General features: G+C 34.2%; 57 protein-coding genes, 1 tRNA gene and 1 pseudogene (2 of these 59 running past the window's edge). 47 read left to right on the top strand and 12 right to left on the bottom strand.

The window, feature by feature from the left end; genetic code table 11:
* Positions 1-1,305: the 5' portion of an amino acid permease gene (locus tag F1592_RS06955; protein WP_053016139.1), read on the bottom strand. The gene continues 105 nt to the left of window position 1, outside the view; only the first 1,305 of its 1,410 coding nucleotides appear in the window; the start codon lies at positions 1,303-1,305; the stop codon falls past the left edge of the window.
* 363 nt (positions 1,306-1,668) lie between these two features.
* On the opposite strand from F1592_RS06955, the gene F1592_RS06950 reads away from it, so the two are divergent.
* The 4 genes from F1592_RS06950 (at position 1,669) to F1592_RS06935 (ending at position 4,299) form a co-directional block, all read left to right on the top strand.
* Positions 1,669-2,292, top strand: coding sequence for a nitroreductase family protein (locus tag F1592_RS06950; RefSeq protein WP_037550884.1), 624 nt, complete (start codon positions 1,669-1,671; stop codon positions 2,290-2,292).
* Positions 2,293-2,520: 228 nt separating this feature from the next.
* Complete coding sequence (locus F1592_RS06945; protein ID WP_149809368.1) at positions 2,521-3,186, top strand: MBL fold metallo-hydrolase; 666 nt, start codon at positions 2,521-2,523, stop codon at positions 3,184-3,186.
* A gap of 38 nt (positions 3,187-3,224) precedes the next feature.
* A complete protein-coding gene (locus tag F1592_RS06940) occupies positions 3,225-3,761 on the top strand; it encodes a VOC family protein (RefSeq protein ID WP_037537439.1) in 537 nt (178 codons plus the stop codon).
* 250 nt (positions 3,762-4,011) lie between these two features.
* Positions 4,012-4,299, top strand: coding sequence for a hypothetical protein (locus tag F1592_RS06935; RefSeq protein WP_037537441.1), 288 nt, complete (start codon positions 4,012-4,014; stop codon positions 4,297-4,299).
* 232 nt (positions 4,300-4,531) lie between these two features.
* Here the strand turns inward: F1592_RS06935 and lip are convergent, their stop codons facing one another.
* Positions 4,532-6,778 carry a YSIRK-targeted triacylglycerol lipase gene (gene lip, locus F1592_RS06930; RefSeq protein ID WP_107609741.1) on the bottom strand — a complete coding sequence of 749 codons (2,247 nt, stop codon included), beginning with the start codon at positions 6,776-6,778 and terminating at the stop codon, positions 4,532-4,534.
* 370 nt (positions 6,779-7,148) lie between these two features.
* Positions 7,149-7,238, bottom strand: a tRNA-Ile gene (locus tag F1592_RS06925).
* A gap of 234 nt (positions 7,239-7,472) precedes the next feature.
* Here F1592_RS06925 and F1592_RS06920 point away from each other — a divergent pair.
* Together F1592_RS06920 and F1592_RS14015 are read left to right on the top strand one after the other, a co-directional pair.
* Positions 7,473-8,336, top strand: coding sequence for a trypsin-like serine peptidase (locus F1592_RS06920; protein WP_053016142.1), 864 nt, complete (start codon positions 7,473-7,475; stop codon positions 8,334-8,336).
* 526 nt (positions 8,337-8,862) lie between these two features.
* Positions 8,863-9,753: a hypothetical protein gene (locus tag F1592_RS14015; protein WP_390895813.1), complete on the top strand. Its 891-nt coding sequence runs from the start codon at positions 8,863-8,865 to the stop codon at positions 9,751-9,753.
* Between the two features lie 135 nt (positions 9,754-9,888).
* Here the strand turns inward: F1592_RS14015 and F1592_RS06910 are convergent, their stop codons facing one another.
* Positions 9,889-10,752: a hypothetical protein gene (locus F1592_RS06910; protein ID WP_107609742.1), complete on the bottom strand. Its 864-nt coding sequence runs from the start codon at positions 10,750-10,752 to the stop codon at positions 9,889-9,891.
* 241 nt (positions 10,753-10,993) lie between these two features.
* Between F1592_RS06910 and F1592_RS06905 the strand changes: the two genes are divergently transcribed.
* Genes F1592_RS06905 through F1592_RS06880 form a run of 6 tightly spaced genes read left to right on the top strand, consistent with a single transcriptional unit; the run spans position 10,994 to position 16,590 of the window.
* Positions 10,994-11,962 (top strand): LacI family DNA-binding transcriptional regulator, encoded by a 969-nt coding sequence (locus F1592_RS06905; protein ID WP_053016145.1) that lies wholly within the window; start codon positions 10,994-10,996, stop codon positions 11,960-11,962.
* Positions 11,962-12,843 carry a ribokinase gene (gene rbsK / locus F1592_RS06900; protein WP_053016146.1) on the top strand — a complete coding sequence of 294 codons (882 nt, stop codon included), beginning with the start codon at positions 11,962-11,964 and terminating at the stop codon, positions 12,841-12,843. The genes F1592_RS06905 and rbsK overlap by 1 nt, the downstream gene beginning before the upstream one ends.
* Positions 12,836-13,225 carry a D-ribose pyranase gene (gene rbsD / locus F1592_RS06895; protein WP_011274505.1) on the top strand — a complete coding sequence of 130 codons (390 nt, stop codon included), beginning with the start codon at positions 12,836-12,838 and terminating at the stop codon, positions 13,223-13,225. Before rbsK ends, rbsD begins: the two co-directional genes overlap by 8 nt.
* A gap of 12 nt (positions 13,226-13,237) precedes the next feature.
* Entirely contained in the window at positions 13,238-14,734 is a 1,497-nt protein-coding gene (locus tag F1592_RS06890) for a sugar ABC transporter ATP-binding protein (protein WP_053016147.1), read from the top strand.
* Positions 14,715-15,653, top strand: coding sequence for an ABC transporter permease subunit (locus tag F1592_RS06885; RefSeq protein ID WP_011274507.1), 939 nt, complete (start codon positions 14,715-14,717; stop codon positions 15,651-15,653). The genes F1592_RS06890 and F1592_RS06885 overlap by 20 nt, the downstream gene beginning before the upstream one ends.
* 19 nt (positions 15,654-15,672) lie before the next feature.
* A complete protein-coding gene (locus F1592_RS06880) occupies positions 15,673-16,590 on the top strand; it encodes a D-ribose ABC transporter substrate-binding protein (protein WP_053016148.1) in 918 nt (305 codons plus the stop codon).
* 53 nt (positions 16,591-16,643) lie between these two features.
* On the opposite strand, the gene F1592_RS06875 is transcribed toward F1592_RS06880, so the two are convergent.
* Complete coding sequence (locus F1592_RS06875; RefSeq protein WP_053016149.1) at positions 16,644-17,492, bottom strand: oxidoreductase; 849 nt, start codon at positions 17,490-17,492, stop codon at positions 16,644-16,646.
* A 269-nt stretch (positions 17,493-17,761) separates the two neighbouring features.
* Between F1592_RS06875 and panB the strand changes: the two genes are divergently transcribed.
* From panB to F1592_RS13750, 5 genes are all read left to right on the top strand, one after another.
* Positions 17,762-18,580, top strand: coding sequence for a 3-methyl-2-oxobutanoate hydroxymethyltransferase (panB, locus tag F1592_RS06870; protein WP_053016150.1), 819 nt, complete (start codon positions 17,762-17,764; stop codon positions 18,578-18,580).
* Positions 18,573-19,424, top strand: coding sequence for a pantoate--beta-alanine ligase (gene panC, locus F1592_RS06865; protein WP_053016151.1), 852 nt, complete (start codon positions 18,573-18,575; stop codon positions 19,422-19,424). The genes panB and panC overlap by 8 nt, the downstream gene beginning before the upstream one ends.
* Before the next feature lie 6 nt (positions 19,425-19,430).
* Entirely contained in the window at positions 19,431-19,814 is a 384-nt protein-coding gene (panD, locus tag F1592_RS06860; RefSeq protein WP_011274512.1) for an aspartate 1-decarboxylase, read from the top strand.
* A 173-nt stretch (positions 19,815-19,987) separates the two neighbouring features.
* Positions 19,988-20,716 (top strand): hypothetical protein, encoded by a 729-nt coding sequence (locus F1592_RS06855; RefSeq protein ID WP_223197222.1) that lies wholly within the window; start codon positions 19,988-19,990, stop codon positions 20,714-20,716.
* A 26-nt stretch (positions 20,717-20,742) separates the two neighbouring features.
* Complete coding sequence (locus tag F1592_RS13750) at positions 20,743-20,889, top strand: hypothetical protein (RefSeq protein WP_223197221.1); 147 nt, start codon at positions 20,743-20,745, stop codon at positions 20,887-20,889.
* A gap of 28 nt (positions 20,890-20,917) precedes the next feature.
* On the opposite strand, the gene F1592_RS06850 is transcribed toward F1592_RS13750, so the two are convergent.
* Positions 20,918-21,595, bottom strand: coding sequence for a M15 family metallopeptidase (locus tag F1592_RS06850; RefSeq protein WP_053016152.1), 678 nt, complete (start codon positions 21,593-21,595; stop codon positions 20,918-20,920).
* A gap of 188 nt (positions 21,596-21,783) precedes the next feature.
* On the opposite strand from F1592_RS06850, the gene F1592_RS06845 reads away from it, so the two are divergent.
* The 9 genes from F1592_RS06845 (at position 21,784) to F1592_RS06805 (ending at position 28,702) form a co-directional block, all read left to right on the top strand.
* Positions 21,784-22,635: a MurR/RpiR family transcriptional regulator gene (locus F1592_RS06845; RefSeq protein WP_053016153.1), complete on the top strand. Its 852-nt coding sequence runs from the start codon at positions 21,784-21,786 to the stop codon at positions 22,633-22,635.
* A gap of 13 nt (positions 22,636-22,648) precedes the next feature.
* A complete protein-coding gene (locus F1592_RS06840; protein WP_053016154.1) occupies positions 22,649-22,951 on the top strand; it encodes a PTS sugar transporter subunit IIB in 303 nt (100 codons plus the stop codon).
* A 24-nt stretch (positions 22,952-22,975) separates the two neighbouring features.
* Entirely contained in the window at positions 22,976-24,271 is a 1,296-nt protein-coding gene (locus F1592_RS06835; RefSeq protein WP_053016155.1) for a PTS sugar transporter subunit IIC, read from the top strand.
* Positions 24,272-24,286: 15 nt separating this feature from the next.
* Positions 24,287-24,604 carry a PTS lactose/cellobiose transporter subunit IIA gene (locus F1592_RS06830; protein ID WP_053016156.1) on the top strand — a complete coding sequence of 106 codons (318 nt, stop codon included), beginning with the start codon at positions 24,287-24,289 and terminating at the stop codon, positions 24,602-24,604.
* 6 nt (positions 24,605-24,610) lie between these two features.
* Complete coding sequence (locus F1592_RS06825; protein WP_053016157.1) at positions 24,611-24,898, top strand: hypothetical protein; 288 nt, start codon at positions 24,611-24,613, stop codon at positions 24,896-24,898.
* Entirely contained in the window at positions 24,899-25,987 is a 1,089-nt protein-coding gene (locus F1592_RS06820) for a DUF871 domain-containing protein (RefSeq protein WP_053016158.1), read from the top strand.
* Between the two features lie 13 nt (positions 25,988-26,000).
* On the top strand, positions 26,001-27,005 hold the full coding sequence (locus F1592_RS06815; protein WP_053016159.1) for an N-acetylglucosamine kinase: 1,005 nt from the start codon (positions 26,001-26,003) through the stop codon (positions 27,003-27,005).
* 141 nt (positions 27,006-27,146) lie between these two features.
* Positions 27,147-28,013, top strand: a complete 867-nt coding sequence (locus F1592_RS06810; RefSeq protein WP_149809369.1) for a hypothetical protein — start codon at positions 27,147-27,149, stop codon at positions 28,011-28,013.
* A 137-nt stretch (positions 28,014-28,150) separates the two neighbouring features.
* The gene (locus tag F1592_RS06805) at positions 28,151-28,702 is read left to right on the top strand and encodes a DUF805 domain-containing protein (RefSeq protein WP_107611996.1); all 552 of its coding nucleotides are present in this window, start codon (positions 28,151-28,153) and stop codon (positions 28,700-28,702) included.
* Positions 28,703-28,791: 89 nt separating this feature from the next.
* On the opposite strand, the gene F1592_RS06800 is transcribed toward F1592_RS06805, so the two are convergent.
* Both F1592_RS06800 and F1592_RS06795 read right to left on the bottom strand, forming a co-directional pair.
* On the bottom strand, positions 28,792-29,973 hold the full coding sequence (locus tag F1592_RS06800) for a DUF418 domain-containing protein (RefSeq protein ID WP_149809370.1): 1,182 nt from the start codon (positions 29,971-29,973) through the stop codon (positions 28,792-28,794).
* A 165-nt stretch (positions 29,974-30,138) separates the two neighbouring features.
* Positions 30,139-31,746, bottom strand: a complete 1,608-nt coding sequence (locus tag F1592_RS06795; protein WP_053016163.1) for a MutS-related protein — start codon at positions 31,744-31,746, stop codon at positions 30,139-30,141.
* A 294-nt stretch (positions 31,747-32,040) separates the two neighbouring features.
* Here F1592_RS06795 and F1592_RS06790 point away from each other — a divergent pair, with 294 nt between their 5' ends.
* The 12 genes and pseudogenes from F1592_RS06790 (at position 32,041) to F1592_RS06735 (ending at position 46,058) form a co-directional block, all read left to right on the top strand.
* A complete protein-coding gene (locus tag F1592_RS06790) occupies positions 32,041-32,445 on the top strand; it encodes a YjdF family protein (protein ID WP_053016164.1) in 405 nt (134 codons plus the stop codon).
* 220 nt (positions 32,446-32,665) lie between these two features.
* On the top strand, positions 32,666-33,955 hold the full coding sequence (arsB, locus tag F1592_RS06785) for an arsenite efflux transporter membrane subunit ArsB (protein ID WP_107609750.1): 1,290 nt from the start codon (positions 32,666-32,668) through the stop codon (positions 33,953-33,955).
* A 495-nt stretch (positions 33,956-34,450) separates the two neighbouring features.
* The gene (locus F1592_RS06780) at positions 34,451-35,152 is read left to right on the top strand and encodes an NAD(P)H-dependent oxidoreductase (RefSeq protein WP_053016165.1); all 702 of its coding nucleotides are present in this window, start codon (positions 34,451-34,453) and stop codon (positions 35,150-35,152) included.
* A gap of 215 nt (positions 35,153-35,367) precedes the next feature.
* Positions 35,368-36,762, top strand: coding sequence for a YfcC family protein (locus tag F1592_RS06775; RefSeq protein ID WP_053016166.1), 1,395 nt, complete (start codon positions 35,368-35,370; stop codon positions 36,760-36,762).
* Between the two features lie 355 nt (positions 36,763-37,117).
* Complete coding sequence (locus F1592_RS06770; RefSeq protein WP_053016167.1) at positions 37,118-37,897, top strand: (S)-acetoin forming diacetyl reductase; 780 nt, start codon at positions 37,118-37,120, stop codon at positions 37,895-37,897.
* Positions 37,898-38,136: 239 nt separating this feature from the next.
* Positions 38,137-38,376: a hypothetical protein gene (locus F1592_RS06765; protein WP_011274531.1), complete on the top strand. Its 240-nt coding sequence runs from the start codon at positions 38,137-38,139 to the stop codon at positions 38,374-38,376.
* 151 nt (positions 38,377-38,527) lie between these two features.
* Positions 38,528-39,055 carry a YfiT family bacillithiol transferase gene (locus F1592_RS06760; protein WP_149809371.1) on the top strand — a complete coding sequence of 176 codons (528 nt, stop codon included), beginning with the start codon at positions 38,528-38,530 and terminating at the stop codon, positions 39,053-39,055.
* A gap of 134 nt (positions 39,056-39,189) precedes the next feature.
* Positions 39,190-40,224, top strand: coding sequence for an SDR family oxidoreductase (locus F1592_RS06755; protein ID WP_107609746.1), 1,035 nt, complete (start codon positions 39,190-39,192; stop codon positions 40,222-40,224).
* Positions 40,225-40,404: 180 nt separating this feature from the next.
* Positions 40,405-42,015: pseudogene (locus F1592_RS06750) on the top strand (xylulokinase).
* 32 nt (positions 42,016-42,047) lie between these two features.
* Complete coding sequence (locus F1592_RS06745) at positions 42,048-43,328, top strand: MFS transporter (protein ID WP_037537468.1); 1,281 nt, start codon at positions 42,048-42,050, stop codon at positions 43,326-43,328.
* A gap of 14 nt (positions 43,329-43,342) precedes the next feature.
* Entirely contained in the window at positions 43,343-44,125 is a 783-nt protein-coding gene (locus F1592_RS06740; RefSeq protein WP_016930546.1) for a glucose 1-dehydrogenase, read from the top strand.
* A gap of 229 nt (positions 44,126-44,354) precedes the next feature.
* Entirely contained in the window at positions 44,355-46,058 is a 1,704-nt protein-coding gene (locus F1592_RS06735; RefSeq protein WP_053016171.1) for an ABC-ATPase domain-containing protein, read from the top strand.
* 52 nt (positions 46,059-46,110) lie between these two features.
* Here F1592_RS06735 and F1592_RS06730 read toward each other — a convergent pair whose 3' ends face one another.
* Together F1592_RS06730 and F1592_RS06725 are read right to left on the bottom strand one after the other, a co-directional pair.
* On the bottom strand, positions 46,111-46,509 hold the full coding sequence (locus F1592_RS06730) for a hypothetical protein (protein ID WP_053016172.1): 399 nt from the start codon (positions 46,507-46,509) through the stop codon (positions 46,111-46,113).
* Positions 46,510-46,659: 150 nt separating this feature from the next.
* Positions 46,660-48,318: an FAD-binding dehydrogenase gene (locus F1592_RS06725; protein WP_053016173.1), complete on the bottom strand. Its 1,659-nt coding sequence runs from the start codon at positions 48,316-48,318 to the stop codon at positions 46,660-46,662.
* 160 nt (positions 48,319-48,478) lie between these two features.
* Between F1592_RS06725 and F1592_RS06720 the strand changes: the two genes are divergently transcribed.
* The 4 genes from F1592_RS06720 (at position 48,479) to F1592_RS06705 (ending at position 53,069) form a co-directional block, all read left to right on the top strand.
* Positions 48,479-49,861 carry an NAD-dependent succinate-semialdehyde dehydrogenase gene (locus F1592_RS06720; RefSeq protein WP_149809372.1) on the top strand — a complete coding sequence of 461 codons (1,383 nt, stop codon included), beginning with the start codon at positions 48,479-48,481 and terminating at the stop codon, positions 49,859-49,861.
* Between the two features lie 170 nt (positions 49,862-50,031).
* A complete protein-coding gene (locus F1592_RS06715; protein ID WP_033079829.1) occupies positions 50,032-51,105 on the top strand; it encodes an NAD(P)-dependent alcohol dehydrogenase in 1,074 nt (357 codons plus the stop codon).
* Between the two features lie 163 nt (positions 51,106-51,268).
* Complete coding sequence (locus F1592_RS06710; RefSeq protein WP_053016176.1) at positions 51,269-51,709, top strand: MarR family winged helix-turn-helix transcriptional regulator; 441 nt, start codon at positions 51,269-51,271, stop codon at positions 51,707-51,709.
* Between the two features lie 16 nt (positions 51,710-51,725).
* Positions 51,726-53,069, top strand: a complete 1,344-nt coding sequence (locus F1592_RS06705; RefSeq protein WP_053016177.1) for a dihydrolipoyl dehydrogenase family protein — start codon at positions 51,726-51,728, stop codon at positions 53,067-53,069.
* A 104-nt stretch (positions 53,070-53,173) separates the two neighbouring features.
* On the opposite strand, the gene F1592_RS06700 is transcribed toward F1592_RS06705, so the two are convergent.
* A complete protein-coding gene (locus F1592_RS06700; protein WP_033079826.1) occupies positions 53,174-53,860 on the bottom strand; it encodes a type 1 glutamine amidotransferase domain-containing protein in 687 nt (228 codons plus the stop codon).
* 186 nt (positions 53,861-54,046) lie between these two features.
* Between F1592_RS06700 and F1592_RS06695 the strand changes: the two genes are divergently transcribed.
* The 4 genes from F1592_RS06695 to F1592_RS06680 all read left to right on the top strand — a co-directional run bounded on the left by F1592_RS06695 (position 54,047) and on the right by F1592_RS06680 (position 56,885).
* A complete protein-coding gene (locus tag F1592_RS06695) occupies positions 54,047-54,559 on the top strand; it encodes a DUF308 domain-containing protein (protein WP_053041687.1) in 513 nt (170 codons plus the stop codon).
* 343 nt (positions 54,560-54,902) lie between these two features.
* Complete coding sequence (locus F1592_RS06690; RefSeq protein ID WP_053016179.1) at positions 54,903-56,099, top strand: 3M3SH-releasing C-S lyase; 1,197 nt, start codon at positions 54,903-54,905, stop codon at positions 56,097-56,099.
* A 184-nt stretch (positions 56,100-56,283) separates the two neighbouring features.
* On the top strand, positions 56,284-56,580 hold the full coding sequence (locus F1592_RS06685; RefSeq protein ID WP_053016180.1) for a DUF2089 family protein: 297 nt from the start codon (positions 56,284-56,286) through the stop codon (positions 56,578-56,580).
* 2 nt (positions 56,581-56,582) lie between these two features.
* The gene (locus F1592_RS06680; protein WP_313770320.1) at positions 56,583-56,885 is read left to right on the top strand and encodes a hypothetical protein; all 303 of its coding nucleotides are present in this window, start codon (positions 56,583-56,585) and stop codon (positions 56,883-56,885) included.
* A gap of 5 nt (positions 56,886-56,890) precedes the next feature.
* On the opposite strand, the gene F1592_RS06675 is transcribed toward F1592_RS06680, so the two are convergent.
* Positions 56,891-57,301 (bottom strand): Lrp/AsnC family transcriptional regulator, encoded by a 411-nt coding sequence (locus F1592_RS06675; protein WP_053016182.1) that lies wholly within the window; start codon positions 57,299-57,301, stop codon positions 56,891-56,893.
* Positions 57,302-57,407: 106 nt separating this feature from the next.
* Between F1592_RS06675 and F1592_RS06670 the strand changes: the two genes are divergently transcribed.
* Positions 57,408-57,671: the 5' portion of a carboxymuconolactone decarboxylase family protein gene (locus F1592_RS06670; protein WP_053016183.1), read on the top strand. The gene runs 144 nt beyond the window's last position; 264 of the gene's 408 nt are visible here — the first part of the coding sequence; its start codon is at positions 57,408-57,410; its stop codon lies off the right edge, out of view.

Raw genomic sequence — 57,671 nt, 5'->3', positions numbered from 1 at the left:
TGCCCAAACAGGCGCGAATAGTACAGCAAAACGTGTCGTACTATTAATAAGTAAAATGATAAAGATAAATGCAAAGAAGACAAGAATGGCATATGCCATGTATTTGCCACCAGGCATTTTAAATTTACTATCATTGTGTAATTCAGGGTTTCTCTTCACGAAACCTAGATACGCAATCATAATACATGTCCAAATCATAATATTGAGCACTGTTGAGAACGTTGTGATTTGAACGAATACCTTCGTAGCATCTTTAAATACTGCGTTTAAAATAATCGCAATACTTAATAAACCACAAGTTAATAAGATAGCGTAATATGGAACACCATGTTTATTCGTCTTATGTAAGAATGGTGGGCCTTGCTTTCTTCCCGCTAAACCGAATAGTGTACGACTGTTAGCGAAGATACCACTATTACATGAAGATGCAGCTGCTGTTAAAACTACAAAGTTAATGATTCCCGCTGCGAATGGAATACCAACTAAACCAAATAGTTTTACATATGGACTTTCCGCAGGATCTAATTGATTCCAAGGTACAACTGACATAATAACAGCTAATGAACCAATGTAGAATATTAATATACGGAAAGGTACATTGTTAATTGCTTGAGGAATCGTTTTATATGGATTTTTAGTTTCCCCTGCAGTGATACCGATTAACTCAATACCAATAAATGAGAAGATTGCCATTTGGAACGCCATTAAGAATCCAGATATGCCATTAGGGAAGAATCCACCATGACTCCAAATATTCGCTACACTTGCTGTACCATAATCAGTCTTCATTGCGAAGATGACCATAACAATACCTACAACAATTAATGCGATAATCGTAATAACTTTAATTAGTGATAACCAGAATTCAAGTTCACCAAATAATTTGGCGCTAAATAAGTTCATACCTACAAGTACGAGAATCGTAAATGCAACTGTTAACCAGTTAGGTATTGCTGGATACCAAAATTCAACGTATTTAGCAACGGCAGTTACTTCAGCCATACCTGAAATAATCCAAGTTAGCCAGTATGTCCAACCGACCATAAAGCCTGCCATTGGACCAATATGATGATGAGCAATATCACCAAATGATTTAAATCCTAGATTAGACAATAAGATTTCTCCCATTGCTCGCATAAACATAAATAATACGAAACCAACGATAATATATGTGAGTAAAATCGATGGACCTGCTAAGTGAATGGATTCACCTGCACCTAGGAATAATCCGGTACCAATCGCACCACCAATTGCAATAAGTTGTATATGCCTATTGCTTAATTCCCTTTGCAGTTTATCTGCCATAATGTTCGTCCCCTTCATGAGTATACATGTGACTTAAAATTATGACTGACTACGAATACTCTGTATAATTAGTTAATTAATTGTATTAAATTATGTAATTAATTTTTTTGCTAAATTAATGATACCCTATTTATTAATTTTTAATCAATGAATTATACAAATTTTCGTATTAATAGTAAGTGGAAATAAGAGAGGTGTATGATGTCATAATCAAGCGTGAAATAGGCGTTTCTTTGGCTATAGTCCCTATAATTAAGACTGCCTACTGTCTAAATATAAAGTTTTTAAAAACATATAATTGTACATAGTTGTCAATTGCATTTAAATTATAACTATAGAAAAAAGATAGAAAGTGGGCTAATCATGCTTAATGATTTTAATGAAATATTAGAAGGTCGTAAATCAGTTAAAGGTTTCGACCCAGATTATAAAATTCCGCATGAAGAAATGAATGAAATGATTGCAAAAGCAACGAAAGCACCTTCATCAGTGAATATGCAACCTTGGCGTTTTGTTGTGGTTGAAAGTGATGAAGCGAAAGCTAAATTGCGTCCATTAATTCAATTTAATACAAACCAAAATGATACATCATCAGCAATGATTGTCATTTTTGGGGATTTACAATGCTATGAAGAAGGCGAATATATTTATGAACAAGCGGTTGTCAATGGTCACATGCCACAAGAAGTTAAAGAACAAATGTTACCGATTGTTTTAGAAAATTATAAAAATCGCACACGCCAATCAATGAATGACATTGTTAAAGTAGACAGTAGTTTAGCTGCTATGCAATTGATGTTAGTTGCTAAACAACACGGTTATGATACTAATCCAATTGGTGGATTTGAACATGAAGAAATCGGTAAAGCCTTTGGCTATGATTTAGAACGTTATGTTCCAGTGATGATTGTCGCAATAGGTAAGAAAGCTAAAGAGGCACACACATCATTTAGAATGCCAGTTGATCGTGTAATCGATTATAAATAATACTTCAATTTAATAATGAAAAAACGCGTAACTGACTGAAATAATAAGACGCTAATATCAAGTTTTTTAGTTAAAGTCACTCATGCGGTGGGGCGGGACAGTGTGTTCACTATGAATACTGTTCCGCTTTTTAAATGGAGAGATGTATAGAGTCAGTGCTAATCATATTTATGATGAAGAAAAAGGGTATAGCTTAAGATATCAAATTGGGAAAAGGGTGATCCATTTATGGATAATAAACAATTAAACACATTAACACGTATTCAGAAAGGATTATATGAAACAACAAAGGCAGTCTTGCCATTTGATAAACGCTACCGTATTAAGTCATTTTTGCTAGAACGACCAGAAGGCAATATAGTCATTTATCATTCACCAGGTTTAAATGAAGCAGTGACAGATATTCAATTATTAGGTGGTACTTCACGCGTTTTAATGAATCATGAGCATGAATCCTTAGGTGGAACGCCTAGTATAGATATACCATTTTGGATTCATCGTGATGATGTAGCAGCAATCAATCGAACGGTACCGATTGATGGACAGTTTGAACAACGTGAAATGCTTGCTGATGATTTAGAAGTCATTCCTACTCCAGTACATACGCCAGGTACGACGATGTTTCTATGGGATAACGGTGAACATCGTTTCCTTTTTACAGGCGACTTTTTATGTGTGGATGATGGGGAATGGCGTACAGTTATACTCAATTCAAGTGACAGACAAACATCCATTAAAAGCCTGGAATTGATTCAAGACCTAGATTTCGATGCTATTGTACCTTGGGTTGCGATTGAAGGAGAAGGTGCTGTCTTTTTTGTTGAAAATGAGAAAGATAAACGTAAGAGACTACAAAAAATTATAGATCGCGTCCGTCGTGGTGAACATACGTAACTCGCATATTAAAACATTCTTATTAGAGGTGATGGTGCATGAATATAAATCGAGGAATCAATCATATCGGACTCACAGTACCGGATATTGAAGCGGCGACAGCCTTTTTCAAAGAAGGTCTCAACGGCAAGATTGCTTATGATAGTCAACGAAAGACGGATGAACCTCGTGGTGGGGAAACAGTTGAACACATTCTTGGTTTAGAAAAAGGGGCATCCATTATTCATAAACGTATGATGGTCTTTGGTAATGGACCGAATATTGAAATGTTTGAATTTAAAGATGCGCATCAAGGTCAAGCGCAAACGTTACAAGACATTGGTTTTACGCATATTTCATTTTATATCGAGGCAGAATACTTCGATGAGGCCGTTAAACAGTTGACGCAAGCTGGAGGTCAACCTATTTCAGAGCCGCATGCGAATACGAAATATGAAGACACTGAAGGTAATCGAACTGTTTATGTAAAAAGTCCGTGGGGAAGCTTAATTGAATTACAAACGGTTCCTAATGGATTTTACTATCCGGATGATAGTGAGGCAGAAGTTTTTATGCCGAAAAAGGTCGACAATTAAAGTAATTTAAACATATTATTATTCATTAATATGACACATTTGTCATATTAAAAAAATTAAGTATTTTCTCCTTTTAAATTAATGTATAATGCCTTTAACAAGCCTTCCAAGTAGCTTGTTAAGCTAGATATTATAAGGGGTTTAGGGTTATTAGATGTATGCAATTTTGAATATCTATGCTTAAAAAGGGTATAAAATTAAAGACATAAAATTTTGTTTATGTCAACAACAATTTAAGGGAGTAATTTTCATGATTGATATTCAAATTGAAAAATCAGAATTAATCGATGTAATTGAAAGTATTGTAAAAGAAAAAGTGTATGTTGAAAGTGACGATGCATGTGAATTTTTAGCGACTGAGATTGTAAATGGTTTGGAAGAGCTTAATAGTGATGAAACACAAGCGAATAACTTGTTAGGACTCAATAGTGAGTTGCAGCACGAAGTCGATGAATCAAATGACGCAATTAAAGTGACCTTATCTGCTGCAGGCAGTGCCTCCAGTAGCTCGCAATTTGTTAATAAAGGCGCGGAATAAACGTTAGTGATTATTAAAAATGTTAGCGCAAGAACTTTTGATTTCAACAGCAATATACGAATAAAAATAAGCACCACCTATTATGAAAAGCGAATGCTTTTAATAGGTGGTGCTTATCATGTTATAACGCATTTATGAGAATAATACTTTTAAGATGTTAAATAGAGAACCTATTAATTGAAGAAAAGTACCAGACATAACGAGACCTCCTCTTGATTAAACTTGAAATGTATTAAGCGTTGCGTGTTAAATTCTCACTTTGGACTAAATCATCTGCTAAGTCATGCCAAAATTGTTGTAATTCAGCTCTAGTACGTTTTGTGTCAGTACTATCTTGGCCGACAAAATCTACATGATCCCAATCATGTTTTGTTGGTGTTACTTGCCAAATACCTTTTTGATTTGTATCCGTTGCTTGTGTATAAGCTTGATTAAATGGATGTTGTGATGAAATAACAGACACTAAGCCATCATTTTCTCGCCATTCTTTTTCAGCTGCCTTACCAATTACATTAGCAGTAAGGGTGAATGGGAAGAATAAATTTAAATCAGATTTTTGACGTCCGAACAACGATGCATGTGTTGATTCTCCTGTGTAAGTTTTATACACAATGTTAGGGTTTAATGATGTTTGACGATTAAGATTTGTCGCACCTTCACGTGTTAAATCATAAAAGCCATTGTCTTTGGTTTGCCATAGTTTTGAATCTTTAACACGTTTGACATAGTCAACGTAAGACTCGTTGGGCTGTTGTTTTAGACCCCATTGAGACAGACCGAAGTCTACACGTGAATCTTTATTGCCAAGTACTTTTCCTGCGTCAAAGACAATTTGACGAATAAGCGCTTCGTTACCTAATAAATCTGACGCATGTGTGCCGTTATGTGGCGTTCCAAGTGTCGTAATTGATGAAATCATATTATCGTTTTGACCTTGATATAAAGGTGAAATATCGCCACCATGTACACGTTGATATTCTTGTTCTTCTGGATTACCATTTCTTAATAAGGATTCTAATTGACGAATCGTTTGACCGCCCATACTATGTCCGACAAGATGTACTTTTTGGCCTGGTTGCCAATCTTTATATACGCCTTCATATGTTTTACCGTAACGTTCATGACCATATTTGGCAGCGTGTGCAGCACCATAATCCACAGTTCCACCTTTAATATAGTAATAAAGTTCGACAGCACGATCGTAGTTACTACCAAACGCACTAATGCTCGCTTCATAAGATTCATAGCCGTTCTCTTCTAAATCTTGGCGTATGTTTAATTTATCGCCACCCCAATAGTGTGCTAGTACGGATGGGTTTATGTCATCAGTAAATCCATTAAATCCGTGAACTAAAATAATAGGGTCTTGATTTTTATACTGAGCTTGTTTCGCAACTTTATTGGTTTGATCTTTCGTTCCAGTTGCAGCTTGTGATTTAGATTGAGTGTTTGTCGTTGCGACTGCGTTATTTTTAAGTGTGTTTAACCCAGATTGTGCATCTTTATTTTGTTTAGAAGACTTATCACTATCTAAAGTAGGGTTAGTTTGCCCATCAATTGAAATATTATTATCGCTATTTTGTGTATTAAGACGATTCGTTACTTCAGAAGTTGTCGCTTCCTTCTTAGTTAACGTTTGTTGCTGAGCTTGTGTTGCGGTTTTAAGTGCGTCACCTTGATTGTCGTCATTATCCTTTGGTTGTGATTGTGCTTGTTGATTGTCGACTTTTGGTTTATCTGACGTATTTGATTCTGTTGACTGTTGTTGTTCAGTTGATTTAATTGTGTTTGGATTAATTTCATTTGAAGAAGTATTTGCATCTTCAGATTTAACAACATTTGAATGTGGTTGATTTAATGCTTCTTTTTTATTATCAGACGTTTCATCAGTTTGTGATTGCGTATGTGCAGTTGTTTTCTTAGTTGTGTCGTCTTCTTTAGAAGCTGTATCAGTTGATTGTGTTGACGGTTTTTCCTGTTTAGATGATTCAGATTGTTGCGTTGTTATGCCGTCGTTAGTAGTTGGTTTAGAAGTTTGTGTATCAGTTGAAAGTGATTGTTGAGAAGTTTGTTTAGCTTCAGTTTGTTGGTTATCGCTATTTGAAGTTGGCTTCTCAGATTTTACAGTGGTACTTTGATGCGTCTCATCTGAAGTTGAAGTAGTTTCATTCGTTGTAGATGCATCGTCTGTTTGATTATGTTCATTATGTAAGCTAGTTTGTGAATTATTTGTATTATTTTCAGTTTGAGACGCTTGCGACTTATCTTGTTCAGTTGATTGAACTTGTCCCTTTTGAGTCGCGTGTGTGTCTTTATCCCCAATAGATTGTGCTGACGCCGTTTCAGGAGTTCCCACTTCCTGTTGTTTCTCGGCTGCCTGTGCTGAGCCACCTCCCATGAATAGCAACGTTGCTACTACAACTGATGACGCGCCTACGCTCAATTTACGAATACTAAATCTGTTCTCTCTTGTTTTCATAAACAGCACCTCTATTTTATTTAATTTTTGAAAATGAAAATCTATGAATCCATATTAGATAAATAAATTAATGATTGCTCGTGGCAAGAATTCAAACAATTTGCTAAAGATCGCTTTAATAGCCTCCATAATGACCTCCCTTTCATTTTAAAAGAGAAAGCGTTTACAAAATTAGGTAAAAAAATATGTATTGCGAGGATACCTTAAGTGAAAAAACATATCTCTTTCAAAGTAATTTAAACAAATAGTAACCTTGCTCACTAGCAAATGTCAATGACTTAGTAGGAATCGTTTTTATATGGCAACGAGTTGGGACGATCTTTAAATCATAAAAAAGACTGAAACGATAATCGTTCCAGTCGTAAAATAGCGGAGAGGGAAGGATTTGAACCAACGCGAGCAAAAAGCTCCTACCAATCATAAATGATTGGCCTCTTTAGCCAGGCTTGAGTACCCCTCCATAAAATATTTTTTTAATATGTTTTACAGTTTACCTCTAACAATTTATTTTGTAAACAAAAAATACTTTACTTTTGTTATTAAATTAAAAAATAAGTCTAAAGTTTTATTAATTAATACGTCTAAAGACGTATATTGTCCGACTAATATTATATAATAATATTGAAAAATTATTATATTGAGCGATGTATGTCGTGACATAGCTTTATTAAAGAAAGGTATTGAGGAGAATAATATGTGGAAATCAAAATTTGGTAAAACATTTATTGCAAGTGTAGTGATTGGAACAACGATGTTTGGTTATGCCGGTCATCATGATGAAGCGCAAGCTGTTGGTAACTATTATTATGATGGCTTACATGCAGGTGAGTACTCAGGATATTTAAAAGCTAAAAAGATCAGTAACAGTTCAATTTCAAACAAATATTATCCAAATGCATCTCAAAGTAATTTGAAATCTATTGGTCGTGTTTCGAATTTAAATGGTTGGAAAGTGGGGATTCCAGAATATAAAGGTCAAGACTCAATGGGTACTGGTACGGTTATTGGTGCGCATACCTTTGTCACAAATGGACATGTTATTGATGATAAATATGGTAAAGCTGCAGCACCAAAATATATAAAATTTCAATTGAATCGTAATGGTAAATCAATACCTTATACTTTTCATGCAAATGAAGTCATTAAGGTACCGCAATATGATATTGCGATAGTCCACACTAAAGAAAATATGTCGAAGTATGCTAAACCAATGCGTATTGCGACAGATTCTGAAATTAAGAAATTGAAATTTAATACACCTCTATATTCATTAGGTTACTCAAAAATTAATGGTGACAATACGAAACCATATTTTAGTAAATTTCGCGTAACACAATTTTCTCCTAATGGTTCAGAAATTCAAACGAAAGACATTTTTAGATCAGGTGCGTCAGGTTCGCCTATGTTAAATAGCAAATATACTACAATGTACGGTATGAGAACGTATGGACACAATTTAGGTGGTACTGCGACCGATATGTATGCTAAGCAAGAAGCTTCTGGAGGAGAGTCTTTCAAAGGATATGCTGGTAAATTTGTTCGTCAACATATTAAGTAATTTGATTGAATAAATTGAATTACAAGCGTTTCGCAATTTATTTTACAAAGGGAATAAAGGGTGGAGAGAAATGAAGAGAAATTATTTAATGATTGGTGTGCTTACTGGAACAATGTTATTAGCTGGTTGTAGTTTAAGTGACTTTGGACTTGGAAGTGGAACATCCGACGATAATAACAAATCATCACAAACGGATAAATCGAATAAAGATAGTAATTCGAAATCTGATAATAGTACTAATAATAAGAAAAATAATGATGCGAATTCAGTAAACAGTGTTAAAGATTTAAATCAAGCTGAGAAAGTCGCATTAGCGCTAAGTGATGACAGTGTATCTAATGTAACTATAACTGCCAATGATTTAAAGCGTCATTCATACATTGAAAATAGTAATACTGGGAAAAGGCAACAAAGTATAGATAAATACGAATTAGAAGCAACTGGAGAAGCAGTTGAAGACGCACCAGAAGGGATGACATTTTATAGTGCTTCACCTGGCAAAGGATCTTTTGCGACGTTAATCGGTGTGAGTGATGATAAAGTAGCAGTAATAGGTACGCAAAATACAGGCAAATATCGACAATTTATTCAATCTGACTTAGGACATGAACTTGATGTTAAAGATTTATATCATAAATATGGCAAAGATTCAGATTATAAAAAAGTCGCAAAACAAATTTCTATTAGTGGTGGTTCTAATAGTGCACATTCTGCTAATAGTAATGATAAAAATACGAAAGAATACTTTGCTAAAATATGGCTGACAGCACGAAATGACGCAGATGACATATTTAACGGAGACGACCATACGTATGAACCTGTAGATATGTCGGGTAAACCGATTAATTCGTATAATGAAGATGCATCAGAAGTGTACCCTGAAGGAACCGTTGTATTAAGTCCATCCGTTACAGCTCTAGGTCACATTACGTTTAAAGATAATAATGATGGGACAGTCACATTTTACGATGTACCAAGTCATTTCCAAGACCATCGTTGGACCGAAGATGGCTACTCTAAACAAGAAACAGCTCGAATTTTGAAAAATGGTCAAACGAAGAAGATTAAGAATGCTTCAGATTCAGATATTGAAAAAGTAGCAAGTTACATTACATCTGATACGCCTAGACAACCTGAACATTATGATAGTTCAAATTCAGATGACAGTAGCTCAGAAGACTCTGATAGTAGTTCAAGTGACGAAACGGTGACACGTGATAATGTCATTGATAAAGTCGAAGAATACGAAGGGCATACTTTAGATACGGACACATACACATATAAAGAACCAGAAAAAAATTCTGACGGAGATTGGGGCTTCTCATTTACTGATAAAAATGGTGATTTAGCTGGATCATATATTGTAACCTCAGACGGTAGCGTTACGAAATATGATGAAAACGGCGAAGAAGAATAAATCTTTAAAATAAACGATAACAATGTATAAGGCACCTCGTTAATTTAGCTTAGTGATGTTCAATAAATTAACGAGGTGCCTAATTTTATTGTATTTTGTAGATACATAGATGAACTACTTTATCGAACACTTTCATTATTTATAAATACCTTTAATCTCATCTAATCTTTCTACAAAACTATCAATATATGATTGTGGTTTCAGAATCTTAGCATGTGGCGCTAATTGATAAGCTATATAGTACGCATCGAAACGCGTACAATTCACCCATACTGTAATATAATCCTCACTTCGTTCAACAACTTCTTTAATAGAAAATTGCTGTTGGAATTGGTTCCAAAAGTGTGTGTGTATTTGGAATAAAACAGGATTACAAGTGCCATCCTTCTTGAATTTCAAATTTAAAACTTTCACAGACAAGATATCACGAAGTAGTATCGTCTCAATTTCATGATCCTCTTCGTACGTAAACCAATAATCATAATGCATATACAAAATAGATAATGGTTTAATGACTATCTTTTTATCTTCAAGCTCGATGCGAACAATATCTTTATTCACAATCGCTTTTTGTAAAATCATAAGATTTTTCCCGGGCAATAATTCCTGTCTAATTTTAAATTGATTTAACGTACTCATTAAAACGTGTTTATCTGAAACCTTCATTGAACTAATTGAGCTAAGTAAAAATTTGTGAATATCGTGATGCAATATGGGTGTTAAACTTTGAAGTTTAATGAGTAAACTAAGAATGCCTAAACTGTGTTTACTTTGTGTTTTCTGCTTAAGTTCATATCCTGCCAATTGATGATTATAAACGACTCTAGTATTACTATGACTCCAAAACTCATTTTCATAAAAGAATGTGTTAATAGTATTAATATCACGCTGTATCGATTTCTTACTCACATCAGTAAATTGATTTAAGTCGTGTTGCGTAACAACGTGACCTTTAAGAAGCAAAGTTAAAATATTTAGTATACGAGTTGATTTATCCAAGAATTGGGTCCCCTTTGCATCAATTCTATATTTACTTTGAAAATTAATTATATAGTATCATATTCTTTTTACGATGTGTATAATTCCAAAATTAAAAAGTAGCGATATATCAATAAACATAAATATTAGGACGACGTTCATTCACAAAAGAGTTAATTTATAAATGTTTTATTTAATATTGCATTTAAAAGAAAAAAGTGATAAATTTTTATGTAAGCGGTTACACAAAAGGAGTGGCAAAGTGAGAACGATTAAAGAAGTGGCTCAACAAGCAAATGTGTCAGTAGCCACAGTCTCAAGAGTGATTAATAAAAGTGGTTATGTGAAAGAAGCAACACGTAAAAGAATTGAACAAGTCATCAAAGAATTAGATTATTATCCTAATGAGACTGCAAGAACTTTATTTACTAAAAAATCAAAAACAATTGGACTGCTTTTACCAGATATGAGTAACCCGTTCTTTACGATTGTTGCTAAAGGTGTAGAAGATACAGCAATTCAAAAAGGGTACCACGTCATGATTGGCAATGGTGAAATGCAAGAACATAAAGAACTAAACTATCTAACCACTTTTAAAGTGAATAATTGTAGTGGCGTTATTGCTTCACAGTTATCAACTCAATTTGCCTTTGATCAGTTTAATTCATATCAATTACCCTATGTACTAATTGACCGTGTAACAGATAATCAGCAATGTATAGAAGCGGACCATTATAAAGGTGGGAAACTACAAGCTGAGACAATTATTAAAGGAAATGCACAGCGTGTACTATTGTTGCATCAAGACTTGAATTATCGCTCTTTTGAAGAACGATTTACTGGTGCAAGGACTACTCTAAAGAATCATGACGTTCAATTATGGATTGAGGATGAGCATGACATCACAATTGATAAACTGAAAGCATATATTAACCATAACCAAATCGATAGTGTGATATGTAGTAATGACGTATCTGCGCTTAAAATCATGAAATGGTTACATGATTTACACTTCCATATTCCAGATGATGTACAAGTCATTGGATATGATGATATTCCATTAGCCAAGTTATTTTATCCAAGTCTGACAACGATAGAACAACCTGCGTATGAAATTGGGAAACAAGCAGCATTAGGTTTGATAAATCAATTAGAACACAATGACGTAATAACGAAAGTCGTATTAGATGTTGATGTCATTCATAGAGAATCTACAAGGAGGAAGAAATAATGACAAGTATATATGTAGTTGGAAGCTTATCTATTGATTTAGTAGTTTCTACAAATAAAGTACCAAGTAAAGGTGAAACCGTTCTAGGTGAGTCATTCTTTACGACACCTGGTGGAAAAGGGGCAAACCAAGCAGTAGCAGCTGCAAGACTCGGTGATGATGTTTACATGGTAGGACGCATCGGTGATGATGATTTCGGAAATCAAATTTTTACAAACTTAGAAGACAATCATGTTTTAACGACATTTCTGAAACCCGTTACACATTCTGCATCTGGTACGGCACATATCACTTTATCTGACAATGATAATAGTATCATCGTTGTACCTTCAGCTAATAACTATGTTACGTCAGATTACGCGTTGGAAGCTTTAAGTCAAGCTCAAGCAGGTGACATTGTTTTAATTCAACAAGAAATTCCTGCTGAAACAGTAAGAGATGTCGTATTATATTGCGATGAACACGATATGATATCAATTCTTAACCCAGCGCCATTCCGAGAAGTAGAGGCAGATGTTATTGAAAAAGCGACGTACATTACACCTAATGAAACAGAAAGCAATGCCATGTTCCAGACTGACATTGATAAAGCATTAGAGCGCTACCCTAACAAGTTAATAATTACATTAGGAGACAAAGGTGCTATGTATCATAACGGCACTGAAAAGATTCAAATTGATGGATTTAAGCGAGAAGTTAAAGATACAACAGGTGCTGGGGATACATTCAATGGTGCTTTCGCAGTAGGATTACAAAAAGGATATTCAATTGCACAAGCACTTAAACTTGCGAATTTAGCAGCAAGTCATTCAGTAACAGGTATGGGTGCTCAAGGAGGCATGCCAACCTTTTCAGAAATTGCAGGTGAATTAGATGTATAAAACAGGCATATTAAACAGCGACATTTCAAAAGTACTCAGTGATTTAGGACATACAGATCAAATTGTAATAGCTGATTGTGGGTTACCCGTTCCTAAAGACGTTAAGAAGATTGACCTTGCTTTAACATTAGGACAGCCAAGTTTTCTAGAAGTTTATGAAGTACTTAAGCAACACATGGAAATTGAACACGTAACGATAGCTGAAGAAATGGAAGTAGACAATGCACCTATCTTTGAACAAGTGACAAAGGACTTTTCAGAAATAGAACAAGTTAACCACGAAACATTTAAAGCATTAACTAAAAACGCTAAAGCAATTATTCGCACAGGGGAAGCAACGCCATATGCAAACATCATACTTCAAAGTGGTGTCATATTTTAAGGGGTGAAATTAATGATTCAAATGACTAATATCCATAAAGCCTTCGGGGACAACGAGGTTCTAAAGGGTGTAGATTTTACTCTAAAGCCAGGTACAGTGCATGCACTAATGGGAGAAAACGGGGCTGGTAAATCAACACTCATGAAAATTCTAGTCGGGATTCATAAAAAAGATCAAGGTGTTATCACTAATTCTGATATTGAGATCGACTATAACAATCCTAAAGAAGCGGAAGAAAAAGGATTAACATTTATTCACCAAGAACTGAATTTATATCCAGAATTAACAGTGCTTGATAATTTATTCGTTGGAAAAGAAATCAGAAACAAAATAGGAATACTAAATAAAAAAGAAATGAAGCAACAAGCTGAGCAAGTGTTTAAAGAATTAGATTTCTATATTCCATTAAACAAAGTGGTCAAAGATTGCTCAATTGGTGAGCAACAAATGATAGAAATAGCTAAAGCGATGATGACTAAAGCACAAATCATTATTATGGATGAACCAACAGCAACATTAACAGATAAAGAAATTCGACGTTTGTTCGACATGATTCTTAATTTAAAAGCTAAAGGTGTGGCATTTGTATACATTTCACATAGAATGGCTGAAATTTTTGAGATTTCGGATGAAATAACGGTGATGCGTGATGGTGTCTCTGTTATGTATGATGAAACGGCAAATCTAACATACAACCAAATTGTTAAAGCAATGGTTGGACGTGAATTAGATGAACAGTTCCCACATAGAACGTATGAACCTCAAGATGTTGTTTTAAACGTAAAACGCCTCAATAATCCGCTACATCATATTGAGAATCAATCATTTTATCTTAAAGAAGGTGAAATATTGGGCGTGAGTGGTCTAATGGGGGCAGGTCGTACTGAGATGATGAGAAGTTTGTTCGGTGTCGATAAAGCAGATAATGAAATTGAAATTAAGGGACAAACAGTATCTATAACGTCTCCAATCGAAGCGATGAAACATGGGCTTGCTTTTATAACTGAGAATCGCAAAGAAGAAGGGTTAATTTTAGACTTCTCCATTCAAGACAATATGGTGTTACCTTCATTATTTAGCTTTTCAAAACATGGCATCGTAGACGATAAAAGTTCTGAGCAATTTGTTGATACGATGCGTAAAAGACTCAATATTAAATCTCCAGGTAGACTGCCGGCCGGCTCACTATCAGGTGGTAATCAACAAAAGGTCGTATTAGCAAAGTGGATTGGTACCGGTGCGCAAATCATTATTTTAGATGAGCCTACACGAGGTATTGATGTCGGAGCAAAAAGAGAAATTTATCAACTTATGAATGAACTTACGGATCGTGGTGTGTCTATTATTATGGTCTCATCTGAATTGCCTGAAGTCATTGGTATGAGCGATAGAGTGATGGTCGTTCACGAAGGTAATATCAAAGGGGATCTTACAGGAAATGAAATTACAGAAGAAAATATTATGACTTTAGCTACAGGGGGAACTTTAAATGAAACAGTTAACAGCTAAAACATCGTTCATGGAAAAGATTATTCCATTTATTGGTCTGATTTTATTAATTATTGTAGTGAGTATTTTAAACCCATCATTTTTAGATTTATCTAATTTACTCAATTTATTAAGACAAATTTCTATCAATGGTCTGATTGCCTTTGGTATGACATTCATTATCTTAACTGGCGGTATAGACTTATCAGTTGGTTCAATTCTTGCATTATCATCGGCGTTTATTGCATTAATGATTACGAGTGGTGTTGACCCAATAATTGCATTAATTATTGGCGTACTGATTGGTTTTGTTTTAGGTGCAGTAAATGGTTTATTAGTTACTAAAGGAAATATGGCGCCATTTATTGCAACACTTGCGACAATGACGATTTTCCGTGGATTAACATTAGTTATTACTGACGGAAATCCAATAACAAATTTAGGTGATAGTTATTTATTCCAATTATTTGGTAAAGGCTACTTTATCGGTATTCCAGTACCAGCAGTAACAATGATTATCGTGTTTGTGATTTTGCTTATTATTCTTCAAAAAACAACATTTGGACGTCATACATATGCGATTGGTGGGAATGAGGTAGCTGCTAAAATTTCAGGTATTAAAGTTAATAAAATTAAAATTTTAATTTATGGAATTTCAGGGCTAATGTCAGCGTTAGCTGGAGGCATATTAACATCACGTTTAAATTCTGCACAACCAACAGCAGGTACTTCTTATGAGTTAGATGCCATTGCTGCCGTAGTACTTGGTGGTACGTCATTAACAGGTGGTAAAGGACGAATTGTTGGAACATTAATAGGTGTACTTATTATAGGTGTTTTAAATAATGGATTAAATTTACTTGGTGTTTCTTCATTTTACCAACAAGTCGTTAAAGGTGTAGTTATTTTAATTGCGGTATTAATTGATCGTAAAAAATAAGAGAAAGCAGGATAACAATATGAAAAAATTATTAGCCATTACATTAGCACTTGTCCTATTTTTAACAGCATGTTCCTTAGAATCACCCTTGAAAAATGATAAAAATGGTAAAACAAATAAGAAAAAATCAGAAATTACAATAGGCGTAAGTATTTCAACTTTAAATAATCCATTCTTCGTTAAAATTAAAAATGGAATTGAAAAAGATGCTAAAGCACAAGGTATGAAAGTTAAAGTTGTAGATGCTCGAGATGATTCAGCTAAACAAACGAATGACATTGAAGATTTAATTCAACAACAAGTTGATTATTTAATTGTTAACCCAACAGATTCAAGTGCGATTTCAAGTGCTGTGGAGTCAGCGAACAATGAGGGTATTCCAGTAATCACGTTAGATAGATCTGTAGATAAAGGCGAAGTTGCGTCATTTATTGCATCAGATAACGTTGAAGGCGGTAAAATGGCTGGGAACTACTTAGTTGATAAAGTGGGTAAAAATGCAAAAGTTGGAGAACTTGAAGGTGTTCCAGGTGCAAGTGCAACGAGAGAAAGAGGTAAAGGGTTCCATGAAATTGCAGATAAACAGTTAAAAGTAATTGCTAAACAAAGTGCGAAGTTTGATAGAGCAGAAGGATTAAACGTGACGCAAAATATGCTTGAAGCACATCCTGACATTAAAGCCATCTTTGCTCAAAATGATGAAATGGCACTTGGTGCAATCGAAGCAATTGGGGATAAGGATATTCAAGTCATTGGATTTGATGGCAACGAAGATGCAATGAAATCAATAAAAAATGGCAAACTAGATGCGACAATAGCTCAACAACCTGAACTTATGGGTAAAGAAGCAATTAAAGTGGTCAATGGATTAATGAAAGGCGACTCTGTAAATAAACAAATCAAAGTACCATTAAAATTGAAACAAAGTAAGAACTAAATATGTCTGAAATAATAAAGATTCTGAGACGGTAAGTCATCTCAGAATCTTTTTTAATTAATAAGTGATTGATGAGAACGTAACAATGCATAAACTGTATCTAGATGTGGTGTGTTCACGTTATGAGATTTTGCCTGTCTAAAGATAAATCCTTGTATTGCTTCGACTTCTAATGGCTGATGATTGATTATATCGTAATACATACTTGTGCCCATATGATCAGGATAGCCAGCATAAATTTGCATAATGTCATCGACGATTGTATTTGGAAACTGTATACCTGATGCTTCAGCTACTTGATGTCCTTCTTTTAATAGTTGACGACATAGATGTTTGACTTCGTTAATTTTTAAGATTTGAGCAGTATTGTGACCAAGTGCAGTTATAGAATTAATACCTAAATTTACTAATAATTTATACCAAATTTTTTCTTCAATATTGTCTTCTAAAACCATTTCTATTTTGGTTGTATCGAATAGGGATTTTAGATGCGTTGTGGTATCATCTTTCTGCAAATGTAAACGATAATCTCGAAAATGAACGACTTCGTTTCCGGATTTTTGGCCACTTATGTATACGACTGCCTGATATTTGTGATTGAAAGGAAGTTGCGGCAATAAGCCATAACCATTTTGAGCTAAAATAAAGCACGTTTCATTATGTGCGAAGTGATGTAATTTTGGAATTAGTGAATTAAGTTGGTGCGTTTTAACCGCAATGATAATAACATCAAATTGCGTATTTATGTCATCAATACTTTGGACTTTGATAGTTTCATTTGCAGGTTGGAGGGTCATTATCTTATTAGAACGACCGATTAATGTAACGTTTGGCAGTGATTGTTGCAGTTCATAAGCAATCGTCGTACCAACAGCACCTGGTCCAATAACAGCAATTTTCATTTTAAACTTTCCTTTCTGATTAGAATCAAACATATATGTATAGAAGTATTTGTGCTCTGTAAATATAATCATATAGTATAATCATTTTACTTTTCTATGTAAATTAATCTTTTAATTAAAAAGATGGATAAGCAAAGATAAATATTAGAACAGAAAATGATATGATTTTATATGGAAGTTGATATATAATATTGAGTTGAAATAATGGGATAGCAACTTATAAAGTTTTGTTTAAAAATGTGGACATAAATAATAGGAGTTAATTTAAAATGAAAAATTTAGCAAAATTAGTTGAAATGAAACAAGACAAAACGAAAATTTCGATGATTACAGCATATGACTTTCCAAGTGCCAAACAAGCACAGGATGCAAATATAGATATGATTTTAGTTGGTGATTCACTTGGAATGACGGTATTAGGTTATGAAACAACAACACAAGTGACATTAGAAGACATGATTCATCACGGCAAAGCGGTACGTAGAGGTGCTGATGATACTTTTGTAGTAGTGGACTTACCAATTGGCGCAGTTGGTGTAAGTGATGAACATGATTTGAAAAATGCGATAACACTTTATCAGGAAACAAATGCCAATGCGTTAAAAGCAGAAGGTGCACATTTAGTTAATTTCATTAAGAAATCAACACAAATTGGAATACCAATCGTAGCGCATCTAGGATTAATGCCACAAAGCGTTGGTGTTATGGGATATCGATTACAAGGTAGCACGAAAGATGCGGCTAAACAGTTAATTCAAGAGGCACATGCAGTTCAAGAAGCAGGCGCAGTTGCTTTAGTATTAGAAGCGATTCCAAGTGACTTAGCTGGTTTAATTAGTGAGCAATTAGATATACCCGTTATTGGTATTGGCGCAGGAAAAGACACAGACGGTCAAGTATTGGTTTATCACGATATGTTAAATTATGGCGTTGATCGCTATGCTAAATTTGTAAAACAATTTGGCGATTTTTCAGTAGGAATTGATGCCATCAAACATTATGATGAAGAAGTTAAGGCAGGGACTTTTCCAGCTGAAGCCCACACATATAAGAAAAAGATATTGAATGAGGTAAACAGCAATGACTAAAGTGATTCAAACTGTATCTGAGATGCAACAAATTACACAGGAATTGAAGCGTACAGGTAAAACGATTGGCTTCGTTCCAACGATGGGAGCCTTACATGAAGGTCATTTGAGTATGATGCGTCGCTCAGTTGAAGAGAATGATATTACTGTAATTAGTGTATTTGTAAACCCTCTACAATTTGGTCCAAACGAAGATTTCGATGCCTATCCACGTCAAATTGATCAAGATGTAGCCTTAGTTGAAGCAATTAATGTTGATTATGTATTCCATCCAGCAGTAGAAGAAATGTACCCAAACGAGCTAAGTGTCACGTTAAAGGTAGGACGTCTAGCGGAAGTCTTAGAAGGTGCACAACGTCCAGGTCATTTCGATGGTGTAGTTACAGTCGTAAACAAGTTATTTAATATTGTGAGTCCTAATAAAGCATACTTTGGTAAGAAAGATGCACAACAGCTCGCAATTGTTGAAAAAATGGTAGAAGATTTTAATCATCCAATTGAAATTGTAGGTATTGATATTGTACGTGAAGCGGATGGACTTGCACGTAGTTCGCGAAATGTATATTTAACTGACGATGAGAGACAAGAAGCTGTTCACTTGAGTAAAAGTTTGGAAATAGCTCAAACATTGTATAAACAAGGAGAGCGACGTAGTCATATTATTGTTGGTGAGATTAAGACATACTTATCGAAACATACAAGTGGTCATATTGATGAAGTTGCAATTTATAGTTACCCTGATTTAGAAGTTGCGACAGAAATACAAGGACAAATTTTTATATCTTTAGCTGTTAAGTTTTCGAAAGCACGATTGATAGATAATATAATTTTAGGAAGTGAATAGTAAGTTATGATTAGAACGATGATGAACGGTAAGATCCATAGAGCACGTGTGACTGAATCAAATTTAAATTATGTTGGAAGTATTACGATTGATGCCGATATATTAGACGCAGTCGATATTTTACCTAATGAAAAGGTAGCCATCGTAAATAACAATAACGGTGCCCGCTTTGAAACATATGTTATTGCTGGTGAACGAGGTAGTGGCAAGATTTGTCTTAATGGTGCAGCATCTCGATTAGTTGAAGTTGACGATGTGGTGATTATTATGACCTATGTTCAATTAGATGAACGTGAATTAGTTGACCATGCGCCTAAAGTGGCTGTTATGAATGAAAAGAATGAAATTATTCAAATGATTCATGAAAAAGAAGGAACAATAATCAAATAAATAAGTGTGACGGCAGTCTAAAATAACAAAATTGATTTGATCCGGTAGCTTAAAAGCTATCGGATTTTTGTGTGGGCTCTGTATCAGAGTGTTATAAACATCACCTAAAATTATAATATTTGTATAGTATAATAATATTATATAAAAGTGTTATAAGATTAGAGGGATCGTTAATGAAAAAATTTCTATCACTTAGTATCACATTTATGTTAGTGTTAACAGCCTGCAGTACACATGAACCATCTAAAGAAAATAAAACGGAATCTCACACGAAACAAACGGATACTAAAACAACAAAAGACAATAAAAAGCAAAACAAGATTGATAATAAAAAGAAGGATGAAGAAAAAAACAAAGATATTATACCTAACTTTTCTGAAAAGGAAAAATTGGCTTTAGCTTTTTGTGTCGATCACGTTGACCAATATACATTAACTAAAAATGAAATTTTAACTGGATTTTATTTAGCTATAGCTCCAGCTGGAGAGAAACACTATAAATTAGTTGATTTTACGTTAGTTAAATATGATAAACCTATTGCAAATGCGCCAAAAGATATGCATTTTTACACCGTATATCCTGACAAAAGAAGTTTCGCTGCCATCATCGGTGTGAATAATGAGAAGATATTCTTAGGAGGAACGCAAGCTGCAATCATTGATTATAATGAATTAATGCAACATGGAAGAGAAGTAAATTTAAAAGATGTCTATTTAAAAAATAAAAATAATAAAGCCTTGCCAGAATTAGTAAGTAAAATGCATATTGATAATAAGTATCCTGAAATAAGTTATGACGAGAATGGAATGTCTAATAAAGAGATAGAACGATCGGGTGTAGTAGATTACATCTTAGAAATCAAATCTATCAAATTATTGCAGATTTTGAAGGTATTAGCTTAAAAGATTCAGGTTATTTATGGGAAGATGTGAAGCTACTTAATTCAAATGGAGATTGGTCGGTACGATATCGCAATCAAGATGGAGAAATCGTTGGTTCTTATAGAAATATGAATGACAAAATTCAAAAGCTCGATGCTAATGGAAATGTAGTGAAAGAAAAAAAGGTTGAATAGTACATACAAACGCTCAGAATGCAATATATTAGCTTTCTGAGCGATCTTTATATTTAACATATTCCTCTAAGGATTGACCAGAGTGTTGTACTTTAGTCGCATTGTTTTTTCCTAGGTAACGCAAATGCCACGGTTCATATTGGTAGCCTGTGATCTGTTCTTTACCTTTTGGATAACGCACGATAAAACCATAACGATGGGCATTTCGCGCAATCCATTGTCCTTCCTTTGTTGCTCCAAAACATTCGCGTAAATTAGCATCTGATCCAATAGCACCCACATCATAACTTAACCCACTTTGATGTTCAGAAGTGCCAGGACGTGCACTATAACGGTCTGCATTTTCTTCACCATCGCGCGCAACATATTGATTATATAAATTCACTTGTGTTTCGTAACTTCTAAATCCACTAATCTTATAAAGACTCACACCATCTCTTTCAGCATCAGTAAACATTTGTTGTAATGCACGTTGTGCTTTAGGCTTCTCACCAGGATTGTAATCAGATGGTAGTTTAGTTGTTTTATTAACGATTAAAATGCCGTCATAGTATGTTCTACCATTTATGACTTCCTTCTTCTGTTGTTCATTGCCAGTAGTTTTAGTCGATGCATTACGATCATTCTTATTTTCTACGTCTTGTTCAAAGCTACATGCACATAAAATTAAGGTACTCAAAATTAAAATTGTAAGAAACTTCTTCACAATATAATTCCTTTCCAAAAATATTTTAATATCATATTATTCATTACAATGTAAGATTAGCATAAAAAAACAAATGAATTAAGAAGAAATATAACAAAATTACATATAAATTAGATTTTGACAAATGTAATAATATTTTGTAAATTGTAATTGAAGTGAAATATTATTCTTTTTAGAGGTGATGTTTATTGAATGGTAGTTTGATTATTATTGAATCATCTTTAAGCGATTTAAATCCCTCGGAACGTAGAGTTGCAGAGTATATTCTTGAGCATCCAGATGAAATTATTAATTATTCCGTACAAAAACTAGCAGACCTAACAAACGTCAGTGTGGCAACGGTTGTTAGGTTATCTAAAAAGCTAAAATGTAAGGGCTTTCAAGACTTAAAGTTAAAAATCGCTTATGACTTAAACGAACCAGGGAGTAATCAACGTGGTTATGCAGAAATAGATAAAGATTATTCAATTGAAGAAGTTACGCAAACTGTATTTCATAATAATACTAAGACTTTAAGAGATACAGAAAGAATTTTATCAACAGAAAACATTAAACATGCTTTTGAATTAATTGTTAATGCGAGAAAAACTTGTATCTATGGTATTGGAGCTTCAGCTCTTATTGCACAAGATTTTAAGCAAAAACTAACACGTATTGATTATTGGTGTGATGTCGGAAATAGCTTTGATGAACAAGTTACTTTAAGTGCTAATCTTTCTTCAGAAGATGTAGTAATTGCTATATCAAGTTCAGGTCAAACTAAAGATATAGTTAATTCTACTCAGTTAGCTAAAGAGAAAGGTGCAAAAGTAATTTCTATAACGAAATATGGTGATAATCCTATATCTAATTTATCAGACGTACAGCTGTTTGTTAGTTCTTCCGAAAAAGCAAAAAGAAGTGGAGCAATGAGCTCAAGAATTGCAATGTTAAGTATCATTGATATTTTGTATATTTGCATTGCCAGTAATGATTATTTAAGCAACCGTCAGAAATTAGAAAATACAAGAAAAGCTATAAAAAATAATAAATTCAAATAGAGGAGTGTTTTAAATGAAAGTAATTATGGTTTGTTCAGGTGGAATGTCAAGCGCAATGGTTGTTGACTCAATAAAGAAACAAGCAGAAAAGGAAAATTATGATCTTGAAATTAAAGCGGTCGGATCAGAGGAATTTGAGAATGAAATTGAAAATTACGATTTAGGGCTAGTTGCTCCACAAGTTAAGCATCGTTTAGATAAGTTTAAAAAGATGGGAGATGAAGTTGGAAAACCAGTTGATGTAGTTGATCCAATGGGTTATACACCAATAGGTGCGCCTAAAATTTTAAAACAAATTAAAGGATACGATAAATAATATAAATGTTTGGGAGATGGTTTTATGCAAAAGATATTACAATGGCTTGAAAAAGTATTAATGACACCAATGGCAAAAGCATCTGAGCAAAGACATTTAGTTGCCATTCGTGATGGTATTATTGCAACGTTACCATTGATTATTGTTGGATCATTCTTCACTTTATTTGCGTCACCACCAATACCCTATCTTGCAGATTTAGTACAACCACATGCTGAGAAGATAATGATCGCAAATAGAATGACATTAGGTTTAATGGCTTTATACGCAGCGTTTTGTATGGGGTATAATTTATCAAAATCATACAAAATGGATGGTCTTTCAGGTGGTTTACTTTCATTAGCAACCTTTCTAATGATGAATATTCCATTAAATTTAGATGATAAATTAGCTAAAAAAGATGCTGTTGGATATGTGTTGCCTATGGCGGATTTAGGAGGTTCTGGTTTATTTGTAGCTATCATTTCTATGATATTTGCAGTAGAAATAAGTCGATTAGTTATTAAATCAGGTTTTACTATTAAAATGCCGGAACAAGTTCCTAGTTCAGTTGCCAGATCTTTTGAATCTTTAATTCCAGCAACTTTAGTTATTATCATTTCATGGTTCGTTCGTGTGATTTTAAATATAGATTTAAATAAGATTGTTAACATGCTATTTGAACCGCTTGGCAAATTTGCAGGTGATTCATTATTAGGTGCTTTAATACCAGTATTCTTTATTGTTCTTTTATGGGCTGCAGGTATACATGGTGTTGCTGTTATGGGGGCTGTTTTCCAACCGATTTGGTTCTCACTTTTAGATCAAAACATAGACGCAAAAGCAGCTGGAGAGCAACTTCCTAATATAGTTGTAGAACCGTTTTTCCAATGGTTTGTTTGGATTGGAGGAGCAGGTGCAACGTTAAGTTTGTGTATATTAATGGTTTTCTCTAAATCAGAGTATCTTAAAAAAGTAGGGAGATTCTCAATTATTCCTAGCATATTTAATATAAATGAACCTCTTATTTTTGGGACTCCATTAGTAATGAATCCTATTCTAGCTTTACCATTTATATTTATTCCTTTGGTTTTAACGACTGTCACGTATTTTGTTTTTAAATTAGGATTAATTGCAAAAATTACAATTTTAGCACCATGGACATTACCAGGACCTATCGGTGCATTGTTTGCCACTAACGGAGATTGGAAAGCACTGATATTAGTATTAATTAATTTACTTATTGCAATCGTGCTTTATTATCCTTTCTTTAAAAAATATGAGCGTGAAATGTTAGCTCAAGAACAAAGTCTTAATGAAGATTCTGCAGAAAAAGAATAGGATAGGTGACTTGTTATGGAAAATAAAAATGAAGCAGAAATATTTGAAATTATTGCACATGGAGGAAATGCGAAAAGTTTAGCTTATGAAGCATTAAATAGTGCTACTGAAGGAAATTTTGAGGAAGCAAAAAAATTTTTAGATGAATCAGAGCAAGAAATGGCAGAAGCTCATAAAACACAAACACGTTTAATTCAAGATGAAATTAATGGTGAAAAAGTAGATACTTCGCTATTAATGATTCATGCACAAGACCATCTTATGACAGCATTGAGTGAAAAAAGCTTAATTGAAAAGATGATTGAACTATATAAAAAGTTAGAAGAGAAGTGATATTCCATGAGACTTTTGTATATATTAAGTTTATTAATTCTATTAATTTTTTGCTTAAAGCTATCACAATTGATTATTAAGAAAGTAGCGATTAACAGATGGTTACTTTTAGTAATTATGCCATTTATCATTGGTATTCCAACTTTAATTTTCGATGAAATTAATGCATTCGGATGGATAATTATATATTTTTTGATTACATTCAATAGTATTTTATTTTTTGAAAAATCAAGACAATTACTTGAAAATAAAAAAATTAAAGGTGTTATCTATAAATCTGAGGAGGGCAAATAAATGCATCGATTAGGTATCTCAATTTATCCTACACAATCTGACTTAGAGATGATGAAAGATTATATTGATAATAGTGTGAGATATGGTTTTAAACGAATATTTACTAATTTGCTATCTGTGAAACAAGAAGAACGTGAAATTTTTGAAAAGTTTAAGGAAATTGTTAAATATGCCAATAAGAACGGTATGGAGGTCATTGCTGATATTAATCGAGAAGTGTTTAAAGACCTTCAAATAGATAATTTAGATTTAACATTTTTCGATCAATTAGGAGTTTCTGGAATTAGAATTGATTCAGGTTTTTCAGCACAAGAAGTAGCAAAAATGACTCATAATAAGCAAAATATGTTTATTGAATTAAATATAAGTACGAGTGCAACATTTATTAATGATGTTCTAAATTATAAGCCTAATAAAGACAATTTGATAGGATGTCACAACTTTTATCCACAGCAATATACAGGTTTATCATTTAATCATTTTCAAAAAACATCAGAATCATATAAACAACATCAATTGACGACTGCAGCATTCGTGACATCTCAACATGGCAATATAGGACCATGGAAGGTAATGGAAGGTTTACCTACATTAGAAGACCATAGAGATTTGCCGATTGAAGTTCAAGCGAAGCACTTATTAATGACTGGGCTAATTGATGATATTATTATAAGTAACGCTTATGCTACCGATGAAGAGTTATATGCATTATCCAAGATTAATTTATCAATGCCTACACTCAATATAGAGTTAAATCCTGATATTTCAAATTTAGAAAAAAAGATTGTTTTGGAAGAAGAGCACTTTAATCGTGGTGATGTCTCAGATTATGTTATTCGCTCTACAATGAGTAGAGTTCATTTTAAAGATAGAGAATTTCCATCACATAATACTTCTAAAATTGAAAAGGGAGATATTTTAATTTGTAATGAAACTTATGGTCATTATAAGGGAGAAATGCAGATAGCACTTCAAAATATGGAAAATAGTGGTGTGAAAAATGTTATTGGTAAAATTACTGAAGATGAACATTTTTTATTAGATTTAATAGAACCTTGGCAATCTTTCGTGTTGAATGTGAAAGAATAGGATTGATTTAACAATGAATTTTAATAAGAAATATTATATTGGTATTGATGGCGGAGGAACAAAAACGGCAGGTGTGATTGGTAACGACTATGGAGAAATCGTCGGGTATACTATGGCTGAATCTACAAATATACAGGTTAAAGGGTTAGATTCTGTTAAAACGACATTAATGAATATGATATCGATATTAAGAAAACAAGCTAAGATAGAGTTAAATGATATAAACAGTATATATTTATCTTTAAGTGGTGCTGGGAGAGATTTAGAAAAAAACTTAATCAAAAAGTCATTGGAAGGATACAAATTGCATAGGATAAAAGTTATTGTTGAAAATGACGCCATATGTGCTTTGGCATCGGGTACATATGGAGAGTCCGGTATTGTACTTATAGCTGGTACTGGATCTATATCATATTGCTATAATAAGAAAACAAATGAATTAAATAGAGTTGGTGGATGGGGATATGTACTAGGTGATGAAGGTAGTGGATATGATATAGGTAGGCAAGCACTTGTTGCAATAATGAAAAGTTATGATGGAAGAGGTAAGTCTACTCAATTAACTGAAGCACTTAAGAAATATTTAAGTCTAAGACATGAAACAGATATAATTCCATACGTGTATCAAAATTTAGAGATGCGATCAAATATCGCTTCATTAGCAAAAGTAGTTTTTGAAGTTGCGCGAAGTGGTGATGATGTTGCTATAGAAATTATTAATAACAGTATAGATTCATTGATTGAGTTAGTTAAGGCTGCGTTTCTTTCAATTGATAAAAAACAATATAAGCCACCTATCGTATTATGTGGGGGTCTATTTTCTAATCTTGAGTTTAAAGATAATGTTATTAATAAGTTGAAGAAGACATATCCAAGTAATGAAATTATAATACCTAAATTCCCACCCGTAATTGGAGCTTATGTATTATCTTTAATAGAAAATAATCAGAATAAAATTACTCGAACGATTCAACAAGCTGTTGAAAATAGTTGGAACGACATTAATAAATTATATTAAAAAGAGTGCTCCAAAAATTATAATGGAGCACTTTTTTTGCAAGAAATACTTTCAAATAAGTATTTACAAAGTACACTTTTATAAATAAAATATAGTATAATTAATTGATTTTAAAAATGCAAATGATATGAGGAGACATAGATGAAGAAACTATTATTTATGTGTGGGGTGTTTTTACTTTTACTTGCAGCTTGTGGTTCTAATGATGGTTCCAAAGAAGATAGTGCTAAAACGAAATCTAACGCGGAACAAACAAAATCTAAGAAGTCTAAAAAAGATCAAAAGCTGGAAAAGGAAGTAGCAAAGCTTTCTGAAAAACAAAAATTAGCACTTGCCTTCTGTGTGGAGGATGTTGAGCGATATACATTGACTAAGAATGAAATTCTAACTGGAATTTATGAATACAAACTTGCGACTGGAAATAAAAACTTTAAACTAGTTGATTTCAAACTTGTGAAGTACGATGATAGCATCAAAAATGCTCCAAAAGGTATGAATTTCTATAATGTATCACCTAATAAAGGGAACTTTGAAGCATTAATCGGAGTTAGTAACGATAAAATCTTTATCGGACGCATGCAATCTGGTTCATTAGATTACAAAGATTTATTAGGAAAAGGTAAAGAAGTAAAATTAATTGATGTCTATAAAACGAATAAAGACAACAAAGCTTTACCAGAATTAACGTATAAGATAAATATTGTAGATAATTTATCTAAAAAAGATAAAGAAAATAACAATCCATTATCTGCAGAATACTTAGAGAAATCAGGAACAGTTAATACGCATTTCCGTAACCAAGTGTATCAAATGATTTCGGATTTCGAAGGTATTGCGGTAGGTAAGACAAACTATTTATGGGATGATGTTAAAATGGTCGGTCATAGTGGCGATTGGATTGTGAATTATCGAAATAAAGATGGCGAAATTTTAGGTACATATAAAACTAAAAATAATAAAATTATTAAGTTAGATGCTAATGGTAAAGTTATAAAGCAAGAAAATTAATAAGTTCATACTCAAGTTCTCAGGTTAATTAAATTAGCTTGAGAACTTTTTTTATAGGGTTTTATAATTATGCCAGTATGATACGATAAAGGTAAGGGAAAGACGGCAATTAAAATTACGCAAAGGAGTTTATGCTTATGAATCCAAAAGTAGGTTTTGGCGAAGCATTTAAGTTGTTTTGGAAAAATTATTTTAATTTCAAAGGTCGTTCAAGACGAAGTGAATTCTGGTTTATGCAATTATGGCATTTAATCTTTTATGGACCCGCTCTGATTCTTTATATTATGGCATTAATCATGATTATGTTCGCAGCAGGGTTTCAATCTGAAGGCTTATCAATTTTAAGCGTAGTTATGTTAGTTATCACAATCATTTATATGGTTTTATACGCAATTATTACATTCATTCCTAATTTAGCGATGACAGTCAGACGCTTCCATGACACTGATCGTACGATGTTTATTCCTATCTTATCAGTTGTATTAGGTGTGATATCTTTTATTGTGCAATTAATCTGGAATATTAATGACCCTAATGGTGAAAATGGTTGGGCATTGTTATTTATTCTCCTATTTTCCCTAGTACAATTTGCTGTTTCAATCTACCAAATAGTAATCACATGCTTAAATAGTAAATTTAATAAAAATAAATATGGAGAAAGCCCTAAATTTAAAGGACACTATGAATAATTCAATGTGCTAATTCAATATGCTTAGCAACATAAATTAAGGTTCAACGTGCAGTTAATGATTAACCACGTTGAACCTTTTTAGTATGTCTATTTACGTTTACCTACATGCCATTTCCAATATGTGAACATGCGCAGGAGATATTCTAATGGACCGTATCGAAAGTATCTTTGATGCAATGTTGCTAATAACACTAAAAGAATATAGATAATTACGAATAAAATGCTTGTGTAAATGAGTATATCTTTGCCAAATAACCCTAGACCGTAACTATAGAAGACGAGTGTACCAATGATACTTTGTGTAATGTAAACGGTAAGAGATATTTTGCCAGCATTTTCCAAACCTTTAAAAATTGGATGCGTCTCATAACGTTGGTATAAATATTTAAATAAACTCATGTAACCTAAGGATAAAATCGGTCCAAATATAGCTACAAGCGTACCTGAAATAGCCTCGTTATCCAACCAGAGTATGGTTGATTTGGCAATAATAGATACTGGAATAAGGTATATAAAGAGTTTCGATGTCCAAAAGTGTTTCGCATCTTTCTCGAACCATCCACATCTAGAAAGGAAGATACCTAAAGTGAATAATGGTACTTCAAAAAGTATAGCTATCAAGAAGATAGCACCTTTATTATCGCCTAATTGATCTTCTAATTCTGCAAATTTAGGAGATGTCGCTATATCATCTACGTGATGGATATCGTTATAACTACCTTCTGTATAAATCTTTTGCACTTTATGAATATATGAAGCTGAATCATATTTGTCAGATGATGTAGACGCTTGAGAATCATCAAACATAGACCAAATACCCATCACGAGCATGAGAGAAATAATTACAATATTAAACCATTTGAAAGCTTTCGTACTTAGTGAAATAAAGGGTATCACACATAACATAGCTAAACTATAAGCTGTTAATATATCGCCTTCCCATATGTAACTTGCATGGATAAAGCCTAAGATAAGTAAGAAAATGGCACGACGTAATAATTTTAATCTAGGCCGTGGCAATCCTTTTAATTTCATAGACTGATACAGTTTATCCATCGAAAAGCCAAACAGTATTGCAAAAATAGGTAAAAAACTTTCTTCAACAAGTATGATGATAAGGTTGAATATTCCTTGGTTTACAGGGGTTAAATGGAAATGTTCGATGTAGTCTTTGCCAGATAAACTAAATTGAAATATAAGTAGATTAGCAAGAAATATGCCTAATAAGCTAAAACCTCTTAAACTATCAGCAATTGTAATTCGTTTCATAATGTCACCTCAATACTCACAGTAAACAATAATGATAAAATCTATCATAATTTCATCTTAAATCTATCTTAAATCATCAACTAAACTATAAAGAAGCGGGGTGACAAAATCATAATTTGAACTCATCATCCCGCTTATATTGATAATGTTTTACATGAAACAATGTTAATCCAAATCTTTAACCTGATCCTTGGCTCTTTTGTAGATTTTGTTAGGGAAGTTAGTAATTCGCAACAATTCAATTGCATTTCTCGTATTCGCTTTCCCTTTTTTAATTTTGTAATCAAAGTGGATTTCATCGTTTTCAATCGTTTCATTAAAGTGATAGTTTTGATAATTGTCCTTTAATAATTCTGAAAGTTCGATATCATGTGTCGCTGCTACAATTCTGTACTCTGGTTGATGATTCAAATATGATAATACAGATTCTGATGCTGCAATACGTTCAGTTGTATTCGTGCCTTTAAAGATTTCATCTATGAAGCAGTACACTGGCATATGCGTCTCTATATCGAATAGACGACGAATAGATTTCAACTCAGCCATGAAGTAACTATCGCCCGACAGAACATCATCGGCATTAGCCATTGACGTATAAACTAAGCCGGGACGATAGCTAAACGCATCCGCCGTCGCAGTTTCTATCGTTTGTGCAAGAATAAGGTTAATTGCTACGGCTTTCATAAATGTTGATTTTCCTGATGCATTCGACCCCGTTAGTAGAATATTGTGGTTAATGTCGAGGTCGTTTGGGACTGCATTTTCCAGTAAAGGATGAATCAAATTAGTGAATGTTAATGTTTGCTCATTCGAAAAGGCAGTCGGCTCACAATAAGTGTCTAATGTGCGTCGATACATGGCTAATGAATAGTGATTATCTAAGATGCTTACATAGTCATAGCAAGCCATTACCTCGTCTTGATATCGATAATACGTATGCTGGATGATATGGAAGAGGAAATAATCCACCATGAATGCCATCTTGAGTAACATAATAAATGCGCCACCGATATCTTGATCTCCCACTTTACCTAGTAGACCACTAAATAAACGTGCCCCTTTAAAGTGACTAAAGTTCGTATTAACTTCTGGTGTGCCTTTAATTTGGTCGAGATGATAACCTTCCTTAAGGACTTTCGCTGTATAGAATAATGACTTTAAATCTTGATCATAAGTACGTTTCAAGGTACCGGATAATACAATATTTAGTAGTATCGAAAATAAAGTTATAAGTACTCCAGTTGATGGAGAAATGAAACAAATAATGAGTCCAATAAATGGTAGAAATGGACAAATCATAAATAAATTATTTCGCTTTATTGCTTTAAGTTGATCAGGGAAAATAGGGTACACCACTTTACCAATAGAAGCGAGATGATAAGATACATTGACCCTAAATGTTTCATCATTATTAAATTGGTCTAATAGTTGTTTGTTATTAACCTTAAACATATTGCGTAATGTGGCAAACCAACGCATCTCTCCAATAGCCGTGAAGTTAAAGTTACTACGATGGAAGATTTCTTCCATATTTAAATCCGAACATGTTTTATCATCGATGAGGTTGTTATGTTGGTCACGTTTGAGTTTGAATTGATAGTCGAAGCGGGAATTTGGGCGTATGAAGTTCTCAATAGGCTTCTTATTACGCCAAAGTGTATGTATATGGTTGATCAATTTCCTCTTGTCTACTATTGTCACAACAACATTTACAATCAAGCCTAATATGATAATACCGATTACCAATAATGCATAAGTCTGATAAATATTCATAACTAAACTCCTTATAAAAATTAAATCATCTACACAATTATTTCAAAATTTTATGCAATTAACAAAAGTAGATAAGATAAAAAATCACTTCATACATTAGATGTTTATACACATCGAAATGATTAAATTTTTAATTGCTTCATATTGGTTTCTTAGTGTATATCAGTTATGCTTATAGAGAAATGTAAAAACACAATTGGGTTGGTAGTCCCAATGCAAATGCAATCATTTGTCAGTAACCTTCCTCCTCAGGTCGTCCCTCATTTCAAGTTATATATAGAGGAGGGACAATCATTGGAATTATCAATATTTCATGATGGTCAGTTTTTCATAGGATTGGTTGAATATAGGGAAGAAGATAGGGTTAAGTTGGTGAAATTTACCTTTGGAACTGAGCCAAATAGTGCTGAAATTTTTAATTTTATTTATGGTCATTTAGATGAATTGATAAATCAAACGAAAGTTTCCATTGAAAAAAAGAAACCAAAAAAAGTAAATCCTAAACGTTTACAAAGGCAAGTTGCTAAAGAACAAAAACAACCTAAAACTTCAACTTATGCTCAAAAAGCAATCAAAAAAGAGCAAGAAATGAAAAAAGTACAGGGTAAAAAGAGTAAGAAATTAAAAAAAGAACAGACAAAAGCACGCAAACGACAGCTTAAAGTTCAAAAAAATAAGCAAAAGAAAAAGGGCCATTGAATCTCGCGAAAATAGGATCTCAAACATTTTATATGTATGAGATTCTATTTTTTATTTAATCATTCGCCTTATAACTTTGCCACATAGATTTCACAACATAGCTCATGATATGCTTATTAATGACATAGGAGGATTTGACTGATATGAAAGACAAATATATATCATCTATAACTCATTTTTCACATCGTCATCAACGACACTTTGTAGGTGAACGTTTATGATGACTTTTTTAGCCATTCTCATTTTTGTTATTACTTTGATTTTTGTTATTTGGCAACCTAAAGGACTAGATATAGGAATTACTGCTGTTGTAGGCGCAGTTTTAGCGCTTATTACTGGAGTTGTTGGTTGGTCTGACATCGTGGAAGTAACAGATATCGTTTGGAACGCAACTTTAACATTTGTCGCTGTCATCTTGATTTCACTTATTCTGGATGAAATTGGTTTCTTTGAATGGGCTGCATTACATATGGTTCGAGCATCTAAAGGTGACGGTTTCAGAATGTTTGTTTACATTATGCTCCTCGGTGCGATAGTGGCAGCATTTTTTGCGAATGATGGTGCTGCACTTATCTTGACGCCAATCGTTTTAGCGATGGTACGTCATCTTGGATTTAGTAAGAAAGTGATCTTTCCTTTCATTATCGCAAGTGGCTTTATCGCTGATACAACGTCGTTACCTTTTACGGTAAGTAACTTAGTGAATATTGTTTCTGCGGATTACTTCAACATTGGATTTGTAGAATATTTGAGTCGTATGCTAATACCAAATATATTCTCACTTCTAGCAAGTATCATTGTATTATGGATTTATTTTCGAACATCGATTCCAAAGACCATTGATATTCGAAAGGTTCAAAGTCCTGGTGCCGCGATTAAAGATCAGAAACTATTTCGCATATCTTGGCTTGTTTTAGCAATACTATTAATAGGTTATCTTGTCAGTGAGTTTATACACGTACCAGTGTCTCTGATTGCTGGAATTGTCGCTATTATCTTCCTACTCTTGGCACGCCAATCAGATGTTGTTTCTACTGGAAAAGTAATCAAAGGTGCGCCATGGAATATCGTGATTTTTTCATTAGGTATGTATTTAGTTGTATTTGGACTTAAAAATGTTGGCATTACAACCATATTAGGTCATATATTTGCATCTATATCTGCGCATGGCTTATTTACTAGTATTATGGGCGTAGGTTTTATTTCTGCAATTTTATCATCTATCATGAATAACTTACCGACCGTTTTAATTGATGCGATAGCAATACATCAATCACAAGTGACAGGTATCCTTAGAGAAGGTATGATTTATGCGAATGTAATAGGGTCTGACTTAGGTCCGAAGATTACACCTATAGGTTCATTAGCCACTTTATTATGGCTTCACGTTTTAGCTCAAAAAGATGTCAAAATATCATGGGGCGTTTACTTTAAAACAGGAATAGTCATTACGATTCCAGTACTCTTTTTCACGTTGTTAGGACTATTTCTTACATTACTCATTTTTTAAAAGGAGAAAATCATAATCCGCAATGGGAATAACAGTTAGGCATTCATACGTATCTTTTGAGAATAGACAAACATAGGGTTTAAATTTTTTGATACTATTTTAAAGTATATTCAAGAGAAGTTAGATTGCTCACCATCCCAAAATGTTAATGTATAAATCGACCATTCAAACAGTTAATTGCTAACTTTTATACACCGTGCAGTCTAACCTCCTTGTAATATAAGGCTTAGATATATACATAGTTGAATATACATATTTCGCCACTATTAATTGGAAGTATACGTTTTAAAGATAATTGATTAGTTTAGCGAGAATAGCTTAAGTGAGGTAACGGATGTTTCGTCTATGATCCGTCTATCTCACTTTTTTACGTTTATAGAGTGGATTTGTAAGGACAATATGCTAATTACATTTAAACGAGCATATATGTTTGTGATAAAAGAAATTCATAGTATCTTGAACGTATAAGTATTCCAATTCTATTGAGGTGAGAATGTGAAAGCATTAATTGTATATGCCCATCCTGAACCAAAGTCATTCAATGATGCATTAAAAGATAAAGCTGTAGAAACATTAGAAGCACAAGGTTATGAAGTTAAAGTTTCGGATTTATACGCAATGGATTTTGATCCAGTTGCTAGAAAAAAAGATTTCAAAAACTTAACAGATCCTGAATTCTTCAAATACGCAATAGAACAAAAAAATGCATATGATAACGATGAATTAACATCAGTGATTAAGGAAGAATTTGAAAAACTGTTATGGGCAGACTTAGTTATTTTCCAATTTCCACTATGGTGGTTTAGTGTTCCAGCCATACTTAAAGGTTGGTTTGATAAAATCTTTATGTTTGGTGGCATTTATGGCGGAGAATATGACCGTTATGACAAAGCTCGATTAACAGATAAAACAGCCATGATCTCAACTACGACTGGCTCACCCGAAGGAAGCTATGCTGCAAATGGTTTCTCAGGAGATATTTATGAACAAGTATTATTCCATATTAACCATGGTATGATTTATTTCTCTGGTATGACACCATTAGAACCATTTATTGCTTATCAAGTTAGCCATAGCGAAGAGGTAAGACGTGACTATCTTGAACAATTAGCTGAGAAATTAAAACATATCGATGACATTCCTAGAATTCAATATCATAAATTAGAAGATTTCGATGATAACGGACAATTAAAATAGACATTTTTGAAATACAAGCATCATCAAAATGAATCATTTATTCATTTTGGTGATGCTTTTTTAATTGTAAGTATTTATAGGTCTAACCAGCGCTGAAATGACGAAAATAACAAATGTAATTTAAATTGTAATCGTATATCAGCTGATAAATAGGGTATGATGTATATAATCATCTGATGAGATACATTCTATTCTATTTAAGGTGTTGATGAGTTATGGAAGAAAAGAAGCATAAGAAATTTAAGTTTAAGACGCCTCATACATATGCTTTATTAATGTTTGTTATTTTTCTAGCTTGGTTATTAACTTACATTATTCCAGCTGGTGAATATGCGCGTGAAAAGAAAGGAGATCAAACACTTGTCGTTTCAGGGACTTACCATACTGTGGAATCGGCAAACGTCAACTTCCTCGAAATATTCAGGTCAATTCCTGAAGGACTAATCAGTGGCGGAGAAATCGTATTCTATATATTTCTAGTAGGTGGTGCCTTTGGCATTATTCATAAGACGGGTGCTTTCGAAAATGGTGTAAACAAAGCAATGAGAATGTTAGGAAAGGCCAATTTCCTAATGATTCCATTGACGATGACAATATTCTCTATATTAGGATTTACAATTGGATTAGCAGAAGAAACAATTATCTTTGTTCCAATTGGCATTATAATCGCTCGAACATTAGGTTATGACGCCTTAACAGGTGCTGCAATGGTTATTTTAGGTGCTGCCAGTGGTTTCAGTGGAGGTATGTTAAATCCCTTTACAGTTGGTGTGGCACAAACCGTTGCTGAACTACCAATGTTCTCAGGCTGGGGTTTACGTACAATTATCTATTTATTTATCTTAACTGCAGCCATTTCTACAGTTATGTTATATGCACGTAAAGTGAAGAAAGATAAGTCAAAAAGTATTGTGTATGAGCTAGAAAAAGAAGAAGGTCATATTACTCAAGAAATCACCTATCAACATTTTAGTAAGAGACAAGCAGCTAGCTTACTTATCATAGTTGCTACAATTCTATTTAACGTATTTGGCATATTTGTATTCGATTGGACGTTTAATGAGATGAGCGCCAATTTCTTACTTGCTGGTATTGTTGCAGGTTTAGTAAGTGGACTTGGATTAAATGGTACATTTGACGCATTGATTGAAGGAATGCAGAACATTTTATTTGGCGCAATGATTGTTGGATTCGCTAAAGGAATCGTTGTTATTTTGGAAAATGGTAAAATCATCGATACGATTGTTCATGGCATGACAACATTGCTATCAGATATACCAGCTTCATTTGTTATTATTGCTATGTTTATATTACAGTTCTTACTTAATTTCTTTATACCATCTGGATCGGGTCAAGCATTAACAACAATGCCATTAATGGTACCAATATCAGATTTACTGCATATTAATCGTCAGTTAACGGTACTCGCTTTCCAATATGGTGATTCAATCAGTAACATTTTATTCCCAACTTCAGCAATCTTAATGGGAGCATTAGCTGTTGGACGAATTACTTATACTCAATGGATTAAATTTGTGTGGAAGTTGATACTATTATGGGTAATCATTTGTGCAGTGGCGATGTCGATTGCGCTTATAATTGGCTATTAAAAATTGCTCAAGAAGCACTTAAAAATTTGTTTAAAGGTTTGACGGGTAAGACTGACGCTTGTCTGAATTTAGTAGGAAGTACGTCTAATAAACACTGTCATAACAATGAAAAGGCGGGTTTCTAAATTAATAGGGATGATGCCTTTATGGGATACTTTTTATTAATCTTCATATTTTGCAACAATAATTCATAAGGAAAAACAATGAAAACAATATATTAGTATTAATTAATTATTTAATATCTGAATCAAATCGATCTTATAAAAGCACCAATTATTATTCATAAAATGTTCAAATCGTTAATATATAAAAGTGATAATATAATAAATGAATAATATTTTAAGAGGTGTTTTTTATGAGTAATACTAAAAAAGTTGCAGTAGTTACAGGCGCAGCTCAAGGGATTGGACTTAAAATAGCAGAACGTTTATTTAAAGATGGTTTTAGTGTTGCACTTGTAGACTTTAATGAAGAAGGAGCTAAAAAAGCGGCTGCTTCATTAAAAGCAGAAGGACAAGAAGCGATAGCATTTAAAGCAGACGTTTCAGACCGTGAAAATGTCTTTAATGTATTACGTAGCGTTGTAGAATATTTCGGTGAATTTAATGTATTAGTTAATAATGCTGGTCTAGGACCAATGACACCTATCGACACGGTAACACCTGAGCAATTTAGCCAAGTTATTGGCGTTAACATTGGTGGTGTATTCTGGGGAATCCAAGCTGCATTAGAACAATTTGAAAAATTAGGTCATGGTGGTAAAATCATTAACGCTACTTCTCAAGCAGGGGTTGAAGGCAACAAAGGTTTATCTTTATATAGCAGTACTAAATTCGCAGTGCGTGGTTTAACTCAAGTTGCTGCGCGTGATTTAGCAGAAAAAGGTATCACAGTTAATGCATATGCACCAGGTATCGTTGAAACTCCAATGATGGAAGGTATTGCGATTAAATTAGCTAAAGAAAATAATCAACCCGAAGAATGGGGTTGGAAACAATTTACTGATCAAATTACATTAAAACGTTTATCTAAACCAGAAGACGTTGCTAATGTGGTGAGTTTCTTAGCAGGTAGTGATTCTGATTACATCACTGGACAAACAATTATCGTTGATGGTGGTATGAGATTCCACTAAGAATAGGCGACAAAATCAGTAAGTATTTACCGATTGTTTAATTTATTATTATATCAAGCCCATTACTTTTAGCATAAGACAATAGCATAAAACATTTTGAAGTGGTTTGCACTAGCATAAGTGTGAGCCGCTTTTAACTTTAGTTAAAAAGATGTGTCAATTTTGTTATAAAAATTTTGCTCAATTCAAAATAGTTTTAGTATATAATACTGTGTAACACCAATTGAAAGGAGCAACTTATGAACTTAAATAGTATTAATTTAGTTTCAGGTATTTTATGCTTATTATCATTTTTATTAGTAGTTTCTATCATGTTTACGAGCATGTTCTGGTTTCTTCCAGGATTGTTTGTGATGTTATTAGCTATTATTGCAAATGTCTTAGGCATCTTGAAAGGCAATAAAGCCATAAATATTACAATGTTAATCTTAAATATTGTATTTTTAGTTATTTTCTCAAGTCCTTTATTATTAGCTTAATATTTTGAGAAAATTATATATATCTTAAATTTCCAGAGGAAGTGGGATAGAAATTAATGTAATGATTAATTTCTGTGCTCGCTTCTTTTTTATTTTTCCTTAATAAGGGTAGATAGAAGGTATAGATAAAGATAGCTAAGGGGGATTTATAATGGATGTAAGATTTCCAATAGGAGAATTTGAAGCGCCAACGAATTCAACATTAGTTGATGTGAAACAATGGATGAGTGAAATTGAAGCATATAGTGATCAATTGAAGGAAACGGTTCATCAATTGAGTGATGAGCAGTTAGAACGTCGTTATCGAGAAGGAAGTTGGACGGTTAGACAATTAGTACATCATATTGCAGATTCTCAGATTAATTTGTATGAAAGATTGAAAATGGCACTGACTGAAGATGACGTAACGGCGTTCATGTTTAATCAAGAACGTTGGGCAGAGTTGCCAGACTCTAAATTACCTACGCAAATTTCAATTACTATTTTAGAGGGACTCAACCAACGCATTGTAGAGATGGGAAATCATGTTACTGAAGGTGAATTAAATCGTTCTATCAAGCTATCAGATGGAAGCAATGTACCGGTTTCAGAATTACTTGCGAAATTATCATGGCATGAGCGTCATCATTTAGAGCACATTAAGATTGCATTATCCGACCAAGGCGTATCAAAAGAGTAGTAAATACAGTTATAAAGTTGAGCGTCTACAACTTAAGAATGAACTTTGTCAAAAGTAAGTGTAATTCATCAAACTAATATGATAAAACTGTTATAATCTGTACCTACCAAGAGAAAGATAGGGGAGGAAGTTTCATGAAGGAACAAGTTTTAGTAACTGGAGGGACAGGTTTTTTAGGTTTACGTATTGTCGCGGAATTATTAAAGCAAGATTATGGTGTACGTGCAACAATTCGTTCGTTATCTAAGAAAGATACTATTTTAGAAACATTAAAGTCGCAAAATATTGATACGCAAAATTTAGCATTTGTTGAAGCGGATTTATCTAAAGATGATAACTGGGAAGATGCTATGGAAGATTGCACCTATGTGATGAGTGTAGCATCGCCTGTAGTGATGGGTAGTGTCAGCGTAACGGATGAACAATCGATCAATAAACAAGCCGTTGAAGGTATTCAGCGTATCTTGAGAGCTGCCGAGAAAACGAATGTGAAGCGTGTAATAATGACTGCAAACTTTGGCGCAGTAGGATTTAGTAATAAAGATAAAACTAGTGTGACAACAGAAGAACATTGGACTAATCCAAATGAAAAAGGACTTTCTGTTTATGAGAAGTCAAAATTAATTGCTGAGCGAGCAGCGTGGGACTTTGTGAATGCTACTGAAAATCACATTGAGTTTGCGACAATCAATCCTGTTGCTATACTTGGACCATCATTAAATCAACATATGTCATTAAGTTTTCAATTTGTAGAAAATATTGCTAGTGGCAAAATGAAACGAATCCCTAATATACCAATGAATATCGTGGATGTCAGAGACGTTGCACAATTACATGTTTTGGCAATGAAAACGCCAGAAGCAAATGGTAAACGTTTTATCGCCACTGCAGATGGACAAATTTCTATGCCTGAAATCGCACAATTAATTAAAAAAGAACGCCCTGAATTAGCAAGTAAAGTTTCAACTAAGACTATTCCAGATTTCGCAATTAAGCTAGGCGCTAGATTTAATAGTGAAGCACAAGAAGGTAAGTTATTACTTGAAATGAATAGAAATGTTAGTAATCAGCAAGCACGAAATGTTTTAGGTTGGACGCCAAGTTACACTCAAGAAGAAGCTATTCTAGCATCTGTTGACTGTATGAGAGACTATCACATTTTAAAATAAACATAATTGAATAATACATTTAAGCAAACACCTTTATCTTCATTGTTGTAAATAGAAGATAAAGGTGTCTTTTTACTTACAAAATTTAGAAAACGCTTACTTTTCTCTTGTTTCATGAAAAATACATATGCTAGGATAAGTCTATGATAACGTTTTCATAATAAAAAGTAAGGTGAAACGATGAATAATACACAAATCAAACAATTTATTGAAGATGGTCATTTAACAGTGGGTATTGAGTTCGGTTCAACGCGCATTAAAGCAATTGCGATTGATGACCAATGTCAAACCCTCGCAACAGGTTCATTCGAATGGGAGAACAGTTACCGTAATGGTTATTGGACGTATTCGGTGAACGATGCATGGGTAGGCATTCAAAAAGCATATGGCGCAATGACTCAAGAGTTAAAAGAGAAATACGATGCAACCGTGAAACAACTTGCTTCTTTAGGTATTAGTGGCATGATGCATGGCTATTTACCGTTTGATGACAATGACGATTTACTCGTTCCATTTAGAACGTGGCGTAATAACAATGCTAATAAAGCAGCTGAAATCTTACGAGAGGACTTCCAAGTGAATATTCCTGAACGTTGGAGTATTGCACAACTTTATCAATCTGCATTAGATCAAGAAGCGCACGTTGAGAAAGTAAGCTATATGACGACACTTGCGGGATACATACATTGGTATCTAACCGATGAGAAAGTATTAGGTATTGGAGATGCGTCTGGTATGTTCCCAATTGATAGTGAGACACAAGACTATCGTGACGATATTATTTAACGCTTTAATAAGAAGTTTTCTGAAAAGGGTTACACACAAGATGTTAGAGATATCTTACCTAAAGTAGTTGTAGCAGGGGAGTATGCCGGACGTCTTACTGAAACGGGGGCGAAATTAGTTGATCCAAACGGTGAGCTACAAGCCGGATGTCCATTATGTGCACCTGAAGCGGATGCAGCTACAGGAATGGTAGCTACAAATAGTGTTGCACCAAGAACTGGTAATATTTCAGCAGGTACAAGTATCTTCTCAATGATTGTCCTTGAAAAACCAATCAAAGATGTCTATCCAGAGGTAGATATAGTTACAACACCAGACGGTTACGAAGTAGCAATGATTCATGCGAATAACTGTACATCAGATATAAACGCTTGGGTCGATTTGTTTGGAGAAGTATTTGAAACAATGGGAGTTAAATACGATAAAGGTGAATTGTTCACCAAATTATTTGAACGTGCCTTAAAAGGTGACGAAGATTTAGGTAAGTTATTGTCATATGGTTATATTTCTGGTGAGTTTATCACAGATGTACAACATGGTTATCCAATGCTTGTACGATCAGTAGACAGTAACTTTAACTTAGCTAACTTAATGAAAACACATATTTACAGTGCTTTCAGTACGTTGAAGATTGGTATTGATTTATTAAAAGAAAGAGAAAATATTCATATTGATTCAATGTTTGGTCATGGTGGCATCTTTAAAACTGAAAAAGTTGCGCAATCATTCTTAGCAGCTGCCTTAGACAGTCCTGTTCGTGTTATGCAAACTGCAAGTGAAGGTGGCGCTTGGGGTATCGCAGTATTGGCGAGATACATGATTGAAACAGAGACATCAAATTTAGCAACATATTTGAATGACTTTGCGTTTAAAGGAACAGAATCAATGACAATCGAACCAACTAAAGAGGAAGTTGCAAGCTTTGAGCAATATACAGAACGTTTTAAACAAGGCATTCCACTTGAACGTCTTGCACATGAACAATTTAATTCAGAACAAAAATAATGAATAAAACAAAGGTAGAAAGTGGGATTAAAATGGCGAACGAGATAGAAAAACGAGAACGTCAATTTCTAGGATTGCCTATGGTATTAATATGGGGATACATTGCCGTAGCGATTTTTATGACCGGAGACGGTATGGAGCAAGCATTTTTATCTAAATATATTATGAGTCTTGGCTTTGATAATTCTGAAGCCGGCAATGTCTTAACCGTTTACGGTTTAGTCGTAGCTATCGCTTCATGGTTATCAGGTGTGATGGCTGAGATTTTCAGTCCAAGACGTGTGATGACATTCGCGTTTATTATTTGGATGATCTTTCATGTTGGATTTTTAGTATTTGGTCTAGAACAACAAAACTATGCCATGATGATGATTATGTATGGTATTCGTGGTTTAGCATATCCAATGTTTATTTATAGCTTTGTCGTATGGATTACATATTCTTCACCAAGTTACAAACTAGCTTCAGCAATGGGTTGGTTCTGGGCAATGTATTCAATCGGTATTGGAGTACTAGGTTCATATTTACCAAGCTTTTCAATTCCAATCATTGGTGAAATGGGTACTTTATGGTCATCATTAATCTTCATCTTAATTGGTGGATTAATCGCAATGTTCTTAGTTAAAGATAAAAAAGGCGAAGATGTCGAAGCACAACGTATGACTAAGAAAGAAATGTTAAGAGAATTTGGCCGAGGTATCACAATTCTTAAGAATAAGAACGTTGCAGTTGCCTTTGTCGTAAGAATCATCAACCAACTGTCATTATTCGGATTGGTTGTATTCTTACCACACGTTTATACGGCAGATTTCGGATTCACTACGTCAGAATGGTTACGTGTTTGGGGCTTAATGTACATTATTACAATCTTCACTAATTTATTCTGGGGTATTATGGGAGATAAAATTGGTTGGGTACGCCAAGTACGCTGGTTTGGCTGTATTGGTATGGCCGTTTCTACGTTAGCGTTCTATTATTTCCCTGCATGGAGTGGACCTAATATATTCGTGACAACTTTAATTGCACTGATGTTCGGTTTCGCTGTTGCTGCATTCGTTCCAATGTCAGCCATCTTCCCAACGTTGGTACCTGAACATAAAGGTGCGGCAGTGTCCGTACATAACTTAGCAGCTGGTCTAAGTAATTTCCTAGGTTATGGACTTGCAAGTGTCATGCTTATATTCGCCTCAGCTGAAGTAACGATTTGGGCATATGCAGTGATTTATGTATTAGGCTTTGTTCTTACATTCTTTATGAAAGTACAACAGCCTGGAAGACAAGTAAAAACAACAGTTAATACACAATCAAATTAAAAAGGATGATAAAAATGACAAACATTATTGAACAATTTAAAGTAAACGGTAAAGTAGCAATCGTAACAGGTGGTGCCATGGGACTAGGTAAAGCTATGGCAGAAGCATTAGCACAAGCAGGTGCAGATATTGTTATTGCAGACATTAAATTAGATTTAGCTCAAGAAACAGCAAAAGCAATTGCAGATAATGAAGGCGTTAAAACGACAGCATTAAAAGTAGATGTTACAAATCCAGAAGATGTTAGCAAAATGGTAGACGATGTCGTGAATGAGTACGGTAAAGTTGATATCTTAGTAAATAATGCTGGTATGACAATTAATGAAAAAGCAGAAGATGTATCTTACGAAAACTGGTTAAAAGTAATTAACTTAAACTTAAATGGTGTTTTCTTAGTAGCACAAGCAGTAGGACGTCAAATGATAAAACAAGGCTATGGTTCAATCATTAATACATCATCAATGTCAGGATTAATTGCCAATAAACCACAAGAACAAGCATCTTACAATGCATCTAAAGCAGGCGTTATCATGTTAACGAAAAGTTTAGCAATGGAATGGTCAAAATATGGCATCAAAGTAAACACAATTGCGCCAGGATACATGAAAACAGCATTAACTGAACCAATGTTTAATACTGGAGGCGAAATGATCGATTACTGGATGGGTGCGACACCAATGGGTCGTCCAGGTGAACCAGAAGAATTAGGTGGCATTGTTGTATACCTTGCATCTGACGCTTCATCATTCGCACAAGGTAGCGTATTTACAATTGATGGTGGTTACACAGCATTATAATAATATTTGGGAAAGTGCAAGATGAGTCTTTGCACTTTTTCATTATTAGTGAAAAAATTTTTTGAGAAGTTTTAATAATTCGATGATATGCATCTCAGCTGTAGGATGAAAATCCAATGCTTGAGATGCATTTTTTTATATTCAAATCAAGAATTTCTTGAATGAAGTTATGCGTGCCGGTTAGGTTGGGTAAACTGTGAATAGACACTTACTGAACGGAGGAATAATGATGAAGCGCTCAATAGATCTCGAAAAGACATTAAAATCGTTAGATGGACAAAAATATGGAGCGTATAAACGAACAAAAGGTATATATGCCTTTGATCAATTTCACTTAGCTATCGATAATGTACAGGTGGATCCTTTTGCGCCACCTTCAAAAATGCGGCTTATCATTCAACGTGATGTCGCCAAAATTCCAAGTGATTTATTAGATGAGAAAGACAAACGTATTGCAGTATCAGATTTCTTAACTAGAGCATTTGGCCATCAAGCTTCGGCATTTAATCGTACCGTTAAAGGTTCAGGTAAAAACGGTAAAATTTTCATCGATCATTGTGGTCAAGAAATGTTAGAACGTACATCAGTCGTAATTAATGACAAAGAAATTGAAGTGCGCATTGAAGTTGGTATGCCAGCAGCAGGACGTAAGATTCTTGGAAAAGCTGCGGCCTATACACTTATAAATGGCTTACCAAAGATAGTAGATCAAGCCATCATGTATCAAAATATTGACCAACAAGCACTCCAACATCAAGTAACATTAAAATTAGACCAAACATATATTAGGAAACAACTTGAACAACATCACTTAGTCGCTTTTGTCGCAAATAACGCCATTTTACCACGAAAAAGCGGTGTATCTGATGAGCCAATGAAAGGTGCCATTCAATTTACAAGCCCACAAGCTTTCGAAACAACATTCAATTTGCCAAGTGGTCGGGCAGTCACAGGGATGTCTATTCCTGAAGGCATAACATTGATCGTTGGTGGTGGTTATCACGGTAAATCGACCCTATTAGAAGCGCTTGAACGTAGTGTCTATGATCATATTCCAAATGATGGTCGTGAGTTTGTTATTACGCGTCATGACGCTATGAAGATACGTGCTGAAGATGGACGTGGAATTCAAAATGTTAACATCAGTCCATTTATAGATAACTTGCCTGGCAAGAAAGATACAACGCACTTTTCAACTGACAATGCGAGTGGCAGCACATCACAAGCAGCTAATGTCATGGAAGCATTAGAAACACAAACGTCAACGCTACTTATTGATGAAGATACATCGGCGACGAACTTTATGATTCGTGATGGACGTATGCAGAAGTTAATTGCGCCTGATAAAGAACCAATAACACCATTTTCTAATAAAGTGAGACCACTTTTTGAAGCGCATCAAGTTTCAACTATTCTAATTGTTGGTGGGTCTGGTGATTATTTTGACGTGGCTGATCAAGTCATGATGATGGATGAGTATCATTTGAAAGATGTAACTGTTGAGGCGAAAGACATTGCTCAATCAGATGGATACCAACGTGACTTACAGGCAAATACGCAATTTGGTGCTATTCCATCTCGTGTCCCTTTAGATGCTTCATTCTCTAAAAAAGGAAAAGATGATCGAATGAAAGCCAAAGGGCTACACACAGTGATGTATGGCAAAGATGCAATAGATATATCTGGTTTAGAACAATTAGTGGATGACAGTCAAACCAATGCGTTGACCGTTATGATGAATTACTTTAGACATCACCTTATAGATAATCATAAGAGTCTTATTGAGGCAACGAATCAAATGTACGACTTAATTGACGAAGAAGGCATCGAAGCGATATCTAACTTTGATGGACATCCTGGTAATTTAGCGCTTCCTCGTAAGCAAGAATTTATCGGAACATTGAACCGTTATCGTGGTTTAAAAGTAAAATAAAATAACAAAAGCACATTGCACTTGATAGTTAATCAAGCTTTGCAATGTGCTTTTAATTCGTTAAGAAAAAGTCTACAGTAATATCATCATCATAATATCTTTCGTCATATTCTTCCATCGACGTATTCGGCAGTATGCTTAGGCTTTTGACATAATCAATACCATAATCTTCGACGTAGCCACGTTTGCCATGTTTAACATAAGGCGTTACTTTAGACTTAAACTTTACAACTTGTTGTAAAAAGGGTTCTTGGTTATGAAAGTATCTCTTTGATGCATAAACCCAAACGTGATCGAAATACTGACCGCCAATATTAACATCTAATAATAAAATTTTTGAGAAAATAGGTTTGTTTGGAATTTTTACTTTAGGTGTTATAGTAATATGTTCAATTCGACCTATTACGGTTACAGTTTTATTTTTCAAAGATTTCAAGCTATCGCGAGGCATACCATCACCTTCTTTTGCAAAAAATTGTAAAATTGATAACTATTACTTGAAAAAAATAATATTTGATATAATTTTACAACAAAATGCATAAAAAGTGGTGGGATATACATTTTGAAAACACTTTATTTTTGAAATGTATATTTATGAAATTTACTGTATATGATGATGGATGCCTTCAGCTGCACGAATACCACTAAAGATACAACCACCTAGGAAAGTACCTTCTAATGCACGATATCCATGAACACCGCCACCACCAAAACCAGATGCTTCTCCAGCGGCGTATAGTCCATGAATCGGTTGCATGCTGGGATTAAGTGCTTGTCCATCGAGATTCGTTTGAATACCACCGAGCGTTTTACGACTAATAATATTTAATTTTACGGCAATTAAACGTCCATTTCTTCCACTTAATATTTTATGAGGTTTAGCAGTACGAACGAGTTTATCACCTAAGAATTGACGTGCATTATTGATAAATGCGACTTGTGGATCTTTAGTAAATGGATTATCAATTTGTAAGTCGCGAGCTTTAATTTCATGTTTGATTGTTTCATAGTCAAGTAAGTCATTACCTGCTAAGTCATTCATCTTTCGAACTAGCGTACCTAAATCATCGGCAAGTATGAAGTCAGGTCCCTTATCCATAAAGGCTTCTACTGGAGACGTTGCTTTACTACCTAAACGCTCTTGAAGTAATAATTTGATATCTTTATCAGTTAAATCTGGATTCTGCTCAGAGCCAGAAAGTACAAATTCTTTCTTTATAATATCTTCCGTTAATATAAACCATGAATAATCATAACCTGTCTTCATGATTGTTTCTAGCGTATGCAAAGTATCAAATCCAGGGTAATCTGGTGCAGCCATACGTTTACCGGTCGCATCGAACCACATTGATGATGGCCCAGGAATGATACGAATACCATGATTAGACCAAATGGGACTATGGTTTTGAATGCCTTCAGTATAGTGCCACATGCGATCTTTATTCACGATGTTGGCGCCGGCATCTTCTGTGACTTGAATTAAACGACCGTCAGTTGAATCAGGTACGCCTTGTATCATTGTCTTTGGAGGATTACCTAAACGTTTAGGCCAATATTTTCGAATAAGTGGCATGTTGGCACCAATGCCGCCGGATGTAATTAACAACTCATCGACATCATATTGGAACGTATCTATTACGGTACGAGATGATTTCTCTCCGCGTTCAACGTCACTTGGCTCTAAAATGTTGCCAGAAATGTGAGTGACTTGATTATGTTCAATGCAAATGTCAGTCACTTGGTGACGTGGCAAGAATCTAAATTGACCTTCTTGCTCTTTTTCAAGTACGAAACGACTAAAGGGTTCCACTAATCCTTGACCTGTACCCCAAGTAATATGGAAACGTGGTACAGAGTTGCCATGACCAGAAGCTGATGCGCCACCACGTTCAGCCCAACCTAAGATAGGTGTTAAGCGAACGCCCATCTCTTTTAGATAGTTTTCCTTTTCAAAAGTGGCAAATCGCACGTACGCTTCAGCCCATTGTTTCGCCCAATAGTCCTCATCATCTGGACGGTCAAATTGTGCAGATCCTAACCAATCATTCAGTGCAAGTTCGTATGAATCCTTAACGCCCAGTCGTTGTTGAATCTTTGAGTTAACTAGAAATAGCCCACCGAATGACCAATAAGCTTGTCCACCAATCGCTTGACGAGGTTCTTGATCTAACATCGTTACGTGATAGCCTTTCTTTAATAGTTCTGTCGCTGCAACTAAACCACTTAAACCAGATCCAATGACAAATATCTTTTTATTCATAAAAAACTCCTCGTATCAATTGTTATATGTAGTCTACATATTTTATCAAGGAAAGTAGGTACAGGAAAGTGAAACTAGTAATGATAGAAAACGGTTTGATAGATAATCTATTTCTAGGGGTATATACTTATATCAATAATTCTAAAAGGGGTGGATGAATATGGCATCATTAGAAGTCTTAAATCCAGCGACGAACGAAGTAATTGAAACATTAGAATATACAAGTGAAACAACAGCCAAACAACAAATTGAGAAAGCGCATAAAGCGTTCAAATCTTGGAGAGAAGTAGATGCACATGAACGTGCAGATAAGTTGTATAAATGGTTCTCTTTAATTAATGAACATAAAGATGAATTGGCAGAGTTGATTACTAAAGAGGGTGGTAAACCTTTAAAAGAGGCACAAGGTGAAGTGGATTATGCGAATTCATATGTTTCTTGGTATGCCGAAGAAGCTAAACGTATTTACGGTCGTACAATTCCAGCAAATACACCAAATAAAAATATTATTGTGAAAAAATTCCCAGTAGGCGTAGTGGGAGCAATAACACCTTGGAACTTTCCAGCCGCAATGATTACGCGTAAGATTGCGCCAGCATTAGCTGCAGGTTGTACGATTGTGTGTAAACCTGCGACGCAAACACCATTAACTACTATTCGACTCATTGAATTGGCGCATGAAGCGGGAATCCCAGAAGATGCCGTTCAATATGTCATTATGTCTGGTAAGGATGCAGGTGAATTACTCACGAAACATCCTGTAATGCAGAAAGTTACCTTTACCGGTTCAACAAACGTCGGCAAGAAACTCATCGCACAAGCTGCTGAATCAGTTGAAAATGTCACAATGGAACTAGGTGGGCTAGCGCCATTAATCGTTCACGAAGATGCGGATATTGAATATGCCGTAGATCAAACAATTGCCTCAAAATTCCGTAATGCAGGACAAACTTGTATTTGTGCGAACCGAGTTTACGTGCACGAAGCGGTTGAAGCTGAGTTTGTTAAACAATTAACGCAAAAAGTCCACGAATTAAAGGTCGGAAATGGTATGGATGAAGACGTGACTATTGGACCATTGATTAACGAAGATGGCGTGAAGAAAGTGGTCAATCAATTAGAAGATGCGGTATCTAAAGGTGCTCAATTATCACGTTCTTTAGAGGATGCACAAGAAATGGGTGGCAATTTCTTAAAACCTGTCGTCGTTTCAAATGCGAATCAAGATATGCTTGCAATGCAAGAAGAAACATTTGGACCTATCGTACCTGTTGCAACATACTCAGATTTAGAAGATGCAATTCAAATGGCGAATGATACACAATTTGGTTTAGCTGCTTACTTCTTCACAAATGATTATCGTACTGGCTTCCATCTATATAACTCACTTGATTATGGTGTCATTGGTTGGAATGATGGCGGTCCATCAGCAGCTCACGCACCATTTGGCGGTATGAAAGAAAGTGGTTATGGTCGTGAAGGTGGTACAGAGGGTATCGAACCATACTTAGAAACGAAATATTTATCAATAGGTAATATGTAGTAGATGATGTGCGCTTCTCTTTTTAGGGAAGCGCATTTTTTATAGAAAAATTCTTGTGAATTCAGTATTTTTGTTTAAAATTACTATATAAATTTTTATGAGATCGTTTACATACATCTTTTTCAGTGAAAGAATAATATAAGATACATAAACTTAGGAGGATGTTATTTATGAGTGAAACTATTCCGGAGAAAATGAACGTTGCATTAATGCATGAACCTTATGATATTGAAATTGTCGAAAGAGATATGCCAAAAGTAGGACCCAAAGATGTCTTAATCAAGATGATGGCAGTAGGCGTTTGTGGTTCTGACGTTCACTATTATGCACATGGTCGTGTTGGTGAATTCGTAGTTGAAAAACCAATCGTATTAGGACATGAATGTGCTGGTATGGTAGCACAAGTTGGGGATGAAGTAACAGACTTTAAAGTAGGAGATCGTGTTGCTATCGAACCAGGTGAACCTTGCCGTGAATGTGAATACTGTAAATCAGGACAATATAATTTATGTCCACATATGGAATTTATGGCGACACCACCATACGATGGTGCGTTCTGTGAATATGTAAGCCATCCGGCAGACTTCCTTTATCATTTACCAGACTCAGTGACTTATGAACAAGCAACCCTTGTTGAACCATTCTCAGTAGGTTTACAAGCATGTAAGCGTGCGGATATTAAACCAGGATCAACTGTTGTGATTATGGGTATGGGTCCAGTTGGTTTAATGGCAGTTGTAGCTGCTAAAGCTTATGGCGCAACAAACATTATCGTTTCAGACTTAGAAGACAATCGTTTAGAAGCGGCTAAACGTTTAGGCGCAACAACAACAATTAATATTAAAAATGAAGACGTCGTGGAACGCATTAAAGAATTAACAGACGGTCAAGGTGTTAACTATGCAATCGAAACAGCAGGTAACCCGATCGCCTTAAGAAGCGCATTAAATTCATTAAAAGATGGCGGTACTTTAGCTATTGTTGGTTTACCTCAAGAAGATATGAACGAAATCAATGTGCCATTTATTGCGAACCATGAAATCAATATTGTGGGTGTCTTCAGATATGCGAATACGTACCCTCAAGGCATTCAAATTTTAAGTACAACAGATGCTGATATTGATTCATTATTCACACATCAATTCGAATTAAATGATACGAAAGAAGCCATGGAATTAACACGTACAAGTAAAGGTGATGCCTTGAAAGTAATGGTGTATCCAAACGGTTTCTTAGATAAATAATGAATCACCACCATTAAGCTAAATTGAATATACATTAACATATAGCCTCCTACCTCGCATGGTATGGAGGTTATTTTATGTCTGTTTAAACAGATTGTTTGATTAATCGCGCGCGATTGTTTACACTTTAATTAATCGTACACGATTGAAAAGAGGTGATGTCATGAATAACGAAGATATGAAACTCGCAAATCAGCTTTGTTTTTCAGCTTATAATGTGAGTCGTTTATTCGCGAAATTTTATGAACAACAATTGAAACCATTTGGATTAACGTATTCTCAATATTTAGTTTTACTCGCCTTATGGGAACACGATAATCAACCCTTGCATGAAGTAGGTAAACAGTTAGATTTATCAAGTAATACATTGACCCCACTTTTAAAGAGATTAGAGCAGTCAGGGTGGGTTAAACGACAACGTTCAGAGGCAGATAAACGTCAATTAGTCGTCTCTTTAACGCAAAAGGGGCATGAGCAACAAGAAGCAGTCTTTGAGGCAGTCGCACAATGTTTACCTCCAGAATTTGATGAAACGCAATATAACGAAACGAAAGCAGTCTTAAGCAAATTAGAACAGTCCTTAAAAGCACTCACGAATAAATAAAAAGAGGATGAGTTAAATGAAACAATACGATGTTGTATTTATAGGAAGCGGACACGCAGCATGGCATGCAGCACTAACACTTAAACATGCAGGTAAAGATGTTGCCATTATTGAGAAAGATACGATTGCAGGTACATGTACAAATTATGGTTGTAACGCTAAAATCTTACTTGAAGGACCTTACGAAGTGTTAGAAGAATCAGCACAATATAACGGTATTATTCAATCACAAGACTTGCATGTGAACTGGGAAAATTTAATGGATTATAAAAAGCAAGTGATTAATCCAATGAATGGTATGTTAAAAGGCATGTTTGAGCAACAAGGTATCGATGTTTATATGGGGGCTGGTGTAATTAAAGACGCACACACAGTGACAGTGAACGATGAGGAATTACAAACTGAAAATATCGTCATTGCGACAGGTCAGCACAGTAATAAATTAGATATTGAAGGTAAAGAATTAACTCATGATAGTCGTGACTTCTTATCTATGGATAAACTCCCAAAACGTATGACATTTATAGGTGTAGGTATAATAAGTGTGGAATTTGCATCAATAATGATCAAATCAGGCGTAGAAGTGACTATGATTCACCACTCTGATAAACCACTTAAAGGTTTTAACCAAACACACGTAACACAACTCATTAAAAAATTAGAAGATGAAGGTGTAGATTTCTACTTTGATGAAGAGACGCAAAAAGTAGAAAGAGCAGGCGATGGATACAAAGTTACAACTGAATCTGGCTTAACGATTGAAACAGATTATGTCTTAGATGCGACAGGTAGAAATCCAAATGTAGAAGGTATTGGATTAGATCAAGTAGGTATTGAATATAGTAAGAAAGGTATTTCAGTAGATGGTCATTTAAGAACAAATGTGAGCAACATTTATGCAAGTGGCGATGTCTTAGATAAAGCCATACCTAAATTAACACCTACAGCAATATTTGAATCCAATTACATTGCTGCACATATTTTAGGAATGACCCAAGATGAAATTCAATATCCAGCAATTCCTTCAGTATTGTATTCGTTACCACGTCTTTCTCAAATTGGCGTAACTGTTCAAGAAGCAGAACAAAATGAACGTTATACAGTTAAACACATTCCGTTTGGTAAACAAATGGTATTTGAGTATAAAAATGAAACAGATGCAGAAATGTATGTCGTTTTAGATGAAGAGAAACGACTTGTTGGCGCTGATATATATGGCGTCGATGCAGCTGATTTAGTAAACTTACTCGTATTTATTATTAATCAACGCATGACAGCACAAGATTTAAATCAATTAATCTTTGCTTTCCCTGGTGCCTCTAGCGGTGTCATTGATATGTTAAAAGTGAATATGCTGTAATTTAATATAGATAAATAAAGATGCCTATATATTGGAATCAAAGCGTTATTGTTCCAATCATGTAGGCATCTTTATAAATTTTACTATGCGGGTAGACTAAGATTTTACTTTTGAGATTCTAAGAATTTTTCTGCTACCGCTTTACCAGATTGTGGATTTTGGCCAGTAATAATGCGACCATCAGCGACTGCAAACTCAGTCCAGTTATCACCTTGTTCATAGTTTGCACCACGATTTTTAAGTTCATCTTCAGTAAGGTAAGGAACAACGTCGGCTAAGCCCACTGCTTGTTCTTCACTATTTGAGAAGCCAGTAACCGTTTTACCATCGATAATATAGTTACCTTCAGCATCTTTAACATTTAATAAGCCAATTGCACCATGGCAAACAGAAGCAACAACATCGTTATTTTCATAAATTTCTTGAGTTAGCTTTTGTAAATCTTCATTATCTTTGAAGTCCCAAATTGTACCATGACCACCAGCGAAATAAATGACATCATAATTTTCAGCTTTAACTGCGTCAGGTGTAACTGTATGACCAAGACGTGTCATAAAGTCCTTATTCTGATAATATTCCCAGTCTAAATCTGTCATCATATCTTCTTGTAAACTTTGAGGGTCAATGGCAGTATATCCACCTTCTGGACTAATATAATGTACTTTATAACCATTTTTATATAAGACATCCGCGAAATGAACAACCTCACCAAACCATAATCCAGTTGGACGATTCATATCAGGATATTTCGTTACACTTGTTACTACAACTAATGCTCTTTTTGTATTCATTGATACGCCTCCTAATTTTATACTACGTTCAGTCTACCCTTTTCGGAAAAGTAAGAAACTGAAGGGGTCGTGAATTAAATATAATATGTTTCATGTAAAACGATGTAAGATGTATTCGTTGTTAGTCCAACGCAACTTCAATATACTTGATATAATAACTATTTTTTAATGAGAGGAGGAATTTGAATGGCACAAGACAAAGGAAAATTAAAATGGTCAAGCTTAATTATGGGAACGTTACTCTTAATTGTTGCAGTTATCATTTTCAGTTATCCTGTTAAAAATTTCTACACACTTACTTGGCTTATTGGCTTATTTATTCTTATTAATGGAGTGATTCAACTATTATTCCGTCGTGCTGCGAGAGCGCTTGCCGGTAGCGGTTCAGGTTTAATTGTTGTCATAGGAATTATTGATATTATATTTGGACTACTTGTGATATTTAACGTTGGGGCAAGTTCAACCTTCTTCATATTTATGTTTGCCGCATGGTTTATTGTAAGTTCAGTTATTGGACTAATGACCATTTCAAAACAAAGCCGTTTGAAGGGACTATCTATCATTGTTAACGTTTTAGGCTTACTATTAGGAATTATTTTACTATTTAACCCTATGATGGGAATGATTCTAGTATCAACGATGATAGCCATCACATTTGCAATTCTAGGTGTGACTTACGTTATTGATGGACTTGCGTAAATTTTTAGAATAGGGAGAGAGGTAGAGCTTGGGACATAAATAATATGATGATGCTATTTTGCAAATTCGCAGTAGCTGACTGAACTGAAAATGCGCTTAAATCAAGCTTTTTTCAGTTCTATTCATCCTTGCGGGCGGGGCCCCAACAAAGAGAATTTCACTAAGAAATTCTACAAGCAAAGCAAGTTGGGAGAGGGACGACGAATTTAAAAAGAATTCTGTGCCACTCCCTTTGTCTTTCTTCCCCTTTTTATATTTAGAAGTGAAAATCTTAAAAAGTGAATTCATAAATGGGAAGTATTACAATAAGACTTATTAAACAATGATTCTAGGAGGCATTCATGTGACGTACAATTTTGATGAGATCATAGACCGTCGTTCTACAAATGCGATGAATGTAGAAGGTTATAAAGGCTATTTATTTGGAGACGCAGATACTTCAGATTTAGAAGAACATGATGAACTGATTCGTATGTGGGTAGCTGATATGGATTTCGCGACACCTGAAGTTGTGTTAGATGCTATAAGAGACAGACTCGATAAAAAGATTCTAGGTTATACCAACATATTTGGTACAGATTATTATGAGGCTTTTGTGTCATGGACAGAACGACGATTTGGTTATACATTTCCACAAGATCACCTTGTATTTTCTCATGGGATTGTTGCAGGGTTAATTGAACTTGTAAGCTATATTTGTGACAACGACGATAAAGCGTTGATTTTAACACCAAGCTACGGTCCTTTTAAAATGGCTTGTGATAAAAATAATATTAAGACGGTATATTCTCCTATGATTAATCATAATGGATACTATGAAATCGACTTTGAAGATGTCCGTCAAAAAGTGGAAACAGAAAATATTAAAGTATGTATCTTTGCTAATCCACATAATCCAACAGGTCGTGTATGGTCTGAAGATGAATTAAAGCAATTGGGACAAATTATGGTTGATAATGACGTATGGATCATCTCAGATGAAATTCACTGCGACATTAAACGGGCCGGTCAAACACATGTACCTTTTGCTAAAGCAGTGCCAGATTACGATAAGATTGTTACCGCAATGTCGCAAAGTAAGGCATTTAATATAGCGGGCTTAATGTTCTCAAACATTATTATTCCGAATAGAAGATTATTAAAGACATGGAAGTTACATCACTTTAGTTCCGAGAATCCATTAAGTATCGTTGCGACACAGGCAGCTTATGAAAAGGGCGAAGACTGGTTAGCTGCTATGAATGATTATCTAGACGACAACTTTAAATACCTAGCACAATTTTTAGAACAAGAACTGCCACATGCAGAATTTAAAATTCCAGAAGCAACCTACCTCGCATGGGTTGATCTAAGCTATTACATTAAAGCAAAACACATAGATGAACCAATCGCTAAATATTTCATCAAACACGCCGGCGTTATCATTGAAGGACAAGAACAATTCGTTCATAACGCAGAAGGACATATCAGAATAAACATCGCTGTTCCACGTGAAATCATGATAAAAGGACTGCAAAAGATTAAAGACGCATTAGTTTAAAAATCATAATGTCTATTGGGATGAAAAATACATCTTAATAGACCATTTTTATGTTAAATTAGAAATTAGACATTAATAAAAAGTCAATTATAATTAAATAAATTTAAGTAAAATTTAATATTATTTAAATGAATTTGAACATTATTAAAGTATTTGTTATAGTTATTGGTGAGGAGGAGCAATTGTGAATCAAAATGAAATACCAAGTTGGATTTTAAACCTAGATAAGGGTGATATAGAATTTATCAAAAATTTAGTTCTATACTCTGGATCTTTAAAACAGTTGGCGAAGTATTATGAAGTTTCATATCCAACTGTTAGACAACGTTTGAATAATGTCATTGAAAAAGTCAAAATGTCAGAGCAACAAGAAGATAGCTCCTTAGTTAGTTTCGTTAGAACCTTAGCAATTGAAGAAAAGCTTGAATTAAATGATGCGAAAACCATTCTAGATTTGTATAACAAAGAACGGAAAGGATGAAAGTGAACTTGGAAATTATTAAAATGTTTCTACCGGCACTATTTTTTGCAGTTGTCGTAGCGACACAATATTTTCTTTCAAGAACAGGTAATAAATTTATAGGCTCAATTATTCCAGTAATAGCCGTGATAGTAATAACCTATTTACATATTACAGGTTTTCTTCAACTGAAACTTATTGGAACAATTATATTAACCGTTATCCTCCTATTATTCTTATATGTTGAATGGGATAGAGCCCAGAAAGATAATGAAAAAAAAGCTAAAAATGAAATGAATAAAATGAAAAGTAAAGATTTAAAATAGTTCTATTAAATCACTTTTGAAAAGATAAAATGTGTTTTACTATGACCATATGTTTGCAGAGAATCGATGAAATTCTCTGCTTTTTTCATGTTTTCAAAGCGAGCTTTAAACATAAAACAACTATCTCCAGAGATTCTATAACAAAATTCAACATTCTTTTGTTGAGCAATATAATCTTTAAAGTCTTTGTATAAATTATTTTTAATCGTCAATTCGATGAGTGCTTCAATATCATATCCCAACAATGCATAATCAATTTCAATTGTATAACTTTTGATAATGCGCATATCAATTAATCTATGTATACGATCCCTTGTTGCAGGTACGGATAGATTTACTTTTTGGCTAATTTCATTAAGTGATGTTTTACTATTTTTCAATAAAATTTCTAATAGCTTTTGATTTGTTTGGTCCACCTACACTAACTCCTTAAAAATTTAAAATAATTGAATTAAATTCCTTATAAATATTAAGTCTAAAATGAAAATTTAGCAATAAAATATAGGTTAAGGAGGAATGATAATGTCTATTATTAATGATTCAAGTATAGGTAATACACCTTTTCAAAAATTATTAGGTCATCAAGAAGAATTAATGCAATCATGGTCACAACTAAGTGATTTGTTAGAAAGTGACGGCGCACTTAGCAAAGAATTAAAAGAAGAGTTAAGAAGAATGTTAGCGCAAAAGAACGGTTGTCAGTACTGTAAAGCTAAAGGTCAACCTACCGGCAGTCTTAAAGATGAAAAATCGTCCGTTTGCATAGGATTCACAGAAGTGTTTATT

This window comes from Staphylococcus sp. GDX7P312P (assembly GCF_008385775.1).
GTDB classification, from domain to species: Bacteria; Bacillota; Bacilli; order Staphylococcales; family Staphylococcaceae; genus Staphylococcus; species Staphylococcus haemolyticus.
The sequence above is the reverse complement of the archived record's forward strand: the minus strand, read 5'-3'. Positions and strand labels throughout refer to the sequence as shown.

What these genes read in the sequence shown, in the direction of transcription:
- F1592_RS06950 (WP_037550884.1), top strand. Translation starts at nt 1,669, where the DNA reads ATGCTTAATGATTTTAATGAAATATTAGAAGGTCGTAAATCAGTTAAA.
- F1592_RS06945 (WP_149809368.1), top strand. Translation starts at nt 2,521, where the DNA reads ATGGATAATAAACAATTAAACACATTAACACGTATTCAGAAAGGATTA.
- F1592_RS06940 (WP_037537439.1), top strand. Translation starts at nt 3,225, where the DNA reads ATGAATATAAATCGAGGAATCAATCATATCGGACTCACAGTACCGGAT.
- F1592_RS06935 (WP_037537441.1), top strand. Translation starts at nt 4,012, where the DNA reads ATGATTGATATTCAAATTGAAAAATCAGAATTAATCGATGTAATTGAA.
- lip (WP_107609741.1), bottom strand. Translation starts at nt 6,778, where the DNA reads ATGAAAACAAGAGAGAACAGATTTAGTATTCGTAAATTGAGCGTAGGC.
- F1592_RS06920 (WP_053016142.1), top strand. Translation starts at nt 7,473, where the DNA reads ATGTGGAAATCAAAATTTGGTAAAACATTTATTGCAAGTGTAGTGATT.
- rbsK (WP_053016146.1), top strand. Translation starts at nt 11,962, where the DNA reads ATGACAAGTATATATGTAGTTGGAAGCTTATCTATTGATTTAGTAGTT.
- rbsD (WP_011274505.1), top strand. Translation starts at nt 12,836, where the DNA reads ATGTATAAAACAGGCATATTAAACAGCGACATTTCAAAAGTACTCAGT.
- F1592_RS06890 (WP_053016147.1), top strand. Translation starts at nt 13,238, where the DNA reads ATGATTCAAATGACTAATATCCATAAAGCCTTCGGGGACAACGAGGTT.
- F1592_RS06885 (WP_011274507.1), top strand. Translation starts at nt 14,715, where the DNA reads ATGAAACAGTTAACAGCTAAAACATCGTTCATGGAAAAGATTATTCCA.
- F1592_RS06880 (WP_053016148.1), top strand. Translation starts at nt 15,673, where the DNA reads ATGAAAAAATTATTAGCCATTACATTAGCACTTGTCCTATTTTTAACA.
- F1592_RS06875 (WP_053016149.1), bottom strand. Translation starts at nt 17,492, where the DNA reads ATGAAAATTGCTGTTATTGGACCAGGTGCTGTTGGTACGACGATTGCT.
- panB (WP_053016150.1), top strand. Translation starts at nt 17,762, where the DNA reads ATGAAAAATTTAGCAAAATTAGTTGAAATGAAACAAGACAAAACGAAA.
- panC (WP_053016151.1), top strand. Translation starts at nt 18,573, where the DNA reads ATGACTAAAGTGATTCAAACTGTATCTGAGATGCAACAAATTACACAG.
- panD (WP_011274512.1), top strand. Translation starts at nt 19,431, where the DNA reads ATGATTAGAACGATGATGAACGGTAAGATCCATAGAGCACGTGTGACT.
- F1592_RS06855 (WP_223197222.1), top strand. Translation starts at nt 19,988, where the DNA reads ATGAAAAAATTTCTATCACTTAGTATCACATTTATGTTAGTGTTAACA.
- F1592_RS06840 (WP_053016154.1), top strand. Translation starts at nt 22,649, where the DNA reads ATGAAAGTAATTATGGTTTGTTCAGGTGGAATGTCAAGCGCAATGGTT.
- F1592_RS06835 (WP_053016155.1), top strand. Translation starts at nt 22,976, where the DNA reads ATGCAAAAGATATTACAATGGCTTGAAAAAGTATTAATGACACCAATG.
- F1592_RS06830 (WP_053016156.1), top strand. Translation starts at nt 24,287, where the DNA reads ATGGAAAATAAAAATGAAGCAGAAATATTTGAAATTATTGCACATGGA.
- F1592_RS06825 (WP_053016157.1), top strand. Translation starts at nt 24,611, where the DNA reads ATGAGACTTTTGTATATATTAAGTTTATTAATTCTATTAATTTTTTGC.
- F1592_RS06820 (WP_053016158.1), top strand. Translation starts at nt 24,899, where the DNA reads ATGCATCGATTAGGTATCTCAATTTATCCTACACAATCTGACTTAGAG.
- F1592_RS06815 (WP_053016159.1), top strand. Translation starts at nt 26,001, where the DNA reads ATGAATTTTAATAAGAAATATTATATTGGTATTGATGGCGGAGGAACA.
- F1592_RS06810 (WP_149809369.1), top strand. Translation starts at nt 27,147, where the DNA reads ATGAAGAAACTATTATTTATGTGTGGGGTGTTTTTACTTTTACTTGCA.
- F1592_RS06805 (WP_107611996.1), top strand. Translation starts at nt 28,151, where the DNA reads ATGAATCCAAAAGTAGGTTTTGGCGAAGCATTTAAGTTGTTTTGGAAA.
- F1592_RS06800 (WP_149809370.1), bottom strand. Translation starts at nt 29,973, where the DNA reads ATGAAACGAATTACAATTGCTGATAGTTTAAGAGGTTTTAGCTTATTA.
- F1592_RS06795 (WP_053016163.1), bottom strand. Translation starts at nt 31,746, where the DNA reads ATGAATATTTATCAGACTTATGCATTATTGGTAATCGGTATTATCATA.
- arsB (WP_107609750.1), top strand. Translation starts at nt 32,666, where the DNA reads ATGACTTTTTTAGCCATTCTCATTTTTGTTATTACTTTGATTTTTGTT.
- F1592_RS06775 (WP_053016166.1), top strand. Translation starts at nt 35,368, where the DNA reads ATGGAAGAAAAGAAGCATAAGAAATTTAAGTTTAAGACGCCTCATACA.
- F1592_RS06770 (WP_053016167.1), top strand. Translation starts at nt 37,118, where the DNA reads ATGAGTAATACTAAAAAAGTTGCAGTAGTTACAGGCGCAGCTCAAGGG.
- F1592_RS06765 (WP_011274531.1), top strand. Translation starts at nt 38,137, where the DNA reads ATGAACTTAAATAGTATTAATTTAGTTTCAGGTATTTTATGCTTATTA.
- F1592_RS06760 (WP_149809371.1), top strand. Translation starts at nt 38,528, where the DNA reads ATGGATGTAAGATTTCCAATAGGAGAATTTGAAGCGCCAACGAATTCA.
- F1592_RS06755 (WP_107609746.1), top strand. Translation starts at nt 39,190, where the DNA reads ATGAAGGAACAAGTTTTAGTAACTGGAGGGACAGGTTTTTTAGGTTTA.
- F1592_RS06745 (WP_037537468.1), top strand. Translation starts at nt 42,048, where the DNA reads ATGGCGAACGAGATAGAAAAACGAGAACGTCAATTTCTAGGATTGCCT.
- F1592_RS06740 (WP_016930546.1), top strand. Translation starts at nt 43,343, where the DNA reads ATGACAAACATTATTGAACAATTTAAAGTAAACGGTAAAGTAGCAATC.
- F1592_RS06735 (WP_053016171.1), top strand. Translation starts at nt 44,355, where the DNA reads ATGAAGCGCTCAATAGATCTCGAAAAGACATTAAAATCGTTAGATGGA.
- F1592_RS06730 (WP_053016172.1), bottom strand. Translation starts at nt 46,509, where the DNA reads ATGCCTCGCGATAGCTTGAAATCTTTGAAAAATAAAACTGTAACCGTA.
- F1592_RS06725 (WP_053016173.1), bottom strand. Translation starts at nt 48,318, where the DNA reads ATGAATAAAAAGATATTTGTCATTGGATCTGGTTTAAGTGGTTTAGTT.
- F1592_RS06720 (WP_149809372.1), top strand. Translation starts at nt 48,479, where the DNA reads ATGGCATCATTAGAAGTCTTAAATCCAGCGACGAACGAAGTAATTGAA.
- F1592_RS06715 (WP_033079829.1), top strand. Translation starts at nt 50,032, where the DNA reads ATGAGTGAAACTATTCCGGAGAAAATGAACGTTGCATTAATGCATGAA.
- F1592_RS06710 (WP_053016176.1), top strand. Translation starts at nt 51,269, where the DNA reads ATGAATAACGAAGATATGAAACTCGCAAATCAGCTTTGTTTTTCAGCT.
- F1592_RS06705 (WP_053016177.1), top strand. Translation starts at nt 51,726, where the DNA reads ATGAAACAATACGATGTTGTATTTATAGGAAGCGGACACGCAGCATGG.
- F1592_RS06700 (WP_033079826.1), bottom strand. Translation starts at nt 53,860, where the DNA reads ATGAATACAAAAAGAGCATTAGTTGTAGTAACAAGTGTAACGAAATAT.
- F1592_RS06695 (WP_053041687.1), top strand. Translation starts at nt 54,047, where the DNA reads ATGGCACAAGACAAAGGAAAATTAAAATGGTCAAGCTTAATTATGGGA.